This window comes from Mesorhizobium sp. NZP2298 (genome assembly GCF_013170825.1).
Classification (GTDB): domain Bacteria; phylum Pseudomonadota; class Alphaproteobacteria; order Rhizobiales; family Rhizobiaceae; genus Mesorhizobium.
The window spans coordinates 5,607,749-5,665,419 of sequence record NZ_CP033365.1 but is presented as its reverse complement, the minus strand read 5'-3'; the positions used below and the strand labels follow the sequence as shown (position 1 = coordinate 5,665,419).

Below are 57,671 nucleotides of genomic sequence, written 5' to 3'. Positions count from 1 at the left end.
ACCGAAAGCTTCGCAGCAAACCGTCTCCAGAGCACCGGCGCCTATGCGCTGGAGCTTGATGGCGTGGCGCGGCATTTCGGCGCGCTGGTGGCACTCTCGGGCATCAATATGAGGATCGCGGCCGGCGAACGGCGCGCGGTCCTCGGATCCAACGGCGCCGGCAAGACGACCCTGTTCAACGCCGTCACCGGCGATTTCCTGCCGACGGCGGGGCGCATCCGCTTCTTCGGCGAGGACATCACCGACCTGCCGCCGCATGAGCGCATCCGGCGCGGCCTGCGCCGCACCTATCAGATTTCGCAACTGTTCAAGGGCCTGTCGGTCCTCGATTCCATCTTTCTCGCCTGTCGCGGCGTCTCGCGTCGGCGGTTTTCGCTGCTGCGTCCGGCAACGACCGACGTCAACATGGTGCAAGCGGAATCGATCCTCAACGCCGTGCACCTCGAAGCCTATCGCGACGCGCTGGTGGCGACGCTGAGCCATGGCCAGCAACGCCAGTTGGAGATCGCGCTGGCGCTGGCGGGCGCGCCGCGCTTCATCCTGTTCGACGAACCGGCCGCCGGCCTGTCGCCGACCGAACGTCGCGACCTCGTCGCCATCCTCAACGCGCTGCCGAAGCATATCGGCTACATCATCATCGAGCATGATCTCGACGTAGCACTCCGTGTCTCGGAATATGTGTCGATGATGCACAATGGCCGCCTGTTCAAGGAAGGCACGCCGCAGGAGATCGAAGCCGATCCCGAGGTCCAGGAAATCTATCTCGGGGGCAAGCATGGCTGAGCGTCCCGGAAAGATCGCCAAGGCAATGCTGCGCATAGACGATCTGCAGGTTTTCTATGGCGAGAGCCATGCGCTGCAGGGTGTTTCGCTGACGCTGGAAAGCGGCGTGCTGTCGGTGGTCGGCCGCAACGGCATGGGCAAGTCGACGCTCTGCAACACCATCGTTGGGCTGAAACGGGCGAAGTCCGGTTCGATCCGCGTCGATGGCCGGGAGATCACTTCTCTTGAGCCGCACGAAATCCACCGCCTCGGCGTCGGCTATGTCCCGCAAGGGCGCCGTGTCTGGCCGAGCCTGACCGTCGACGAGCATCTGCGTCTGGCCGCCGGCAACAGGCGCGATGCCAGCTGGACGGTCGAGCGCGTCTACCAGACCTTTCCGCGGCTCGCCGAACGCCGTACCAATGGCGGCTCGCAGCTGTCGGGCGGCGAACAGCAGATGCTGGCGATTTCGCGTGCGCTGCTCAGCGATCCTAAGCTGCTGGTCATGGACGAGCCGACTGAAGGCCTGGCGCCGGTCATCGTCGACCAGGTCGAGCGTATGCTGATTGACCTCGCCGCCGAAGGCGAGATGGCGGTAATGGTCATCGAGCAGAATATCGGCGTGGCGACCGCGGTATCGAACCAGGTCGCCATCATGGTCAATGGCCGCATCAACCGGCTGATGGATGCCAAGGCGCTCGCCGCCGACCGTGAGTTGCAGCAGCGGCTGCTCGGCGTCGGCCGCCATGCCGAGGAGACACCCGTCACGCCGGCGGAAGCCGCGCAGGCCCGGGAACAACTGGCGGAAGTCTATCGCGTCGACAGGGCTGGCGGCGGCTCGACCGAACCGATGCCGCAGAGCGGCGTCTATCGACCGGTCACCGAACTGCCCAATCGCTGGAACGTGCCGGTCACCGAATTGCGACAGGCCGCGGTCGACAAGACGGCACCGCAGGACGACCTGAAGAAGGTCTTCGCCATCCCCTTCGCCGAACGCATCGGCAGGACCGTGCTGGTCGTCGGCACCTTCGACACCAAGGGCAAGGAATTGCGCTTCGTTGCCGACCGGCTGAAGTCGCTTGGTCTGCCCGTACGCACCGTCGACCTGTCGACATCGGGAAAGCCGACCAGTGCCGATGTGCCCGCCATGCAGGTGGCCGGCATGCACGCGCGTGGATCCTCCGCCGTCTTCACCAATGATCGCGGCGGCTCGGTCAGTGCCATGGCGGAAGCTTTCGCACGCTGGATCGAGCGTGAGCCACGCATCGGCGGCGTCATCTCGGCGGGCGGTTCCGGCGGCACCACGCTGGCGACGGCAGGCATGCGTGTGCTGCCGGTCGGCATTCCCAAGCTGATGGTCTCGACTGTGGCGGCCGGCGATGTCGCCAAATATGTCGGCGGCGCCGACATCATGATGTTCCATTCGGTCGCCGATGTGCAGGGGCTGAACTCGATCACCGAACAGGTGCTCTCCAACGCCGCGCACGCCATGGCCGGCATGGTCGCGCAACTGCCCAATGCCGAGGTCTGGGAAGCAAGACGCAAGCTGGCGCGGCCGGCCGTTGGCATCACCATGTTCGGCGTCACCACCCCCCTGGTGCAAGCGGTGACCAGGCGCCTCGAAGCCGACTATGACTGCCTCGTCTTCCACGCCACCGGCACTGGTGGGCGGGCGATGGAAAACCTCGGCGATTCCCGGCTGCTGTCGGCCTTCCTCGACCTCACCACCACGGAAGTGGCCGACATGATCGTCGGCGGCGTGTTCCCGGCGACGGAGGATCGTTTTGGTGCTGCGATCCGGACTGGTTTGCCCTATGTCGGTTCGACGGGTGCGCTCGACATGGTCAATTTCGGTCCGCGTGACAGCGTTCCGGAGAAATTCCGCAGCCGCAAATTCGTTATCCACAATCCCAACGTCACGCTGATGCGTACCACGCGCGACGAGAACCGCGCCTTCGGTGAATGGATCGGCACGCGGCTCAACGCCATGAACGGTCCGGTGCGCTTCCTGCTGCCGGAGGGCGGCGTCTCGATGCTCGATGCGCCCGGTCAGCCCTTTCATGACCCGGAAGCCGACAACGCTTTGTTCGAGGCGATCGAGAAGACGGTGCGCCGCACGCCTTTGCGCCATATCGAGCGGGTGCGGGCCAACATCAACGACACGCCTTTCGTCGACGCGGCGATCGCTGCATTCCACGCGGTCACGCCGAAGCTGCAGAGGCGGGCATGAAGAATTGGACTTCGCCACCATGCGGGTGGATGTTTGAAAATATCGCCGGTCGCCCCGTGCCGACCGCATTGTCTTGGGGAGGATAGATCATGGACGCGCAGACCTTTGGCGCTTTCCTGTTGTGGCTGATCATTGCCGCGGTCGTCGTGGTGATCGCTGTCTACATCTTGCGCTGGCTCTATCGCCGCTCGACCAAGGAGACGGCGTTCGTGCGCACCGGCTTCATGGGTGAGAAGGTGGTGGTGAATGGTGGCGCCTTCGTCATCCCGGTTCTGCACGAGATCACTCCGGTCAACATGAACGTGCTGCGCATCGAGGTGCGCCGCGAGGATGCGCTGGCGCTGATCACCCGCAACCGCATGCGCGTCGACCTGATCGCCGAGTTCTTCGTGCGCGTTGGCGCCAGCCGCGAACTGGTGGCCGCTGCCGCACAGACGCTTGGCCGCCGCACGCTGCAGCCCGACAGCTTGCGCGAATTGCTGGAAGGCAAGTTCGCCGGCGCGCTGCGCACCGTCGCCGCCCAGATGACGCTGGAAGAGATGCATGAGTTGCGCGGCGACTATGCCGCCAAGGTGCGCAGGCTCGCCGAGGAATCGCTCGCGGCCAACGGGCTCGAGTTGGAGAGCGTCGCCATCGTCGACCTCGACCAGACCAGCCTCGAATATTTCGATCCCTCCAACGCCTTCGACGCCGAGGGGTTGACGCAACTGACGGAATCGATCGAGACCCGCCGCCGCATGCGCAACGAGATCGAACAGCGCACGCTGGTCGACATCCGCAACCAGAACCTCGACACACAGCGCAAGGTGCTGGAAATCGACCGCGACACCGAATATGCACGCCTCGAACAGGAGCGCGAGGTCGAGATCCGTCGCGCCGCGCAGCGGTCTGAATTGGCCATTGAGCGTGCGTTGCGTGACCAGGAATCCGAGCAGGCACAGCTCTCGTCGCGCGAGGCCGTCGAAAAATCGCGGCTCAACCAGGAGCGCAATATCACCGAGGAACGCATCAAGAGCGAGGAAGACACGCAGCGCCGCGAGATCGCGCGCCGCCGTTCGCTCGACGAGACCGAGATGAAGATGCGCGAATTGACCGAGCGCGAGCAGATCGCGCTCGAACTGTCGCTGGAGAAGGCCCGCATCGAGCGTGAGGGCGCGCAAAGCAAGCTCGAGATCGAACGCAAGAAGCTGCTCGAAGTCGCTGAACTGGAACGCCAGATCGCGCTCGCCGAAAAGGCGCTGGAAGTGACCCGGGCCGAGGCGGAAAAACGCCGCGCCGAGATCGTCGAGAACCAGGCCACCGAAACGGCGCGGATCGCGCAGGAACGGGTGGTGGACGAGGTCCGCATCGAACGCGAGCGTCACCTTGAAGCGCTGCAGATCGCCAAGCGCCAGGCGTTTGAGGAGGCTGAGATTTCGGCCAGTGAGGAGGTCGAGCGCGCCCGCATCACCACCGAGCGCGGCATCGAGGAAGCGCGGCTGATCAAGGATCGCGATATCCGCCAACTGGGCGTCGATCGCGACCAGAAGATCGAGATCGCGGAAATCCAGAAGGCGATCGACATCGCCAAGAAGACGCAGGAACGGTCCTCGGCGATCGCGGCTTCCGAAGCGGTGCGTGCCAAGGCCGTCCAGGCCGAGGAACAGGCTTTCACCGCCCGCGAGCGCGAGATCGCCGAGCGCCGCAAGCTGACCGACCTGATCGGGGCGCAGCGCGAGGCAGAGCGGGAAGCGCTGCGCATCACATCGGCCGCGGATGCCGAGATGAAGGCGGCGAAAAGCCTGGCGGAAGCGCAGAAGATCGCCGCAGTCGCTTCGGCGGAAGCGGAGAAGATCCACGCCCTTGCCGCGGCCCAGCGCTACGAGGTCGACGCATCAGGCCATCGCCAGCTCAACGAGGCCGAGAACCTGCTGTCGAGCGAAGCCCGCGCCGGGCGCCTGCGCGGCAAGCTGCTCGACCACATGGAAGGCATCATCCGCGAAAGCGTCAAGCCGATGGAGAAGATCGACGGCATCAAGATCTTGCATGTCGACGGCATCAATGGCGGCACGGGCGGCAACCGCAACGTCACCGACGAGGTCATCGACTCCGCGCTGCGCTACCGGGTGCAGGCGCCGATGATCGACAATCTGATGAAGGAGATCGGCATCGAGGGCGGCTCGCTCGGACGGATGACCGACGTGCTGCGCGACGCCAAGGACATTTCCAGCCTGACCCGTGACAAGAAGGGCAAGGGAAAGGCCGCCAAGGACGACGATGACGACCGCGATCATTGACGGGATGATCGTGCAGTGGCAAATATCGGCGGCTATCTGAAATGACCAAGGTCTATGTCTCATCGGTCATTCCGGCTCCGGCCGCGGAAGTCTGGAAGCTCGTCCGCAACTTCAACGCATTGCCAAGCTGGGCGCCGTTCGTCGCCGAAAGCCGCATCGAGCAAAACGCGCAGGCCGACCAGATCGGCTGCATCAGGAGTTTCACGCTGAAGGACGGTGGCCGCATCCGCGAAAGGCTGCTGGCGCTGTCCGACTACGACCTGTCCTGCAGCTACGCGATCCTCGAAAGTCCGATGGCGGTGGAGAACTATGTCGCCACCCTGTCGCTGACGCCGATCACCGACGGCAATCTGACGCTCGCCGAGTGGCAGGCGGAGTTCGACTGCGCGGCCGATCGCGAGGCGGCCTTGATGCATCAGATCGGCAATGGCATCTTCCAGACCGCCCTGGGCGCGCTGAAACACCGGTTCGGGCGCTGACGCCGGCCGATGGTCAAGGTTTGCCAGAGCACGATCATCGAGGCACCGGTTGACGAGGTCTGGGCGATCCTGCGCGATTTCAACGGCCATGACCGCTGGCATCCTGCCATCGCCTTCAGCGAGATCGAGGGCGGCGAACCGGTCGATGCGGTTGGCGCCGTGCGCCACTTTCGGCTGAATGACGGCGGTGAATTGCGCGAGCAATTGCTGGCACTATCCGACAAGGACCGCCGGCTGAGCTACTGCCTGCTCGAAGCGCCGCTGCCTCTGATGGGCTATGTCGCCTCGATCAGGCTGAAGCCGGTGACCGACGGCAATGCCACCTTCTGGGAATGGCGCTCTGAATTCCAGCCGCCGGCGCATTGCCGCGACGAACTGGTCAGGCTGGTCACCGAAGGCATCTATCAGGCCGGCTTCGCGGCGGTGCGCAATCTTCTGAAGCGCCGGAGCGTGGGCTCGCCAGTCGAGACGAGACCGCCCCAGGCGATTGTTGCACCGCCTCCGCCCATCGACATGCCGCATGCGGCGCCAAGGACCGCGCCTGGTCGGACCGCAACGACCCGTGCGATCGTTGTCGAGCGTTACGGTGGACCGGAGGAGTTGAGGCTCAGGGATATCGAACTGCCGCCGCTGGCCTCGAACGAAGTGCGGATCCGTCACACGGTGATCGGCGTCAATTTCATCGACGTCTATTGCCGCACCGGGTTTTTCGACCTTTTGAAGCCGCCCGGCGTGCCCGGCATGGAAGCGGCCGGCATCATCGAGGCAGTCGGCCCGGCGGTGTCCGGCTTTTCGGCCGGCGACCGCGTCGCCTATGCCTGTCCGCCGGTCGGCGCCTACAGCGAGCGGCGCAACATGGCGCCCGAATTGCTGGTTCATCTTTCGGACGACATCACGGATGAGATCGCCGCCGCCGGCCTGCTCAAGGGCGTCAGCGCGAGCTTCCTGCTGCACGACGTTCATGCCGTGAAGCCGGGCGAAATCGTCCTCATCCATGCGGCAGCAGGCGGCATCGGTCAGCTGCTGGTGCAATGGGCGCGTCATCTCGGCGCGACGGTGATCGCGACCGTGTCGAGCGACGACAAGGCCCGCGTCGTCGAGCGTCTCGGCGCGGACCATGTCATCGTCTATTCCCGCGAGAATTTCGGCGATGCCGTCATGCGGTTGACAGGGGGCAGGGGAGCCGATGTCGCCTATGACGCGGTCGGCAACGACACCTTCGCTGGCTCGCTCGCCGCCCTTGCCGTGCGCGGCCACCTCGTCAGCTTCGGCCAGGCTTCTGGGCCGGTCGGCAATTGGGATATCGGCCGCTTCGCGTCGAAGTCGCTGACCATTTCGCGACCCAACTATGCCCATTTCACCGACACGCCGGAAAAACTTGCGCCGCACGTCGCCAGGTTCTTCCAAGCGCTTCGCCAGGGTGTGGTCAGGATCGAGGCGCCGACGCGCTACGATCTCGCCAATGCCGCCGATGCGCACCGCGATCTGGAATCGCGCCGCACCACGGGAGCGCTGGTCCTGATGCCCAAGCCGTAGCCGTGGTCAGCCGGTTGCGCTGGCGTAGGTGTCGAGAACCTCGGTCACACTGGCGATCAGCAATTCTGCGGCCTTTGGCGCCACGGACCGGTTCGCCACCGCGCCATCGAGATGGGCGAGATATTGGCTGATGAGGGGTAGGGGGATGTCGCGGTCGCCGAGCGCCTGCATAAGCGCATCCACAGCCTGCTGGGCTGCCGGTGCCGGCCAGTAATAGCGAATGCGGTCGCTGTAGGAGAAATGGCGTTCGATCCGTTGTTCAGCCTCGGAGCCGTGATAGTAATTCTTCCAATTGTTCGGCGCCGCCAGCATGACGCGCTCCATCGCCGTCGGCAGGTTTTCGCGCGCCTGGTCGGGAACCAGAACCTCGGCGATATGGCTCAAGCCGTAGAGCGCCTCGCGCAGCGCGAAGGTCAGCCACGGCCCGACCTTGAGGATGGCAAATCCGTCGTCGACCAGCGCGGTCAATGCCGAGACCGGCTGGTAGTCGGTCGAATGCGCCTCGAAGACGAATTGCGGTAGATCCCGCAACGTGCCGGCCAATACACGGGCGCGTTCCGGTTCATAGGTGATCACCTCGGCATTGCCGAATTCGACGCCTGGCTGCACGACGACACCGAGCGCCCGCGAAAAGGCCTGGTCGAGACCTCGCCGGCTGAAGGCATCGCGGTGGATGCGCACGGTTTGACGCGCGGCCTCCGGTGTCGTCACCGCCAGATGGTTCATTGCTTCCAGGGCGCCGCCCGGCACCGGCACTTCGGTGCCGATGACATAGACCGGCTTGGTGCCGTCGGTTCGTTCGGTCGCGGCCTCGGCCACTTCCGCCAGTTCGGCGGCGCGCGCTGCGATCGTCGCGTCGGAAGGTGCGGCACCTTCGCCGGCACAGCCCATGCTGGCGTCGAGGTGGATCTTGGTGAAGCCGGCCACGGCATAGGCGTCGACCATGCGCGCGGCCCTCGCCATGGCCTCGGACGCCGGCAGGTGTTTCCACGGATTGGGGCCGAGATGATCGCCGCCGAGCACCAGCCTGTCGAGGGAAAAGCCGACCTTGCCGGCGATCGTCTCGACGAAGCGGCGAAAATCCGCTGGTGTCATGCCGGTATAGCCGCCCTCGTGGTTCACCTGGTTGCAGGTGGCCTCGATCAGCACATCGGCGTCGCGCGCCTTGCCGTGGCGCAGCGCCGCTTCGATCACCAGCGGATGAGCCGAGCAGATCGAGGTGATGCCGCAGCGTTCGCCGGTCGCCCGGCGCGCCGCTACGGCCGCCAGCCTGTCCGTAGCCCGGCTCATACAGGCGCTCCGGCCTTGGCGGTCGCAAGGAAGGCTTCGACGGCGGCAAGCGAGGCGATGCCCTCCATCGGCCCCTTCCTGGTCACCGCCAGCGCGCCGCAGCCATTGGCGATGCGCAGCGCCTTCTCGGGCGCTTCTGCGCGCAGCCAGAAGGAGACGAAGGCCGCGGCAAAACAGTCGCCGGCGCCGGTCGGGTCGATTTCGTTGACGACGAAGCCCGGCGCCGCGGTTCGTCCGGTCTTGTCGTAATGAACGGCGCCTTGCGCGCCTTTCTTGACGACCACGGTGGAGATACCGCGATCCAGCATTTCTCGCGCCGCGCTCTCCTCGTCGGTCGCCTTGGCGAAGATGAACAGTTCCGGTCCGCTTGGCAGAAAGACATCGGTCTTCGACAGCACGAAATGCAGCGCGTCGCGCAGGCCCGGCAGATCGAGCATCTCCTTGCGGATGTTGGGGTCGAAGGAAACAGTGCCGCCACGCGCCTTGACCGTTTCGATCCCGTTGCGCGCCACTTCGATCACCTCGGGCGAGAACAGCGAGGTGCCCATGACGTGAAAATGGTCGGCGCTGGCCAGCAGCGCGCGCGCCTCGGCACCGATCTCGATCAGGCCGGCGGCACTGTGCTTGATGTTGTAGACGAAGTGCCGGCTGCCGTCGGTTTCATAGGTGACGAAGGCGGTGCCCGTGGCGGCACCCCGGTGGACCTTGATGGCGGAGATGTCGGCCCCGTCGGCGCGCAGGCGCTCGATGTTCAAATGGCCGAAATCGTCATCGCCGACGGCCGCGATCAGGCCCGCTGGCTGGCCGAGTCGCGCCGCCTGGTCGATGAAGATCGCCGGCGCGCCGGAGGGAAACGGGCCGACCAGAGGGCCGGGGGCAAGGAAACTCTGACCGATCCGCTCGGCCATGATCTCGACCAGGATCTCGCCGGCGCAAACCAGTTTCTTCATGTCCTCACCATTCCCAGATTGCCCTGCGGCCGGTTGCCGAGCGCCTTCTCCACGTCCGTACAGGTCCCAAAGCCTAGGTTGTCGTTTTCAGAGCGTCAATAAATAATTTGACGTGCGCAATGCTTTTGCATTGTAGTGGAAACGCGAAAATTTGACTGAACAAATTCGGTCAAGCAATGCTGCCTAACGGCAACGGTCGCAGGACTGATTCTGGCCTGACCGGAAAGTTGTCGGCGGGCGCGGGACAAAGGGGCTGGAAATATCGATGGCGGAGAAGACCCACCGCACGATGGATGATTTCGCCAGGGCGTCCGGCGTATCACGGCCGACCCTGTCGAAATATTTCGACGATCCAGCGAGCGTGAAGCCGGCGACCCGGGCGCGCATCGAGGCAGCACTGCGTTCATCGGATTATCAGCCGAATGTTTTCGCGCGCAATCTCAACCGCAAGCGCACCCGCAATGTCGGCATCGTCGTGCCGGCGCTCACCGATCCGTTCTATGCCGAAATGGTCAGCCGTATCGAACTGCGCTGCCGCGACGAGGGTTTTTGGCCGATCGTCATCTCCTCGCACGGTTCGCCGAAACTGGAGGCGGAATCGGTCAAAACACTGATGTCGCTGAAAGTCGCCGGCGCCATCGTCGCTCCACTGGGGTTGGTCTCCGAACCCGGCGTCTTCGAGCGGATGAGCGAGGATATTCCGATCGTCTATTTCGACACCTACATCGAGGGTGACACGCCTTTCGTCGGCAACGACAACCACCAGAGCACGTCGACCATCGTCGACTATCTCTGCCGGTCCGGCGAGCCGCCGGTTTATGTCGACATTCCGCACGTCAACCACAATTCGGGCGAACGCCTGCGGAGCTATATTGAAACGATGCAGGCCGCCGGCCTGGAACCCGTCGTCCTCAAGGCGGCGGGCGACTACAGCTGGGATTTCGAGCGCATCGGTCATGAATGGATGGAGAGGACGCTCGAGAAGGGCGGCCTGCCGGCCCGCACACTGTTGTGCGCGAACGACCGTCTCGCCTTCGGTGTCATGTCTGCCGCCTTTTCGCGCGGGCTGAAGATCGGCCGCCGGGCCGATTGCGATTTCCGTGTCGCCGCCCATGACGATCATCCACTCAGCCGCTACACCTGTCCGGCTCTGACCACCATGGCGCAGGATTTTGCCGCCATGGCCGGCCGCAGCGTCGAGATCCTGCTGGCCTTGCTGGACGAGGCGGATTCCCCTGGACAGGAGATGGCGCGCAACGTCAAGCTCGGCGCGACGCTGGTGATGCGTCAGTCGGCGTGAGTGCGCGTCTGCGGCTGCAGCCAGGCCGCCGCCTCGCTCACCGCTTGCCGCGCCGCCAGAATGTGGCGCCCCATCGAGACGAAGCCGTGGATCTGACCCGGCCAGTGCCGCAGCACCAGCGGCACCCCTTCGACGCGCAGGCGTTCGGCATAAGCAGTCCCTTCGTCGGCAAGGATGTCGTGGCCGGCGATCGCGACAAACGCGGGTGCAGCGCCAGCCAAGCTTGATGCAAGCAGCGGCGAGACGCGCCAGTCCGTGATGTCGTCTGGCGTTCGCACATAATGGTCGCGAAACCAGGCCATGGTGGCGGCCGTGAGCCCGAACCCATCGCCGAAACGCCGGTAGCTGTCCGCCGTCTGGCGCGCATCGGTGTTGGGATAGATCAGGATCTGAGCGGCAAGCGGCGGCGCCAGCCGGTCCCGGGCGAGCAACGCCAGAACGGCGGCAAGGTTGCCGCCGGCGCTGTCACCAGCGACCGTGATGCGCGCCGAGTCGATGCCGAGCTCTCCGGCGTTTTCCGTCATGAAGCGAAGCGCTGCCGTGCAATCCTCGAGCCCGGCGGGAAACTTGTGCTCCGGCGCCAGCCGATAATCGGGGCAGACGATGACGGCGTTAGCCAGATTGGCCAGCCAGCGGCAGATCTTGTCATGCGAGCAGAGATTGCCGATGACCCAGCCACCACCATGCAGATAGAGTACGGCACGTGCCCGGGTTCGCGGTGCGCCGATGCCGCGATGGACGCGGATCGTGACCGGGCCATTCGGCCCGTCGATCTGCCGCTGCGAGGTTGCCGCGACCGGCTCGTGCTCGCCCTGCTGCGTCGGGAAGGACGCGCTGTAGGCGGCGCGCGCCGCCGCCACGCTGCCGTTCTCGAACGGCTCGCCGCCGGCCGCACGGCCGATTTCGAGGGCGCGCAAGGCATCAGGATCGAGCGTCATCGCCATCTCCATCATGGCCGTGCCTAGAGCATGATGCCGAAAAGTGTGAAGCGGTTTTCGGACGACATCATGCTCTATCTCTCTGATTCACAGTCGGATGATTTCGGGTCGATTCGACCTGAAATCATCCGACTCTATGCGAGCAGCCTGCTTGCCTCGTCCTCGGTCAGCAGCGCCGGCTGGACGACGTCACCGGCAACGGCGACCGAGCTTTTGGTTTCGCCTGAGCGCAGGATCGCCTCCATGATCTCAAGCACATGCAGCGCCAGATTGCCGGAGGCGCGGGGCGTCGCGCCTGTCTTTAGCGAGCGCACGAGATCGGCGACGCCGAGCATGCGGTAATTGGCGCGGTCAGGTGCCGCATAGGGCCAGTTGCGGGCGCCGTAGAGTTCGCTTTCGCTGGCGAACTCCTTCCACTCCGCGCCGCGTTCGGACAGCGAGACGGTGCCGCCAAACGTGTCGGGATCGGGCAGGCGCAGCGAGCCTTCCGTGCCATGCAGTTCGATCGGATGGTTGGAATGCTTGAAGACGTCCCATGAAGCACCGAAGGTAACAGTGGCGCCGGAGCGGAATTCAAGCAGCGACAGCACGTTGGTCGGCGTGCCGACCTTGAAGGTGGTGTTCTTGAACGGTCCTTCCGCGGTGATCAGGCGCTCCTCCTGGCCGCGCGTCGCCATCGCCATGACGCGCGCGACCGGGCCAAGCAGATTGACCAGCATGGTCAGATAATAGGGCCCCATGTCGAACACCGGGCCGCCGCCCGGCTGGTAGTAGAATTGCGGGTTGGGATGCCAGTGCTCCATGCCGCGCCCCATCATGAAGGCGGTGCCGGTGACCGGGCGGCCGATGGCGCCCTCGTCCATCAGGCGCCGCGCCCGACGGCCGGCGGCGCCAAGGAATGTATCGGGCGCCGACCCGAGCAGGACGCCCCGCTTGGCCGCTTCCGCCACCAGCCGCCGCCCGTCGCTGGCCGATGTCGCCAGCGGCTTTTCGGTGAAGACGTGTTTTCCGGCCGAAAGTGCGGAAAGCGAAATGTCGAAATGTGCGGCGGGAATGGTCAGGTTAAGCACAAGATCGATCTCGGGATCGGCCAGCAGCGCATCGACGCCAAGCGCCTCGATGCCATATTCCTTCGCCCGCAACGCCGCCATATCGGCGGAGATATCGGCGCATGCACGCAACTCGATTCCGCCGAAAAGGGCGGCATTGCGCAGGTAGGTCATCGAGATGTTACCGCATCCGATAACGCCGATTGCGAGCTTTGCCTTTGATTTTGCCTGCATTTTCGATCGGTCCTCCCAACATGGTCATGCTTTGCCGAATCCACTGCCCTGGCAATGGATCGCCTTCGAAAAACGCTATACAACATTTTAAATATTGACGCGCGTAAAATTTTTATAGAACATGCGGAAATGCTGGCGCGACATCGGGAGGCTGCCAGCCCTAGGAGGAGAAGAGAAAATGACAGACATGAAAAAACGGCCGACCGCCGCACCTAAGCCTGTGGGTCATGTGACGATCGCCGATCGTCGCCAGTTTCTCATCGGTTCCGCCGGCCTGCTCGGCGCGGCGGCATTCGGGGCGGGGACGTCCCTCGGCATTGGCCGCGCCCGTGCGCAGTCGCGCGCCGAAATCAGCTTCGCCAGCGCGGCCTTCTTCGGCAAGGAGACCTTCGGCGACCTGATCAAGGCCTTCAACGAATCGCAGGATCGCATCCTGGTCAAGAACATCGAGCTGCCGCCGCCGAGTTCTTCGACTGAAGTCTACCAGGGGCTGGTGCAGCAACTCGCCCGCCGCAACGGTACGCCCGATGTCTTTAGCCAGGACGTGATCTGGATCGCCGGCTTTGCCGCCGCCGGATGGGCGCTGCCATTGGACGAGTATTTCCCGGCCGACAAGCGCAGCGCCTACTTCACCGGAACCCTCAACGCCTGTACCTATGGCGGCAAGCTCACGGCCCTTCCCTGGTTCATGGATTCGGGCATGTTCTATTACCGCAAGGATGTGCTGGAAAAGCACGGCGGCAAGGTGCCGGAAAACTGGGCCGACATGGCCACCATCGCCGCTGCGGCGCAAAAGGCCGGCGATGTCGACTTCGGCTATCTCTGGCAGGGCAAGCAGGCCGAGGTCCTGGTCTGCGACGCCGTCGAGATCATCACCTCCAACAATGGCGCGATCCTGGCGCCCGACGGCAAGTCGTCGCTGATCAACCAGAAGGGTGCGGTCGAGGCGATCCAGTTCCTGCACGACACCATCGCAACCACCAAGATCAGCCCGCAGGACGTGCTGTCCTGGGACGAGGAGCCATCGCGCCAGCCCTTCACCTCGGGCAAGGCGATGTTCATGCGCAACTGGTCCTATGTCTACCCGATCGCGCAGGACGCCAAGGCTTCGCAGGTCGTCGACAAGGTTGGCGTGGCACCGCTGCCATCGTTCCCCGGCGGCAAGAGCTCGGCCTGCCTTGGCGGTTACCAGCTTGGCGTCAATGCCAACTCCAAGCAGCGCGAGGCCGCGATCGAGCTGCTCACCTGGCTGTCGTCGACCGAGACCCAGCATCGCATCGCGCTGAACTTCGGCCTGGCGCCGACACGTCCGGCACTGTTCCAGGACGAGCAGATCAAGAAGGAACAGCCCTTCATGGCGAGCTTGGAGAAAGTGTTCACCGGTGCCACGGCGCGGCCGATCACGCCGCAATACGCCAAGGTGACGCTCGCCTTGCAGTCCGGCATCTCCAAGGCGCTGGTTTCCGGCAAGGTGCAGGCCGAGATGGACGCGCTCGCCGATCAGATCAACAAGATCGTCGCCTGACCATGACCGCGGCCGCCACGATTTCAGGCGCTGGCCGGCCGCGGCGGCTTGGCAGGGCGCTCCCCGGCGCCTTCTGGGCCCTAATCCTGCTGACGCCGGCCTTCGTGTCGCTGGCGTCAGTCTCTTTCTACCCGATCGTCAACGGGCTCTATCTTTCGCTCACCAACACCTCGCTGATCACGCAGGATCAGGATTTCATCGGCTTTTCCAACTATGTGCAGCTGTGGGGCGACCCGCAGTTCTGGAACGCCTGGTGGCACACGATGTGGTTCACTGCCGCCTCGACGGTGCTGGAGACGGTGATCGGGCTAGGCATGGCTCTGATCCTGTGCGAAGCCTTCAAGGGGCGAGGGCTTGTCCGCGCGGCCATGCTGGTGCCCTGGGCGATGCCTACCGTCGTCACCTCAAAGATGTTCGGCTGGCTGTTCGACGGCCAAAACGGCATCGTCAACTACATCCTCCTGCATGCCGGGCTGATCGACCAGAACATCAACTGGTACGGCTCGCCCGACACGGCGATGATCACCATCATCATCGCCGATGTCTGGAAGACGACGCCGTTCATGGCGCTGCTGCTTCTGACCGGTCTGCAGACGGTGCCCAATTCGCTGATCGAGGCGGCGCGCATGGACGGCGCCAAGGGCTGGATCACCTTCTGGCATATCCGCTTGCCGCTCCTGATGCCGACCTTGCTGATCGCCGGCCTGTTCCGCGCGCTCGATGCCTTCCGCGTCTTCGACCTTGTCTATGTCTTGACCGGCGGTGGCCCCGCCGATTCCACCGAAACGCTATCGACGCTATCCTACAAGGTACTCTTCTCGACGCTGCAGTTCGGCTACGGCTCGGCCGTGTCGACGGCGATGTTCATCACCGAGGGCATCATCGCGCTGGTCTTCGTCGTCTTCCTTGTCCGCCAGATCAGGAGGGCGCAATGAACGAGACGCGCTCACCGCTGCAGAGCTTCGCCATCTATGCCGGCGCCTTGCTGATCCTCATCTGGTCGGGCGGCCCTTTCCTCTGGCAGTTCTCGACCTCCTTCCAGCTCGACAAGATGCTGACCTCGGGATCGCCGTCGCTGATCCCGCATCCCTTCACATTGGAGCATTATTACAACGCCTTTTTCGAGAAGCAGCTTCACCGCTATGTCTGGAACTCGCTGGTGGTCTCGCTGGCAACGACCTTCCTGTGCCTGTTTGTCGGCTCGCTGGCCGCCTTCGCGCTGTCGCGGCTCAACATCAAGGGCCGCTTCGGTGTCCTCATGGTCATCCTGTCGGTGTCGATGTTCCCGCAGATCGCGCTGGTCGGCCCGCTCTACCTCGTCGCCACCAATCTCGGCCTCCTCGATACCTACACGGCGCTGATCATCACCTACCTGGCGCTCGGCCTGCCGCTCGTCACCTGGGTGCTGTTCGGCTATTTCGAGACGCTGCCGCGCGAGATCGACGAGGCGGCGCGCATGGACGGCGTCAGCGTCCCTGGCCTGCTCTGGCGCATCATCCTGCCGATGTCGCTGCCGAGCCTGGTGACGACAGGCCTGCTTGCCTTCATCACCGCGTGGAACGAATTCCTCTTCGCGCTCGCCTTCACCTCCAACATCGACCGGCAGACGATCCCGGTCGGCATCGCCAACTTCACCAACCTCTATTATGTCCCCTGGGGCGACATCGCCGCGGCCTCCGCCGTGGTGACCGTGCCATTGATCCTTCTGGTGCTGTTCTTCCAGCGCCACATCATCGAGGGATTGACCCAGGGCGGCGTCAAGGAATGAACGACATGACACAGACGAAGCTCAAGGTCGGCTGCCAGACCTTCACCTGGGAAATGCTCGGAAAAGCCTGGACCGGCGGCCCCGACGATCTGTTGAAGGCGATCGCCGATGGCGGCTATGCCGGTATCGAGATCACCGACACCATGATCGGCCGCTACGCTGGCCGGCCGTCGGAGTTCGCCGCCGCGCTGAAATCGTCCGGCCTGACGCTCGTCTCCTTTGCCTTCGGTTCGAAGAGCGGTTTCACTCTCAAGGAGGAGATCGGCGCCGACCTCGAGGCGGCGCAGCGCTGGATCGATTTCGCTTCCGCCTTTCCCGGCGCGCTGGTGTCGATGGGGTCGGCAACCGTGGTGTCCGAAGGGCCGCGCGACGACAAGTTCGCCATCGCCGCCGAGGTTTACAACAAGGCCGGCGAGCTTGGCCGCAAGGCCAGTGTCCAAGTCGCGGTGCATCCGAGTTCGCACCACAACACGCTGCTGTTCGATCGCACCGATTACGACAAGATCTTTGCCTTGCTCGACCCCGAGCTGGTCGGCTGGGTGCCGGACACCGGCCACATGTTGCGCGGCCACAAGGACATGGCCGACACGCTGAGCACCTATCGCGACCGCATCCGCTATATCCATTTGAAGGACGTCGACGCCAACGGTACCTGGGCGATGCTGGGCGAAGGCGTCTGCGACACCCAGGCGGTCATCGAGATCGCGAACACCGCGGCGCGTTTCAACGGCTGGCTGGTGCTGGAAGAGGAATCCGAAACGGCCGCCGCCGATCCCGCCGGCGCGGTCAAGACCAACCGCCAGACAATGCGCGGCTACGGCGCCTGAAGAACGAGACGATGATCAAGAAACAAGACAGACGCCTCAGGGTCGGTGTGCTCGGCTGCGGCCCCATCGCGCAGTTCGCGCATCTGCAGTCCTGCGCGAAGGCCGGAAATGCCGACCTCTACGCCATCTGCGACGCGGCGCCCGACCTGCTCGCCCGCATGGGCGCCACCTACGAGCCGCGGAAGATGTATGCCGACTATGACGCGATGCTCGGAGATCCCGAGCTGGAGGCGGTGATCGTGGCGACGTCTGACGCCTATCACGTGCCGATGTCCATCAAGGCGCTCGATGCCGGCAAGCATGTTCTCTGCGAAAAGCCGATCGGCACCTCCGTCGAGGAAGGCGAGGCTCTCGCGGCAGCGGTGAAACGCTCCGGCAAGGTGCTGCAGGTCGGTCACATGAAGCGCTTCGACCCGGCGCTGGAGGCGGCCCGCGACTTCGTCCGCGACGAGATGGGCGAGGTGCTGGCGTTGAAGGCCTGGTATTGCGATTCCACCCATCGCTACACCAACACCGATGCCATTCAGCCGCTGCCCGTCACCAGCAAGCTGGCGAAGAAACCTTCGGGCAATCCAAAGGCCGATTTGCGGCAGTACTTCATGCTGGCGCACGGCTCGCATCTCGTCGATACCGCGCGCTTCCTGTGCGGAGAGATCACCGCCGTGCGCGCCCGCCTCAACGAACGATTCGGCGCCTATTGCTGGTTCGTCGAGACGGAATTCGCCAGCGGCGCGCTCGGCCATCTCGATCTTACGGTGGCCGTACGCATGGACTGGCACGAAGGGTTTCAGCTTTATGGCGAGAACGGCTCGGTCATCGCTAAGACATTCAACCCCTGGTACTTCCGCGCCAGCGAGGTCGACATCTTCCATGAGAAGGACGCGACCTCGCGCAAACCGCTCGGCGCCGACGGCCATTTCTTCCGCCGCCAGTTGGAAGGTCTTGCCGATACCGTACTGAACGGCGCGCCGATGCGCGGCGCCAATGTCGAGGACGGCATCGCCTCGATCCGCGCCATGGTGGCGATTGCCCGCTCGGTTGTATCCGGCGAGCGGGTCGAGCTCGCGTCGGTTTCGGGTTCGGTCTGATGCGTCTCGGCATCTTCGCCAAGACTTTTGCGGGCAGCGACCCGGCCGCTGTGCTGGCTGCGGTGAAGCAGGCCGGATACGAGACGACGCAGTTCAACCTCGCCTGCGCCGGCCTGCCGTCGATGCCGGATGCGGTACCAGCGAATGCCATCGCTTCCATCCGCGCTGCCGCGCAATTATCGGGCGTTTCGCTCGTCGCGCTGTCGGGCACCTACAATATGGCGCATCCCGACAAGGCGGTGCGCGACGACGGCCTGCGGCGCCTTGCCGTCGTCATCGAGACGGCGGCTGCCCTGGATATCCCACTGGTCACGCTCTGCACCGGCTCGCGCAATGGCGCCGATCAATGGGCTTATCATCCCGACAATGCCACACCGTCCGCCTGGTCCGACATGGCTGCCGAGATGGCGAAAGCGCTGGCGTTGGCGGAAGAAGCCGGCGTCGATCTCGGCATCGAGCCCGAGCAGGCCAATATTGTCACCTCCGCTACGGATGCGACGCGCCTGATCGCCGACATGGGCTCCAGGCATCTCAAGATCGTGCTCGATCCGGCGAACCTGTTCGAGCACGCGACGCCGGACGAAGCGCGTGCGATCGTTGCGGACGCGATCGAGGAGGCCGCCGGCAACATCGCCATGGCGCATGCCAAGGATCGGCATGGTGACGGCTGCTTCGCCACGGCGGGGCAAGGCATCGTCGACTTTCCTGATTTCGTCGCGCGGTTGAAAGCGGTGGGCTTCGATCGGGCGCTCATCACCCACGGCCTGTCCGCTGATGAGGCGCCTGATGTCGCCGCCTTCCTGCGGGGGCTGCTCTGATGAGCGCCGCGCCGACGGTCATGCGTCGCGACGATGCCGCCCTTCATGTCTTCGACACGGGGCAGGGCAGGCTTCCCGTCGTCTTCCAGCATGGTCTTGGTGGCGATGAAGTGCAGGTGGCGCAGAATTTTCCCGATAGCGTGTTGCGCCGCCGGCTCACCGTCGAATGCCGCGCGCAGGGCGCTTCTGGCGCCGGCAGCAAGCGTCCATTCTCGATCGCGATGTTCGCCGATGACGTGTTGGCCGCCGCCGATGCGGCCGGGCTCGACCGCTTCATCGCCGGTGGCATCTCGATGGGGGCGGCGATCGCGTTGCGGCTTGCCGCCTACCACCAGGACCGCGTGCTTGGGCTGGTGCTGGTGCGTCCCGCCTGGGCCTTCGCCGCGGCGCCGCAAAACATGCGCCCTTACACGGAAGTGGCGGAACTCATCCGCCGGCTTCCACTGGCTGAGGCCCGAGACGCCTTCGCGTCCTCCGCGACATCAGCCCATTTTCGCACGGAGGCGCCGGACAATCTCGCCTCGCTGCTCGGCTTCTTCCAGCGCGAAAACGCTGATGTCTTTGCCGAGGTCATGCAGGCGATCGCCAATGACGGGCCCGGCGTGACGCGGGCGCAAGCCGCCAGCCTCGCAATACCCACGCTCATCATCGGCAGCGGCATCGACCTCGTCCATCCCTTGGCCACCGCCCGTGAGCTCGCCCAGACCATCCCCAATGCGGTCTTCGCCGAGGTCACGCCAAAGGCCTCCGACAAAGATCGCCATTTCGCCGAAATCCGCGCCGCCATCGGCGGCTTTCTCGACAGACATTTCAACAACCAGGACCAATCATGACTTCAAAGCCCCTGTCAGGCCCGGCCGCCATCGCCGCATTGCCGCGCGATCGCTTGATCGCCGAATTCTCGCTCTGGTCGGCCAACCTCGCCAATTTCGAGAGCGACTTGAAGCGCATCGAGCCCTATGTCGATCTGCATCACATCGATGTGGCGGACGGCCACTTCGCCCCGTCCTTCCTGTTCTTCCCCGATCTCGTCGCCCGCATCGCCGGCCTGACGGCCAAACCCATCCACGTCCATCTGATGGTCGATGCGGCAATCGTCGAAGCCCAGACGCGCCAGTTCATCGAGGCCGGCGCCGACATGATCAGCGTCCATGCCGAAAACGGCGAAGCGGGATTGCGGGCCGTTCGACTGGCCCGTGAGCTCGGCGCCGAAGCCGGCGTCGTGCTGAGGCTGGAGACGGCGGTCGAGGCGGTAAAGCCTTTCGTCTCGGAGGTCGCCTTCGTCACGCTGCTGGGCACCGCGATCGGTGTCAAGGGCCAGGGCCTGTCGGAGACAGCCTGCGACAGGCTGGGTGCTGCCCGCGCCATCCTGCGAGAGGCTGGTCGCGAGGCTGCCGTCGTTCTCGCCGCCGATGGCGGCATCCGCCACGAGACCGTGCCGCAGCTGCGTGCCGCCGGCGCCGAGACCGTGGTGCTCGGTTCGCTCGCCTTTGGCGACAAGGATCTGGCCGGCCGCATCGGCTGGCTGCATGGGCTGAAGGTCGCGGCATGAGCACTGAAGCCGCCCTTGCGATCGATCTTGGCGGCACCGAGCTTCGGGCCGCCCTGGTCGACCGTGACGGCAAGATCCTGGCCTTTGCCGCCGTGCCGACGCAGGCGCAGGCCGGACCCGATGTGGTGATCGGCCAGATCGAGGCACTGGCAGCGACGGTTCACGCCGAAGCGCCGGGGCTCGCCATTGTCGGCGTCGGCGTCGGCGCGCCTGGACCGCTCGATCCGCTGGCCGGCATTGCCGTTGGGCCGCCAACGCTTGCCGGCTGGCAGGATGTGCCGCTGGCCGATATCCTTGAACGCCGGCTCGGCCTGCCGGTGCGGCTGGAGAACGACGCCAACGCGGCGGCCCTTGGCGAATGGCGCTTCGGTGCCGGCCATGGCGCCCGCTCGCTCGTCTTCGTCACGGTCTCGACCGGCATTGGCGGCGGCGTCGTTGCCGACGGACGAATCCTCCATGGCCGCCGAGGGCTGGCCGCCGAGATCGGCCATATGACCATCACCAATGAGGGCGAGCGCTGCGTCTGCGGCGTCGTCGGCTGCTTCGAGGCCATCGCCTCGGGCACGGCACTTGGCCGCCGCGCCAACGCCGCGACATCAGCCTTTGACGGCTCGACGCTGCGCCGCCTCTCGGCCAACGGCGAGGTCACGGGCCGCCACGTGGTCGAGGCCGCGCGGCTGCAGGACGATCTCGCCTTGGCCCTGCTCGAGGAGGAGGCGCGCTGGCTGGGCGTCGGCTTCACCAATCTCTTGCATCTCTACTCGCCCGACGTGCTGGTCGTCGGCGGCGGCATCGCCAATGGCCTCGACCTGATGCATCCGGTCATCGAGGCGACCATCCGGCAGCGCGCCATGCGCGCCTATCGCGACGTGCCGGTCGTCCAGGCGCAGCTTGGCCGCCATGCCGGGCTGGTCGGCGCCGCCAGCCTTGTGCTGTTTGATGATTTGGGTGCGTTGGCGGCCCGCATGCCTGTCGGTCCAAGCACCTACCCGGACAAGAGGAGGGACTTCAATGGCTGAGCTCAAGCTGCGGGGCGTGCGCAAGTCCTACGGCAATGCCGAGGTCATCAAGGGCGTCGACCTCGACGTCGGCGACCGCGAATTCGTCGTCTTCGTCGGCCCGTCCGGCTGCGGGAAGTCGACGCTGCTGCGCATGATCGCGGGCCTGGAGAAGATCACCGCGGGCGAGCTTATGCTCGATGGCGCGCGCATCAACGAGGTCGATCCGTCCGAGCGCGGCCTTGCCATGGTGTTCCAGTCCTACGCGCTCTATCCGCATATGACGGTGGCGGAGAACATGGGCTTCGCGCTGAAGATCGCCGGCCTGCCGGTGGCCGAGCGAGACGCCAAGGTCAAGGCCGCGGCCGACGTGCTGCAGCTGTCGCATCTGCTCGACCGGCGGCCCAAGGAATTGTCCGGCGGCCAGCGCCAGCGCGTCGCCATCGGTCGCGCCATCGTGCGCCAGCCGAAAGTCTTCCTGTTCGACGAGCCGCTGTCGAACCTTGATGCGGCACTGCGCGTCAACATGCGGCTGGAACTGATGCAACTGCACGAGCGGCTCGCAGCCACCATCGTCTATGTCACCCACGACCAGACAGAGGCGATGACCATGGCCGACAAGATCGTCGTCCTCAACGGCGGCACGATCGAGCAAGTCGGCTCTCCGCTCGATCTCTATAATCGCCCGGCCAATGTCTTCGTCGCCGGCTTCATCGGCTCACCGAAGATGAACATGCTGCCGGTGCGGGTCATGTCGGCGGATGGGAATGGCGTTGCGGTTGCCCTGCCGGGCGGGCCCCGCCTGGTCGTTCCGGTCGAGGCCGGAAAGCTTGGTCCGGACAGCGAAGTGTTGCTTGGCATCCGGCCGGAGCATATCCGCATCGTCGATGCCGGCCAGTTCAAGGGCGAGACGGTGCTGGCCGAACGGCTCGGCGGCCTGACCATCCTGCATGCCGATATCGGCGAGACGGCCAGGCTTGTCGTGCAGACCGAAGGCACCGACACCACCCCGCTGCACCGCGCAATCGCGATGCAGGTCGATCCGTCCCATTGTCATCTGTTCGCCGCCGACGGCAAGGCGCTGGCGCCACTGGCAGAACGCACGCCGCCTGACGTCTTCGAGGCATGAAAATGGCCGGAGGCATTGATGCCTCCGGCCATTCGCTATCGAGCGTTCCTGTGGATCACTCGGCGGGAACGATGTCCGCCGGCAGGCTGTCGTCGGCTGTTCCAGCCAGGGCTCTCGCCAGCTTGGCCTCGTCGAGTTCGCCTTCCCAGCGTGCCACCACCAGCGTGGCGACCGCGTTGCCGATGAAGTTGGTCAGCGCCCGGCACTCCGACATGAAGCGGTCGACGCCGAGGATCAGCGCCATGCCGGCGACCGGCACGGAGGGGACGACCGAAAGCGTCGCGGCGAGCGTGATGAAGCCCGCGCCGGTGATGCCTGCGGCACCCTTCGAGGACAGCATGGCAACCAGCAACAGCAGGATCTGGTCGCCCATCGACAGGTGGATGTTGGTCGCCTGCGCGATGAACAGTGCCGCCAGCGTCATGTAGATGTTGGTGCCGTCGAGGTTGAAGGAATAGCCGGTCGGGATGACCAGGCCGACCACCGAGCGCTTGGCGCCGGCCTTCTCCATTTTCTCCATCAGCGAGGGGAGGGCGGCTTCCGACGAGGAAGTGCCCAGCACCAAAAGCAGCTCTTCCTTGATGTAGCGGAGCAGCGACAGTATGGAGAACCCGTTGTAACGGCAGACCGCACCCAGCACGACGAACACGAACAGCAGCGACGTCGCGTAGAATGTGCCGACCAGCATGGCGAGATTGATGACAGAGCCGATGCCGTATTTGCCGATGGTGAAGGCCATGGCGCCGAAAGCGCCGATGGGGGCGGCCCTCATCAAAACGCTGACCAGCTTGAACATCGGCGCCATCAGCGCCTGCAGGAAGTTGAGCACCGGCGCGCCCCTGTCGCCGACCAGCGCCAGCGCGATGCCGAACAGCACCGAGAAGAACAGCACCTGCAATATGTCGCCATCGGCGAAGGCGCCGACGATCGTGCCGGGAATGATGTTCATCAGGAAGCCGGTGACCGACTGGTCATGCGCCTTGGCGGCATAGGTGTTGACGGTCGAGGCGTCGAGCGTCGCGGGGTCGATGTTGAAGCCGGCGCCGGGCTGCACGACATTGGCCACGATGAGGCCGATGATCAACGCCAGCGTCGAGAAGGTGAGGAAGTAGAGCATCGCCTTGCCGGCGACGCGGCCGACCTTCTGCAGGTCGCTCATGCCGGCGATGCCGGTCGCCACCGTCAGGAAGATGACCGGGGCGATGATCATCTTGACCAGCTTGATGAAGGCGTCGCCGAGCGGCTTCATGCTCTCGCCGATCGACGGATAGTAATGGCCGAGCAGGATGCCGATGGTGATCGCCACCAGCACCTGCACGTAGAGTTGGGCATAGAGGGGCTTGCGCTGCGCGGCGGCCGCGCCCGATTGGTCTGCGATGTGCATCGAACTCTCCCTGGCCGGATGGACGGAACCCGCCCTGCGTGACTTCTCCCATCGCGGCGTTCCGGTCGCCCGCCGCTGGAGGGAGTTTTGCAAGCGCCGTGCCAGATCGGGGAAAGCCCGGAATCCCGGGATTCGGGGCGTTCTTCAGCTGCCTTCGTCGGAGGTGTGTGCGGATTTCCGCACAGAAGGCGTTTGCCTGGGCGGAATTTCGCATTAGAGTGGCGGGCTCTAGGAAAGGAGAGGGCAGACGCCGCAGACAGGCACCGATAGCGGCTCCGCAGCCGGTTGTGAAATGCTGCGCGAGGCGGTTGGCCGGCTGCGCGATGGCCGCTGGCTTGTCGTCCTTATCGCCCTTGCGATCCTGGCCGGCGCGATCGCCATCGCGGGGCGCATCGCCACCGGCCAGGCGACCAGTGACCTGCGCGACACGGCACTTGCCGCCCTGCCGCTGGCGGCGGGAACGCTGACAGGCGAAATCGAGAAGCAGCGCCTGGTTCCCTTGGTGCTGGCTCGCGACGATGCCGTGCGCGGGGCGCTGCGCCGGGCCGGGACCATGCAGGAAGCGGCCCTCAACGACAAGCTCAAGGCGATCGCCGGCGATGCCTCGGCCTCCGCCATCTACGTCATCGACACGGCGGGCATCGCTATATCAGCCAGCAATGCCGGCGAGCCGGCCAGCTTTGTCGGCATCGATTATAATTTTCGTCACTATTTCAACGAGGCCATGGCGAAGGGCTCCGCCAGCCAGTATGGCCTGGGTACGATCAGCGGCCGGCCGGGTCTCTATCTTTCGAGTCGCGTCGACGACAACGGCAAGCCGCTGGGCGTCGTGGTGTTGAAGGTCGAACTCGACGGTGTCGAGGCCAATTGGCACTCCAGCGGGTTCCTCGTTTTCGTCACCGATGAACGCGGCGTCGTTCTGGCCACCAGCCAGCCCGAATGGCGGTTTCATGCGCTGGCGCCGCTCTCCGCCCAAGATGCCGCCGCTGCCCATGAGCAGCTGCAGTTGGCCGATGCCGCCTTCGAACCGCTGCCGATGCGGCGCGGCGCCGGCGACGGCCTGGCGACGATCGAGAGTTCGGGAAAGCCGCGCCAATTCGTCGAGGTGGTGCAGGATCTGCCCGGTGCGGTCCCCGGCTGGCGCCTCTGGCTGCTGACGCCGGCGGACGCCGCCCTCTCGTCTGCCGCCAACACGGCGCGCCTGACGACGCTGCTTGGGCTCCTGCTGACCGGCTTGCTTGCTTATGTGCTCACAAGGCGCCGCCGCACACGCCGGCTGCGGCAGGAGGCGCTGGCGCGCATGAATGCCGAGCTCGAAAGCCGGGTATCCTCGCGAACCGCCGAACTGACACGCTCCAACACCGCACTCGCCGGCGAAATCGCCGAGCGCGAGAGCGCCGAAGCCAAGGTCCGCCGATTGCGCGACGATCTCGCCCAGGCCAACCGGCTTTCCATCCTCGGCCAGATTGCTGCGGGCGTGGCGCATGAGATCAACCAGCCGGTCGCCGCGATTCGCACCTATGCCGAGAATGCCGGCCGCTTTCTCGAAGGCGGCAGGACAGAACCGGCAAGCGGCAATCTGACCTCGATCGTCTCGATGACCGAACGCATTGGCGCCATCACCAGCACCTTGCGCACTTTCGCCCGCCGCCCCGGTGTCGCCGCTTCGCCGCTGCCGGTGCGCGAGGCGATCGACGGCGCCCTGTCGCTGCTGTCCGGGCGCATCCGCGATTCCGGCGTCACCATCGTCAAGCCACGCGGCAATGCATCGCCGATGGTGATGGCAAGCCGCATCCGGCTGGAGCAGATCCTGGTCAACCTGTTGCAGAACGCACTCGACGCCATGAAGGACCAGCCCGATCCCCGCATTGAGATCGACCTTGCCGAGCGCGACGACAGGGTGCTGATCTCTGTGCGCGACAACGGTCCCGGCCTCGGGCCGGAAACTGCCAGCAGTCTGTTCATGCCGTTCCAGACCACCAAGGAGAAGGGCCTCGGCCTCGGGCTGGTGATCTCGCAGGAGATCGCCCAGGAATTGGGCGGCACGCTGCGGCTCGATCCCGACAGCGCCGCCGGAGCATCCTTCACCATTGATTTAAGGCGAATTGAATGAACGAGGGATCAGGGCTCGTGGCGCTCGTCGACGACGATGCCGACCTGCTGCACGCCACCATGCAATTGCTCGAACTCGCCGGCTTCACGGTGGTCGCGCGCGACGCCGCCGAGGCAGCGCTTGCTGTCGTCCACAGGGACTTCGATGGCGTCGTCGTCAGCGATATCCGCATGCCGGGCATGAACGGCCTGCAGCTGTTCGATCGTATCAAGGCGATCGATGCGGACATACCCGTGATCCTGGTCACCGGGCATGGCGATGTCGATCTTGCCGTGGCCGCACTGAAAGACGGCGTCTATGATTTCATCCCAAAGCCCTATGCCGGCGATCGTCTCGTCGAGGCGCTGAAACGGGCGAGCGAGAAGCGGCGGCTTGTGATGGAGAACCGGCGCCTGCGTGAAGCCGCGGCCCAAGCTGCCGACGGCCTGCCGCTGATCGGCGAAGCGCCCTCAATCCGCCGCCTGCGCGAGACCTTGCGCCAGATCGCCGACATGGATGTCGATGTGCTGGTGGAAGGCGAGACCGGAACCGGCAAGGAAGTGGTGGCCGATCTCTTGCACCGGTGGGGCCGGCGTCGGGCAAAACCCTTCGTGGCGTTGAACTGCGGTGCTCTGCCCGAGACCGTCATCGAAAGCGAGCTGTTCGGCCACGAGGCCGGCGCGTTCACCGGCGCGCAGCGGCGGCGGATCGGCCGCGTTGAACATTCCAGCGGTGGTACGCTGTTCCTCGACGAGATCGAATCCATGCCGCCGGCCCTGCAGGTCAAGCTGCTGCGGGTCCTGGAGACGCGCAGCCTCACGCCGCTTGGCTCGAACGAGACCAGGCGCCTCGATCTCAGGGTCGTGGCGGCGACCAAGGTCGATCTCGGCCGGCCCGACCAGCGCGGCGATTTCCGCGAGGACCTCTATTTCCGCCTCAACGTGGTGACGCTGCGCATTCCGCCGCTGCGTGAGCGGCGCGGCGATATCCCGATGCTGTTCGGGCATTTCCTCGGCAAGGCGGCGGAGCGCTTCGGCCGGCCGGTCGCAAAGGTGAACGTCGCGGTGAGCGATCATCTCCAGTCGCATGATTGGCCGGGTAATGTGCGCGAGCTTGCCCATTTTGCCGACCGGGTGGCGCTCGGTCTCGGCCCGGACGACGAAGCCGAGGCGACCGTGCGGCTGCCGGAACCCTCGGCGGCGTTGCCGGAGCGGGTCGGGCAATATGAGGCACAGCTCATCCGCGACGCGCTGCGCGACCATGGCGGCGATGTGCGCGGGGCCATCGACGCGCTCGGCGTGCCGCGCAAGACATTCTACGACAAGCTCAAGCGCTACGGCATCGCCGCATCCGAATTCCGCAATGGTGGAGATCCGCAACCTGTTCGAGAGCCGACATAGACATTGCGCCAGGGTCTTGCGCCTCGTAACGCTCCACTCCCATCCAGCCGAGCTTTCCGGAAAGAACCATGAAGACGAACCTAGAAACAACGGCAAACCCCTTGCCGGAAGAACTGGCCTTTCTCGGCGAGCGCCTGACGGCGTTCAACGACGGCGATGTCGGCGCATCCGAAAGGAAAGCGCTGGCTGTGTTCGTACGCGATGAAGATGGCGCGGTTGTCGCCGGCATTTCGGGCTACACAGCCTGGGGCTGGCTTTACGTGCAATGGCTGTGGGTCGACGAAAGGCTGCGCGGCCAGCACATGGCCGGCAAGATGCTGGATGCTGCCGAGCAGGAAGCCGCGGCGCGCGGCTGCCATGGCGCGTTGATCGACACCTTCAATCCGAACGCCGACAAGGTCTATCAGCGCCAGGGCTATCAACCCTTCGGCGCGCTGGCCGATTTTCCGGTCGGCCGCAGCCGCATCTTCCTGCAGAAGAAACTGGTTTAACCGGCAAGCTTTCCGCCGCGCATCGGCCGCGGCGCACCCGTGGTGCTCGGGAAACTGATCGGCAGGCCGCGCAGCACGCGCACGGCGAGGAAGGCAAAACACTCGGCCTCCACCGCATCGCCGCTCCAGCCGAGGCTTTCGGCCTGCACCACCTCGACACCGGCTCGGCTGGCGAGCATTGCCATCATCGTCGGGTTGTGGCGGCCGCCACCGCTGACCACCAGCTTTTTCGGCCGGTGTGGCAAGAGGTCGAGCGCCTTGCCGACGGCGCCGGCGGTGAAGGCGGTGAGCAGGGCGGCACCATCCTCTGCATTCAAGCCGTCCGCCATCGCGGCGCCAAAGTCGAAACGGTCCAGCGATTTGGGGTAGGGCTTGCTGAGATAGGGATGCTGCAACAGCTTGGCCAGCCTTGCTTCGTCGACCGTGCCCGCCCGGCCAAGTGCGCCGTCGCGGTCCATTTCCCCGAGCCCCTTCGACTTGATGAAATCGTTGAGCGGCGCATTGGCGGGTCCGGTGTCGAAGGCGACGACATTGTCTGCGCCATCCCACCAGGTGATGTTGGCGACGCCGCCGAGGTTTAGCACGGCCACCTCGCCGCTCGCCCCGGCGCTGCGCATCAGCGCGGTGTGATAAGCCGCGGCCAGGGGTGCGCCTTGCCCGCCGGCGCGCATGTCGGCCGAACGGAAATCATAGGCGACCTTGGCGCCCAAAATGGCGTGCATCAGCTCGCCGTCGCCGAGTTGCCGGGTTTGGCCGAGCCGTCCGACCTGCGGCGCGCGATGCAGCACGGTCTGGCCGTGGAAGCCGACGACACCGATATCGGCCATCGTCATGCCGTAGCCCTCGACCAATTCCTTCACCGCTGCCGACTGGGCACGCGTCAGCGCTTCCTCGGCCTTGCGGAAGATCGCCGGTTCCGGTCCGACGAAATTCCAGGCCCGTGCAGCCGTCAGCGTCTCTTCCAGCAGCGAGCGGATCGATTGGGGATAGGGCATCAGCCGATAGGTGCCGAAATCGTCGATCCGCTCGCCATCGGTCTTGATCAGCGCGACGTCGATATTGCCGTCAAGCACGGTGCCGGTCATCAGGCCGACGGCCCAGATTGGTTCCATCATTGCGCTCCATTCATGAGATCACCGAAGCGGGGTGATTCCACTGCTGGAATGAGATGTCGGACGGATTCGATCGATGGGCAAGGTCTGCGTCCGGTTGCTGCAGAATTCGATCCACGTCTTGCGCCGGCTGTCGGGGACCCAGGCTTGCCTCGGAGGCACGCTGCAACAGGTCTATCAACTCTGGCGCGGCACGCCCTTGGCCAGCAGGTAGACGAGATACGGCCCGCCGAGCAGCGAGGCGAACAGCCCAGCCGGCAGTTCGTGGGGAAAGCCCGCCATGCGCGACAGCCAGTCCGAGACGATCATCAGCAAGGCCCCCAGAAGCATCGCGCCCGCGAGATGAACGCTTGCGCGGGAAAAAGCCGGCGAGCCGGGCAAGATGCGGCACTATCAGGCCGACGAGGCTCAGGGGTCCGACGACCATGGCGGAGAGCGCGGTCAGCCGATGGCGCGGCCTTAAACGCTTTCGAGATAGGTCTCGATCTCGAAGTCGCTGACATTGAGGGCAAAGGTGTTCAACTCCTGGCGTTTGCACGCGACGAAGGAGTCGCGCAGGATCGACGGGAAGATCTCCGCCACATGCGTTCCACATTCGAAAGTGGCGATCGCGGAGGCCCAGTCCGGCGGCAGCTTGGCTGGTGCCGCGCCTTGTCCGTCGTTCCCGGTCGGTTCGCCCGGCGACATCTGTCTCTCGATGCCGATCAGGGCTGCGCCCAATATGGCGGCAAGCACCAGATAGGGATTGGCGTCCGCTCCCGACACGCGATGCTCGATGCGGCGCGCCCCGGTCGGGCCGCCGGGAATGCGGATCGCGACCATGCGGTTCTCGTAACCCCAGGCGACCGCGGTCGGTGCATAGGAGCGCGGGCGAAGCCTGCGATAGGAATTGAAGTGCGGCGCGAACACCAAAGTGCTCTCGGCCATCGCCGCCAGCAGGCCGCCGACCGCGTGGCGCATGGTTTCCGAGCCCTGATCCGTGCCGTCGTCGAACACGTTGCGGCCTTCGGCGTCGACCAGGCTGAAATGGACGTGAAAGCCGTTGCCGGCCCGGTCGCCATAGGGTTTCGCCATGAAGCAGGCGGCAAAGCCGTGCTTGCGGGCAATGCCCTTCACCGTGCGCTTGAACAGCACGGCATCGTCGGCCGCCCGCAAGGCGTCGGCGACATGGTTGAGGTTGATCTCGAACTGGCCGACGCCGTTTTCGGCAATCGCCGTGTCGACGGGAATGCCTTGCGCCCGGCAGGCTTCGTAGACGTCATGGATGAAGGATTCGAAATCGTCGATCTCGTCGATCGACAGCGCCGCGTCGGAATCGAGACGCCGCCCGGTGACCGGCGAGACAGGTCCGACCGGCCGCTGCGACTGCGGATCGACCAGGTAGAATTCGAGTTCCGTCGCCGCGACCGGGGTCAGGCCGAGCGCCTTGTAGCGGTCGAGGATGCGGGCCAGCGCCCGCCGGGGATCGCCGAGATAGGGTGCGCCGCTCTCGTCGGCGAGCCAGAGCGGGACAAGCGCGGTCGGATGCGCGGTCCAGTCCACCGGCAGGATACCGCGTCCCGTCCATTGGCAAAGGCCATCGGCATCGCCGGTCGAGAAAACCAGCGTGTTGCCTTCGATGTCCTCGCCCCAGATGTCGAGCCCGATCAGCGAGTAGGGCATGCGCAGCTTGCCCTCCAGAGCCTTGCGGGCCTGCTCGACGGGTATGCGTTTTCCCCGCATGACGCCGTTGAGGTCGCACACCGCCGCCCTCAGGCTCTGGATGTCGTTTCTGCTTTCAAGCCAGCTCAGAACGTCCGCAATTGCATCGCTCAATTTCCAACCTCTGGTTTTCGAAGGTGCCCAAGCCGTGCCGGCTGCGCTATCCCTGGTAAAAATGCTTGTGAGTTTTCGGAAAGAATATCCGGCCGCTGCCAGGTATTTTTCCTTATTTTTTCAATTCACTAGCTGGGATGTCGGGAGGCATTTCAAAACCAATTGCGCGATCTGCGATCGCAACATAGAGGCAAGAGGGTGGAAAGCCAAGGGGCATTCGGCGTGCCGGGTTTGCCGCCGAGCCGGCATGATCGGCCTTTGCGTCGAGCGGCTATTGCCGGCAATCCTAGGTTCTGGCGTCCGGAAATCTGGCCTGCCGCAGGATATGCGCGGCGCCTTCGTCGATGTCGCGCATGATGGCCGCGCGGGCGCGTATCGCGTCCTGGGCCTCGATCGCCGCGACCACTTCCTCGTGATAGTCGATATCGAGGATCAAGGAGAGATCGTCCTCGAACCCCATGGCGAGATTCCTGAGAAAGGGGCCGACCTGCATCCACACGGTCTCGACCAGGAAGATCAGCTGCTCGTTGCCGCAATGACGATAGATCGAGAATTTGAAGGCGTAGTTCTTCCTGAGATAGTCGTCGATATCGCCCTTGCGCGCCGCCAGGGTCAATTCCGTGCAATGGCGGCGGATCGTCCTCAGATTGTTGCCGTTGATGAGCTTTGTCGCGAGCTCCGTCGCCGAGCCTTCGAGGATTGTGCGCACGGCGGTCAACTGCGAGAACCGGTCGGCGGAGATCACCGGCACCTCGACGCTGCCGTTCGGCATCGGGCTCAGCGCCCGCAGCGCCTGCAGCCGCATGAAGGCGCTGCGCACCGGCATGTCGCTGGTCCCGAGTTCCTTGGCGAGCTTGCGCGAGGTCAGCTTTTGCCCGGGCGTGAACTGACCGGACATCAGGGCCCGCACAAGCTCCAGATAGACCTTCTCATGCAGGGGTACGGTGTCGACCGCGCTCAACCCGAATTGTGTTCTGTCGGCCATTGGCGGGGCACTACTTCATTCGTTCTGAAATCTACCCCTGACGACTATAACCGCAGACAATCCCGTCTGGGCGGAGCACGATGGGACGCCGAGGCGAGTGATTTATCACCGTATGATAGACGCTTCGATCGCGGCGCCGCAAGCCGTGTCGGCATGACAGCCGGGCGGGTAGCGCTTCCGCTCCCCCGTGCGAATGCCGTCCTTTTAGCGCGCGGCTGCGGCCTTTCTCGCTTTCTCGAGAACCGCCTCGTCCATCGCCAGTTCATAACGTGCGAAGGTGCGGTTGTCGGCCGGTAGCGGCGCGATTTCCATGATGCCGCTCGCCGGCTCGAAGATGATCATCGCCACCGTCGCCGAAAGGTTGCCGCCGCCCTCGCGGATCGCCGGGCGGCAGACGCTGAACGGCGCGCCGAAATCGTCGAAGAGCGCCTCCTTGAGATCATCGGCGGTGATATCGCCATGGCGCGCGGTGAGATGCCGGCGCACGCGATAGTCACGGTAGAGACTGTCGGGCACGTCGCTGAGCCCTGTCTCGCGCAGCTTCGACAGCGCGATCGGGCTTTGCCAGTGATTGGCATGCACGATCAGGTCGTTCTCGGGATAGATCGGGAAAGCTTCGTCCGGCGCACATTCGATGTCGACGGCAAAACCCTCGGCGGTGCTCAGCATCATGTTGTTGGAACAGGACTTCGGTGTCGTCGCCACCACCCTGATGGCATGGGCGAAATGCCTGGCCTCCAGCGCGCGGCGCCGGATGAAGGGCAGGGGAATGCCGATGTCGCGGTAGTCGCGATCGGATTCCAGATAGTTCGCGGTGATGCCGATGCCGGCCGCGTTGAAACCGGCGCGGGCGAGCCCGCCGGCCTCGGTGAAGGTGAGGAGATCCGGGCCGTCGTCGCGCCGCACGCGAAGCACGATCGAGGTCTCGGCGCATTCGGCACGCCAGTCCCAGTTCTGGCCGTGGATCAAGCGGCCAGCCTTCGCCGCTTCCGGCAGGATCACGGAGCCCGTGCAGCCGTCCGGCTCGTCGTCGGAGATACCCTTTTCGCGCTTGGCCAGCTGCAGGATTTCGGTGCGGGCGTTGACCAGCACGATCGAGGACAGGCCGAGATTGGCACCAGCGGCGATCCCTTCCATCTCTTCGACGAGGTCAGGCGCCCATTGCCGAAGGCGAGGCAGGAACATGTCGCCGAAGCGCTCGACATCGTCTTGGCCGAAGCCGAACCGCTGGAGCTGTCCGGCATAGAGCGCGACCGATGCATGGATGCGGCCACGCGCCTGCTCGCCATGGGCCTTGCCGCGATCGGTTGGTGTTCCGCTCACATCGACGAGCGGAAAGGGCGCGACTGCCGTCATGGAAAGAGACCTCGAATTTTGCCAGTGGGCTCGACCCTAGTCCATTGCGTCAGGCGCCGGAATTCGCGGCGCCGCTCTGGGTGAAGCGATAGGCCGCTCTGGCCTGACGCTCAATCGAACTCGGCGCGGCGGGTCTCTTCGCGAATGGATTTCAGCACTTGCGCCTGAAGTTCGAGGACGTCGCGGTCATGCTGAATGCCGGTCGGCCGTGGCCTGACGGAAGGCACAGTGATGCACTCCTTGATGCGACCAGGGTTGAGGCCCATGACGAAGATGCGATCGGACAGATAGACGGCCTCCTCGACATCGTGGGTGACGAAGATCACGGTCAGGCGATGTTCCTGCCAGATCTGCATCAGCAGTTCCTGCATCTGGCCACGGGTGAGCGCGTCGAGCGCGCCGAAAGGCTCGTCCATCAGAAGCATCTTCGGCCGGTAGGAGAGGGCGCGCGCAATGGCGACCCTTTGCTTCATGCCGCCGGAAAGCTGGCTCGGAAAGCTGTCGGCAAAGCGCGAAAGCTTCACCAGGTCGAGATGCTGGCGCGCCACCTCGGGGATGTCCTTGGCATCATGCCCGGTCTCGCGCAGCGCAAACTCGACATTCTGCAGTGCCGTCAGCCATGGCAGCAAGGTGTAGGACTGGAAGACGACGCCACGGTCGCGGCCCGGCCCGTTGATCGGGCTGCCGTCGACCAGCATCTCGCCTTGTTCATAGTCCTGCAGGCCGGCGATGATCGACAGCAGCGTGCTCTTGCCGCAGCCCGACGCGCCGACCAGCGAAACGAACTCGTTGTCGCCGACTTCGAGGTTGATGTCGTCAAGCACCTTGATCGTCGAACGTCCGTTCGTGAACGACTTTTGCAGATGCGAGATCTTCAGCTTGGGATGCGCCTGCATGTCAGGACTTCCTCTCATATGTGAAGAAATGCCGACCGAGGAAGCGCATGATCTGGTCCGTCGCAAGGCCCAGTATGCCGAGCACCAGAATGTATCCGATCGCCATGTCGGTTTGCAGGTAGCGCTGGGCAACCGTGATCCGGTAGCCGAGCCCCGAATTGGCGGCGACCAGTTCGGCCAGCGTCACCCAGGTCCATGCCCAGCCCAGCGAAATGCGCAGCGTGTCCCAGATCTGCGGCATCGCCGATGGCACGACAATGCGCATCAGCACACGCAGATCGCTCATTCCCAGTGTCCGCCCGAAGCCGATGAAGTCTGTGGGAACGCGCTTGATGTTATCCTTGAACATCAGCGCCTGCTGGAAATAGGTGCCGATCCAGATGATCAGGAACTTCTGGATATCGCCGGTGCCGCTCCACAGGATGGTCAGCGGCACGAACGCCACGACCGGCATGTAGCGGACAAAGTCGAGGAACGGTTCGATCGCCGCCTCCCAGAAGCGATAGGCGCCTATCAGGATGGCCGTCGCCAGCGCCATCACCGAGGCAATGAGGAAGCCGATCATGATGCGGTAGACGCTGTTGCCGACATCGCTGGCCAGTGTTCCATCGGCGGCCAGCTTTCCAAGCTTGGCAACGACGGCGGTGGGCGAGGGCAGGAAGATCGGTTTCGCCACGCCAAGCCCGGTCGCCAGGAACCACGCCGCGATGAAGAGCAGGAAGGCGCAGACGGCGATGAAGAGATAGGTCGAGCCGGAAATCTCCGCCGCCATGCTCAGCAACGGTTTGCGCTGGGGGCGTTGCATGGTCTGCTTCGGGACGGCTGTGTCGGACTGTAGGGTCATCGTCATCTCACGGGCCGGTGAAAGGGCTGCTGTTCGACAGGATGCGGTCGCGGATTTCCGAAACCGAATTCGCATGCGCCATGAAGCCTTCATATTGGGCAAAGGTGCGCGCAGCCGGCGCCAGCCTTTGATAGGCCGCCTGGGACAAATAGGCGATCGAGGAGCGCTTCATGAAATCGAAGACGGACAGCGGCGAGGCGGTGTTCGCGCGCCCGCCCGTCGGCAGGACGTGGCTCGGTCCAAGCACGAAGTTTGCGATCGGAATTGCCGAATGCGGACCGAGCAGGATCTCGCCCGCGTTCCGGATTCTTGGCAGCAACTCGAAGGCCGAGGTCGACAGCACGGCCAGATGCTCGGCCGCGTAGTCGTTGATGAAGTCGAAAGCCGCTTCGATCGAAGGTGCCAGCACGATGCCGCCATTCCTGCCGTTCAGCACGGTGCGGGAAAAATCGGCGCGGTACTCTCCCATTGCCTCCCAGAACTGCGGCACCGCGGCGGCGATGGCCTCCGCCAGGGAGCGATCGGTCGTCACGACAAAGGCGGATGAGTCGGGGCCATGCTCCGATTCAACCGTCAGCTCCAATGCGGCAAGTGCCGCCGGAACCGAACTGTCGGCATAGACCAGCAACTCGCTCGGACCGGCCGGGCTGCCCGGATCGATCCGGTTCGACAGAAGCTGGCGTGCCGCGCTGACCCATGGACTGCCGGGGCCGACGATCTTTGCGCATTTCGGCACGGTCTCGGTGCCGTAGGCAACCGCCGCCACCGCCTGCGCGCCGCCGCAGAGATAGATGTCCTCGATGCCGATCAAGAACGCGATGAAGCGCGTGGCGGCGTCGGCCGAACCGTCCGGCCCCGGCGGGGTCACGATGACCACCCTTGGCACGCCCGCCACCTTGGCCGGCACGGCGGTCATGATCGCGCTCGACGGGAAGAAACCCTTGCCTCGCGGCACGTAGCAGGCGACGGAATCGATCGACGTCCAGCGGTCGCCGATCAGCGCGCCTTCGGTTTCCTCGCTCAGCCAGAGATTGTCGGGCATTTGCGCCTCATGGAAGCGCCTCACCTGCGCCACCGAGAGCCGGATCGCCGCGACGATCTCGGGATCGAGTTCCTTCTCGGCGCCGGCGATCTGGCTCGCGGACACCTTCAACGCCGCGCGGTCCAGCGTCACGCCGTCAAACTGGGCGGCAAGCTCGATCAGGGCATCGTCACCCCTGGTCCGCACGGCGGCGATGATCGGCTCGACCTTGCGGATCGTGTCGGTGAGATCGGCTTCGGTCCGCTCGAGCAGGCGTGTGCGCGCCTCGCAGGACATGTTGGCCAGGTCGTGGATTGCTACAGGTGACATTCTATTTCCTTCGTGCTGTCGAAACACCCCTCACGGGGCGACGCGCGCGGCCAGCCAGCCGCCGTCGATGTTCAGGATATGACCGGTGATGAACTGGGCGTCCGGGCCGCACAGGAACAGGATGCCACCGGCGACATCCTCGGCCGTGCCGACGCGCCGGATCGGCGTGGTTTCTATCATGGCGCGCCGGTACCAGGCGTCCGAAGCGATCCGCTCGGCGACGATCGGCGTGTTGATGACGCCGGGCGCCACGGCGTTGACGCGGATCCCGTCGGCCGACAGGTCGGCGGACAGCTGGCGCGTCAGTTGCGACAGTGCGCCCTTGGACGCGGCATAGGGCGCGGTGTTTGGAAATCCGATCTCGCCGAACACTGAACAGACATTGACGATGCAGCCGCCGGGTTTCGTCAGATGGGGAAGCATGTCGCGTGTCAGCCGCATCGCGGCGCGCACGTTGATGCCCATGACATGGTCGATCAATGCGTCGCTGCTGTCGGCAAGCGCCTTCGGCCCGGCGACGCCGGCATTGTTGATCAGCATGTCGACGGTACCGAACCGCGCCTTGGCGGTTGCGACGATCCGCGCCGGGGCATCGTCCCCGGCGAGATCGATCGTCAGTTTCGGTTCCACGCAGTCGGCCAGATAGTCCGCGTTCCAGTCGACCGAAAGCACCTCGGCGCCTTCGGCCTGCAGGCGCCTGGCCGTGGCGAGGCCGATGCCGTTGCCGGCGCCGGTCACCACGGCGGTCTTTCCCTGAAATCGCCTTTCCATTGCCAGTCCTTTCCGGCCTGATCTACGTCTTGGTCCCCGTCTTTCGGGATCATGCTCTAGATCGTCTGCCCGCCGTCGATCGTGAATTCGGAGCCGGTGATGTACTCGCTGCCGGGCGACGCCAGGAACGCGACGAGATGCGATTTCCTCTGGCCTCGCCAACCGGTTGAGCGGCACCGAGGCGGCCATCTTGGTCAGGTTTTCGGCGGTGTTCTCGCCAAGCATCGGCGTATCGACAAGGCCCGGATGCACCGCGTTGACGCGGATGTTGCGGCCGGCCAGTTCGCGCGCCGCGACCTTGGTCATGCCGCGGATCGCCCATTTCGAGGTCGAATAGGAGAAGGCACCGCTGAACCCCCTCAACCCGCCCGTCGAGCAGACATTGACGATGGAACCGCCCTGCGTCGGCATCAGCGCCGCGGCGGCGCGCATGCCGAGGAACGTGCCAAGCTGATTGACATCGGTAACGGCCTGGAAACCGGCAACGCTTTCTTCCAGGAACGGCACCGGATTGAAGATGGCGGCATTGTTGATCAGCGCATCGAGATGACCGAACCGCTCGGAAACCATGTCGGAAATGGCAGTCCAATCGGCTTCATCAGCGACATCGAAGGAGGCCGACAGGATCTGGCCGGCACCGGTGGCCTGTTCGCTTACACCGGTGAACGACCGGTCTAGCGCGATCACGGTCGCGCCTGATGAGGCGAACAGCGTCGCGATCGCCGCGCCGATCCCGCCGGCGGCCCCTGTCACGATTGCCGTTTTCATCTGACCAACCTGTTGTCGCCGGCATCCACGGGCAAGGAAGGCGAACGCCCCTTGCGCCAATGGCGAACGTAGTCCTGGCAAGTCGTGAAGCCGGCGCGCTCATGCGAGGCGACATGGCGGATGAATTCTTCCAACATCAGCAGCCTGTGGCCACGTCCCATGATCTGCGGGTGCATGGTTACCACCATCACGCCGCTGCCGATCCGCTGGTAGAGGAAGTCGAACTCGGCCTTCCAGATCTCAAGCGCCGTCGACGGCGCGCGGCCGCCAGGCAGATAGCCCTTGTCGGTCGCCAGGAATTCGAATTGCGGAAAATCGTCGAGATGCCAGGCGACAGGCATCTCGACGAGCTCGACCGGCAGGCCGAAGCGGAATTCCTCCGTGGTCGACCACGCGTCACCGATCCGGCACCAGTACGGTTCGTGGTCGTTGCCCATCATCGAACTCTCGTATTCGAAACCGAATTCGAGCAGCAGTTCGACGGTGGACGGGCTGTTGTCCCAGGCCGGCGACCGGTAGCCGGAGGGCCTGACGCCGGCGACCTTGTCCAGTGCTTCCAGGCCTCTCAGCAGGACGGTGCGCTCTTCCTCGCGCGTCAGCAGCACGGGGTTCTCATGGACCCAGCCATGATGGCCGATCTCGTGGCCGCCATCGCGGAAGGCGCGCACCACCGGCGGGAAGGCAAGCGCCGAATGGCCAGGCACGAAGAAGGTTGCCGGGATGCCGGCCCGGTCCAGCACGTTGAGGATGCGGCGCGCGCCGATCGGATCGAACTCGCCGCGCGAGAGCATGCTCGGCGACGTCGCCCGATGGCTGCCGATCCATGTCGAATAGGCATCGAAATCGAACGTCAAGGCCACTTGAACGGCGGTGCTGGTCATGTCTGGATTTCTTCCCGCCATTGCGATGGGGGAGGCAGAGCCGCGATGGCCTGCCTCCCGGTTCGTAGGCGACTACTTGGAATGTGCCACGGTCGGGTCGATGGCGGCGCCGTAGGCGATATCCTTGTCGATCAGCTTGGCGGCGATCGCCGCCTTGACGATGCCGGGATAGGTGTCGGACTTGAACACGCCGTTCAGCGCCTTCTGGCTTTCGCTGACCGAATAATAGGACACGCCGTCGAAGGCCGTCGCGAGGTCCGCCGGCTCGGCGCCGACGCCCTTGGCGATGATCGCGCGGCCTTCCTCGGTGTGGGCGCGGTAATATTCGAGTGCCTGGTCCCAGCTCTTCAGCATGGCCTGCACCTGGCCCGGCTTCTTCTTCAGCGTCTCCTCCGGCACGGAGAGCACGTCGCTGATCAAGCCCGGCGCCTCGCCGGCCTCGGCCAGCACCTTGATGTTCTTGTCGGCGCCGATAGCGGCCGAAATATACGGTTCATAGGTCACCGCCGCCGGCACGGTGCCGGAAATGATAGCTGTACCGGCGCTGGCGGCCGGCATAGGCAGGACGTTGACGTCGTCGATGGTCATGCCGTTCTTCTGCAGCACGTAGTTCAGCAGCAGATCGCTGGTCGAGCCGCGCTCGAAGGCAACCTGCTTGCCCTTGAGATCGGCCACGGTCTTGATCTCGCTGTTGACCAGGATGGCATCGGCCTTTGTGCTGGCATCGAGCAGCAGCACGCCCTTGATCGGAATGCCGGCCTGCACCTTGGCCAGCAACTGCTGGATGGACTCATTGTCGCCGTCGACCTGTCCGGCGGCAACCGCCGCGCCCATATCCTTGTCTTCGACGAAATTGGTCAGCTCGACGCCTTCCAGCCCGTTGGCTTTGAAGAAGCCCTTTTCCTGGGCGATGTACCACATGCCGTAGCCGAGCCAGGGCGATATTGCGAGCTTGAACACGCCCGGTTCGACCGGCAGGCCCTGTGCCTTTGCCGTTTGTGTCGCGAACGGCATTGCGGTGGCGAGTGCCAACAGGGCGGCCGCCCCGATGAAGTGTTTTCTCAATCCCATGATCCTGGTCCTTGTTCCCAAAGTGTGATGTTGAACTGTCGCTATGCCGTCGAACCCGATCGGGCGGCGGGTTGGCCCCCGCTCTGTTGCTGTCGGACCGGGTTCGTCCGGCTCTTTGCCGCCGCCAGATGCGTCAGCAAATTCTTCGTGATCCTGCCGACGTCGTTCATGGCATCGCCGGTCGGCAACGCGCCGCACCAGGCGACCGAACTCGCGCAAAAGATCAGACCGCCCGAAGGCAGATGGCGCAGCGTCATCTCCGCGCAGCGTCGCGATGCGCGCTCCTCCGCGCCGCCCTCGTACCAGCGCGTCGCGTCATGGACGAAGCTGTCCGGGAAGCCGGTTGCGCGCGCGATGACCGTCGTATCGGGGGAGGTGCCAAGATGCGGATCGGTGGCATCGACCTCGTAGCCGGCCGCACCGCCAAGCACGATGCCCTCGTCGCCGAAGGCCTCGTTGGCGACCCCTTTGAACAGCCATGCGGCTGAAGCGTCATGGCTCTGCGGCGTGCGCGTGAACGGCCGCGCACCATCGAAACCCATCAGCGAGATGGCGACACCGGTCAGCGAGAATTCGCCACGCCCGCTGGCGCGAAGATGGCCGCCGGGCTGGTTGGTGATCGACAGCGACTGTTCGGCGATCGGGCCATCCCAGGTGCGGCCGGCCTCGAGCGGCGAACGGCGCAGTTCCATCAGATCGTTCTGGAATGCCACCTTGCCGGCAAAACCATTGCCGCCGAGATAGGCGATGCCGCCGCCTGTCGCGGCGAACTGGCGCAGCGCATGTTCCATCTCGACCGACATGTATTCGGGGTGGCTGCCGGTGATGACCGCTTGATAATCAAGCAAGCCGGCAAGGCCCCGCTCATGCAGGTCGCGATCGGTGATGAGATCGAAGGCGATGCCGTTATTGTGGCAGAAGCGCAGAAAATGCAGGTCGACCGGCAGATTGTGCGGGCAGCCGCATAGCGGGTAATTGTAGTCGTCGCGCAGGGTCGCCTTCGGCTTTTTGTAGGAAGCGATCGACACGCCGCTGAGGTCGCTGTGATAGTCGTAGAGCGACTTCAGATTGTTGTCGATCGCGAAGCGATGGCCACGATCCTCGCACATCCATTCGTAAAGATGCGCCGGCAGGAATTCATCCGCATAGGCGAGATAGGTGGCCGTCGGCACCAGGAACAGCAGCGGCGCACGGCGCACGGACGAGGTGATGAAGAAGACGATGCGCTCCGCTCCTTCGTCATGGCCGATCTCGAAGGCATAGACGCCCGCAGGCGCCTCGTCCGGAACATGCAGATGGTATGAGGCCGGCCACTGCAACGCGCCCATGTCGTCGTCATGGCAATGCACCGCGTCGTAATGCGACGGCAACAGCCGGGGGTCGAAACTTGATCCATCCCAGCGCCGCGAGGTCATGCAGAACGCCGGCTGGTTGATGGTTTCCAGCAAGAGGACGCTGTCTCCGCCGGCGGAGACGATCGGGCCGCTCGGCAGCAAGGTGGGGAACGTCCAGGCGATGTGTCCGGTCGCGGTCTGCAGCGCGATCGCCGAGAACTTGGCATTCAGCGTTTTGACATCGTTCGCCGCACTGGCGCCGAAGACCATGTCGCCGGTGGGAGACCAAGTCCGATCGAATTGACGATGCAGGCGATATGGCGACAAGAGGTCGTCCGAGCCGATCTTCAGGATCGTCCCGTTGCCATCGGACGAAATCTCGACCGTCAGCCACGTATTTGCCGGCAAGGTCTCGCCGATTTCCTGCGGCTTGCCGTCATGGCTTGATGTCAGACGTCCGTCCTGCAACCCAAGGCGCAGATTTCCGCATTCGAAGAGCACGCGGGGGCCGCCATTTCGAGTCAAATACACTTCGAAGGCGACGCCGCTGATCTCAGTGGCCTTGGCCATTTCCGTTGCCGCGATCTTCAGGAACGACCCATGGTCGAAGTCGCGATGCGACGCGGCATTCCCTGTCGGTTCGACACGCCAGTCCATGAACTCGGCCGTGGGCGTATCGAGCCGCACGATCCGCACGTCGCGCACTGGCCGAGACGAGGAGAGATGAAGCGCGACCGGCGCTCCGGCCGCTATGTGCCAGGGAACCGTGTAGCCCGAAACGGCCATGGCGCCATGATCGACGGGGCGTCTCATCGCGGCAAAAATCCGCGCCGCGATCCTGGCCTGTGTGCTCTCTTGAATGGCAAACTGGACAATTCTCTCGTACCCCTGTTTTTTTTGATTTACACTACGGGCATCGTTTCTTGGGGGTATATACCCCCATCGGGGTATGATTGGTGACAAAGTCCATCTTTGAAGGCCTCGCGCTGGCCATCGATGCGATCGGCAAACGCGAGTTTTATCCGGCTGTTACCGAGTATCTGCGGCGCTGCCTCAGCTACGACAATGTCATCGTCATCGTTTTCTCGGGCACCGCCGTGCCCAACGTGCTCTACAAGAAGATCTATGGCCCAGATGTGTTTCGCTATCTCGCCGAACAATATCTGCCGGCCGCCTATCTGCTTGATCCGATCTATCATTTTCACCTGAGGCGTGGCGCGCCGGGGCTCTATCGTCTTCTCGACGTTGCGCCTGACCAGTTTCGCCGCAGCCGCTATTTCAAGTGGTATTACGGGCGGATCGGCATCACCGACGAAATATCGGTCGTGCTGCCGATCGGGGAGAATGCCACCATCACCATCTCGATGGGCAAGGACGGTTCTTCCGGCCAGGCCTTCGCGGCCAAGGCCGAGGACTGCCTGCGCGCGCATGAGCCGGCGATCATGTCGCTGCTGCGCGCGCATTGGGTTGCCTCCGAAGCCCCGCCCGCGGTCGCTCCGCGCCCGATGTCGATCACCGACAGCCTGATCGCGGCGATGCGGACGCATCACAATGTGCTGTTGAGCAAGCGCCAGGCAGAAGTGGCGCTCCTCATTTTGCAGGGACACTCCTCGCCATCGATCGGTTTGAACCTCGGTGTCAGCCCGCAGACGGTGAAGGTTTTCCGCAAGCAGCTCTACAACAAATGCAGCCTGTCATCGCAGGCGGAGCTGTTCGCGCTGATGATGCCGATCCTGGAGCGAGCGACCAGCCAGGTTCCAGAGCGCAAGGCGTCCTGAAGAAGGCCGGATCACGGTCAATCGCCCGGGATCGGACCGCCGGTCGCACGAGGTCGGCCCCTTCATCACAAATCTTGAGCTTCCGCGCACTTGCACGTCCGGCCGCTCTCTGGCTTTTTGGGGCACCCATCCGAACGGACTGATTCGCGTCATGCCGCTCGATTGCAATGTCTTGCAGGCAATCCGCGGGTGGGTCGTGAAGCGCGCAATTGGCGAGGGAGAAGCAGGCATGGCCGAGTTCAAGAAGCCGGAAATCTCCGAGATGAGACCCAAGATCACCGTTATCGGCGTCGGTGGCGGCGGTGGCAACGCCATCAACAACATGATCGCGGAACAGCTTCAGGGAACCGAATTCATAGCCGCCAACACCGATGCCCAGGCGCTGACCATGTCGAAGGCGACGCGGCTGATCCAGCTTGGCGCGCACGTCACGGAAGGGCTGGGCGCGGGATCGCTGCCCGAGATCGGCCGTGCCGCGGCCGAGGAATCGCTCGACGAGATCATGGACCATCTGGCCGGCACGCATATGTGTTTCGTCACCGCCGGCATGGGCGGCGGCACCGGCACCGGCGCCGCGCCGATCATTGCGCAAGCGGCGCGCAAGGCCGGCATATTGACCGTGGGCGTCGTCACCAAGCCCTTTACCTTCGAGGGCAGGCGCCGCATGCAGATGGCCGAAGAGGGCATCGAGCGGCTGCGCGAAGCCGCCGACACGGTGATCGTCATCCCGAACCAGAATCTGTTCCGCATCGCCGATGCCAAGACCACCTTCGCCGATGCTTTCGTCTTCGCCGACCGGGTGCTTTATTCCGGCGTCAGCTGCATCACCGACCTGATCGTCAAGGAAGGCCTGATCAATCTCGACTTCGCCGACGTCAAATCGGTGATGCGCGGCATGGGCCGCGCCATGATGGGAACCGGCGAGGCATCAGGCGAAAGCCGGGCGATGAAGGCGGCGGAAGCCGCGATCGCCAACCCACTGCTCGACGAAGTATCGATGAAGGGCGCCAAGGGCGTTCTGGTGTCGATATCGGGCGGCCGGGACATGACCCTGTTCGAGGTCGACGAGGCCGCCACCCGTATCCGCGAGGAGGTCTATGAGGACGCCGACATCATCGTCGGCGCCATCTTCGACAAGAGCATGGAAGGCCGCTTCAGGGTTTCGGTGGTGGCGACCGGCCTCGACAGGGCGCTCGCCGATGCCGATGCCGGTGTCGCGCACGACCATTCCATGCCGTCCGCCGCAAGGATCTTGCAGTAGACCTTTTTCCTTCGAATTGACCGGCCACCGGGCAGGCGGCCTGCGAAATAACGCAGGCGCTGCGTACTCGCGCGCTCTCCGTATCCCTGGACGGCCAGGAGCCGTTTTGAACCTCCGTGCACGACGGCGGAAGGCTGGCGCTTGACTCTGATCGAGTCGTGTGAAAAATTTTGCAGCAACTGATAAAAATATCAAAGGGTGGAAATGGTAGGGTTCGGCAACGGTCTCCTGCGCGACGACGAAACCAGCATGGCGACACGCGCCGCGTGGCTTCACTATGCCGGTGGCCTGACCCAGTCGGAGGTCGCCAAGCGGCTGGGGCTGACCAGCCTCAAGGCCCATCGCCTCATCACCAAGGCCAACCAGGAAGGGCTGGTGAAGGTCTATATCGACGGCGAAGTCTCCGAATGCGTCGAGCTCGAGGACGAACTGTCCCGCCGCTACGGCCTCGATTATTGCGAGGTGGTTCCGGACTTCGATTCCGAGGATCTGCCGCTCAAGGCGCTCGGCATTGCTGGCGCGCAGTTCCTCAAGCGCGAGATCGAGCGCGGCGAAGAAGCACTGATCGGTGTCGGCCACGGCCGCACGCTGGCCGCCTGCGTGGAGTATCTGCCGCGCACCTCGACCGACAAGATCCGCTTCGTCTCGTTGCTTGGCGGCCTGACGCGCAAATTCTCGGCCAATCCGCATGATGTCATTCATCGGCTCGCCGAACGCACCGGCGCTGAAGCCTATGTGATGCCGGTGCCGATGTTCGCCAATACCGCCGAGGACCGGACCGTTCTGCTCGGGCAGAAGGGCATCAGCGAGGTCTTCGATCTCGCGCGGTCCGCCGACCTCTTGTTCGCCGGCATCGGCACCGCCGAGCGCGAGGCATCGCTGGTTGCCACCGGCATGATCGAAAAGGGCGAGATGGAGGAGATCCGCCGCAACGGCGGCGTCGGCGAATTACTCGGTCATTTCTTCGATGAAGCCGGCAAGGCGGTGGCGACCACCGTTTCCAACCGGGCGCTGGCGCTGACGCGGGAGGACATCGCCAGCCGCCGGATCGTCGCCGTCGCCGGCGGAAAAATCAAGGTTCGCGCCATCAAGTCCGTGCTGGAAGGCCGCTATCTCAAGGGCCTGATATCGGACGAGCGGACGGCGCGATCTCTCGTGGAGGAGACGCCGGTCGGGTAGCCGGCATCAGTTTGGTTGAAACTACCCTGTGGAGGAGAAGACGAAATGCATGAGAAAGAGAAAGACCTCATTGACGCCTTCCTGCGTGGACAGGTCGACCGTCGCGGACTGATCAAGGGCCTGGGTGCGATGGGCCTCGCCGCCGGCACGGCCGGCACGCTGCTCAATCTGGGGCAGACCCGCGCACTCGCCGCCGATTTCGACTGGCAGGCGCATAAGGGCAAGACCATCAAGCTCCTGCTCAACAAGCATCCCTATGCCGATGCGATGATTGCCGACCTCGAGAACTTCAAGAAGCTGACCGGCATGAACGTCGTCTATGACGTGTTCCCGGAAGACGTCTATTTCGACAAGGTCACGGCAGCACTTTCGGCCAGTTCGCCCGAATACGATGCCTTCATGACCGGCGCCTACATGACCTGGACCTATGGCCCTGCCGGCTGGATCACCGACCTCAACGAATGGATCAAGGATCCGGCCAAGACCAACCCGAACTATGCCTGGGACGACATCCTGCCGGGCGTGAAGTCATCCTGCGCCTGGAACGGCAAGCCGGGTGGGGCGCTGGGTTCGGAAGACGCCAAGCAGTGGTGCATTCCGTGGGCGTTCGAGCAGAACAACATCACCTACAACAAGGGCATGTTCGACAAGGCCGGCGTCGGTATTCCCGGTAATATCGACGAGATGATCACCACCGCGGCCAAGCTGCAGAAGGACATTGGCGGCGGCGTCTACGGCATCGGTGTGCGCGGTTCGCGCTCATGGGCGACGATCCATCCGGGCTTCCTGTCGGCCTATGCCAACTTCAACGAGAAGGACCTGACTGTTTCCGCCGACGGCAAGCTCGCGGCGGCGATGAACACGGCCGGCTCGAAGGCCTTCCACGCCAAATGGGTGCAGATGATCCAGGAGAGCGGCCCGAAGGACTGGTCGACCTACACCTGGTATCAGGTCGGCACCGACCTTGGCGCCGGTGCCTCGGCGATGATCTTCGACGCCGACTGCCTCGGCTACTTCATGAATGGCGGCGACAACAAGATGGCCGGCAAGCTTGCCTACGCCGCCTTCACCGCCAACCCTGAGGCCAAGGCCTCGACGCCCAACATCTGGATCTGGTCGCTGGCGATGTCCAACTTCTCGAAGGACAAGGACGCGACCTGGTACTTCCTGCAATGGGCCTCGGGTCCCGAGCACGGGCTGTTCGGCGCCACCAAGATGGATTTCGTCGATCCGGTCCGCCAGTCGGTCTGGAAGGACGAAATGTTCCGCGAGAAGCTGAACAAGAGCTATCCGGGTTACGTCGAGATGTTCGACGCCTCGGCGGCCGGTGCCTCGATCAAGTTCACGGCGCAGCCGCTGTTCTTCGACCTCACCACCGAATGGGCGGCGACGCTGCAGAAGATGGTGGCCAAGGAAGTGCCGGTCGACGAGGGCCTCGACAAGCTCGCCGAAAGCATCAACGGCCAGCTCAAGGAAGCCGGTCTCGGCTAGCCGGACCCGGAGACTGGCCTGCTCCGGCAGGCCAGTCCTGCCCACCATTTCAGGACTGCGATGCGGCACCGCGAGGTTGCCGCCAACTCGCCCACCGGCCGTCCGGCTCCCTCGGGCGGCCGGCAGGGCGAAGCAACAGGGATCACGGAGCAGCGGATGACCGCCGTAACAACCCAAAGGGCCGGGCCATCCGGCTTCAGGATCAGCAAGCGGGTGCTGCCCTATGTGCTCAGCCTGCCGGCTTTGCTTGTCTGTATCGGCATCCTGATCCCGTTCCTGACCTCGGTCGTCTATTCGTTCCAGCGCTATCGGCTGAGCCAGCCCTGGGCGCGGCAGTTCAACTGGGGCGACAACTACATCTCCTTCTTCACCGATCCGAAGTTCTGGAACACGCTCAAGGTCTCGCTACTCTATGCCGGCACCACCGTCGTGCTGGAGCTTCTTCTCGGCCTTGCCATCGCCTTGCTGCTGCAGAAGCGGTCGACGCTGAACAACTTCATCTCGATCATGCTCCTGATGCCGCTGATGACGGCGCCCGCACTTGCCGCGCTGATGTGGAAGCTGATGACCAATCCCGGCTTCGGCGTCTTGAGCTATCTCGCCAGTCTGATCGGGCTGCAGGATTTCCGCTGGGCATCGTCGCCGTCGACGGCGCTGTTCACGGTCGTCCTCGTCGACATCTGGGTCTACACGCCCTTCATCATGATCCTGCTGCTCGCCGGCTTGCGCAGTCTGCCGACGCAGCCCTTCGAGGCGGCGGCGCTGGATGGCGTGCCGAGGAGCTTCGTATTCTTCCGCATCACGCTGCCGATGCTGACCCCCTACATCCTGACGGCGACTTTGTTTCGCCTGCTCGATTCCATCCAGCAGTTCGACATCATCTATGCAATGACCCAAGGCGGCCCGGGCGACACGCTGACCGTCTTCCAGGTCGAGGCCTATCTCAACTTCTTCCAGTCGACCAATGTCGGCCGCTCGGCGGCGCTGATGATCATCCTGTGGGCGATCACCTACTTGCTCTCCAACATCTTCATCAAGAATTGGCTGCGGCTGCGCGAGCGCGCCCGCGGCCAGGCATAGGAGGCCGGGATGGAACATACCTCGCTTCTCGAACGCATCCTGCGTGGCATAGCGCTGACGCTGGTCGTGATCTTCTTCATGTTTCCGATCGTCTGGATATTCATGATGTCGTTCCAGACCAACGAGACCATCTTGCGCATTCCGCCGCAGCTGATCTTCGAGCCGACGCTCGCCAATTACACGGCGCTGATCACCGGCAAGCTGATCACCGCCGCAGGCACGCTCGACATTGCCTTCATGCGCAACCTCTGGAATTCGGTGTTCCTGTCGGTGACCTCGGTGGCGGTCTCGCTGCTGCTCGGCGTGCCGGCGGCCTACGCCTTCGCGCGCCACAAGTTCCGCGGCTCGGAGGACATCGCCTTTACGCTGCTGTCGTTCAAATTCGCGCCGGCGCTCTTGGTGCTGTTGCCGCTTACCCTCTATTTCCAGAAGCTCGGGCTCGCCAACACCTATATCGGGCTGATCTGGGTCTACCAGTTGATCTGCCTGCCGCTGATCCTGTGGATCGTGCGCGGCTATTTCGAGGATATTCCCGCCGACATCGAGTATGCCTACCGCATCGGCGGCCATTCCTGGTTCGCCACCTTCCGCAAGATCGCGCTGCCGCTCGCTGGTCCCGGCATCGCCGCCGCCGGCCTGCTCGCCTTCATCTTTGCCTGGAACAATTTCGTCTTCGCGCTGGTGCTGGCCTCGGCCGACAAGCAGCCGGTGACGGTCGGCGCGCTTGCCTTCATCACCTCCTCTGGCATCCAGTACGGCCAGATCTCGGCGGCCATCGTGCTCTCGATCACGCCGACGCTGGCGCTCGCCCTCTATGCACAGCGCTACCTGGTCGAAGGCCTCTCGCTCGGCGCGGTGAAAGGATAGACATGGCAAGCCTCGAACTCAGAAATGTCGTCAAGCGCTACAAGAGCCAGACCGTCCTCGACAATCTGTCGTTGACCGTCGCCGACGGCGAGACCCTCGTGCTGTTCGGTCCATCCGGAGCCGGCAAGACGGTGCTGCTGCGGCTGGTTGCCGGCGTCATCGATCCCGATGAAGGCAAGATCTTCATCGGCGGCGGCGACATGACCGATGTCGACGCGGAATTTCGTGGCGTCGGCATGGCGTTCCAGAATTTCGCGCTGTTTCCGCATATGAGCGCATTCGACAACATCGCGACGCCCCTGGAGGCCAAGCGGTCGTCGCCAAGCGCGATCAAGGCCGGCGTCGAGAGCGTCGCCAAGCTGTTGAAGATCGCCCATGTGCTCTCCCACAAGCCGCGCGCGCTCTCCAACGGCCAGAAGCAGCGCACGGCCCTTGCCCGTGCTTTGGTCGGCTCGCCGCCGCTTCTTCTGCTTGACGATCCCTTGCGCAATGTCGACGCCAAGCTGCGCTTCGAGATGCGGCTGGAACTGCCACGCCTGCTCGCCGACCGCGGCGCCACCGTCGTCTACGTGACCCAGGACTACAAGGAAGCCATGGCGCTCGGCGACCGGATCGCGGTGATGTCGCAAGGCGTCATCAGGCAGCTCGGCACCCCCGAGCAGATCTATCGCGAGCCGGCCAATATCGAGATCGCGCGGCTGTTCGGCGACCCGACCATCAACCTGCTCGACGTCAAGCCCGCGCGGGATACCAGGGGGATTTATGTCGGCCTGTCCAATGTCCAGGTCCATCTGGCAGGCGCCTACGACACGGCGGTCGGCCGCGATTGTGTGATCGGCCTGCGGCCGGAAGCGTTGAGCTTCGTCGAGGAGGGCATCCCCGGCGCCATTCCCGTGACGGTCGAGGCCGAGACGCCGCTCAACGAAAAGATCGTCACGCTGGTGCGCACCGTGCGCGGCCGCGAGATCCTGGTTTCGCGCCCGGCCGGAACGCCGGGGCGCAGCGAGGGCAAGGCCCATATCGCCGTCGACGGCAAGAGCGCCTTGCTGTTCGATCACGCCAGCGGCGAGCGCATCGGTTCGAAGAACGTCGTCGCTTTGCGCAATGGAGAAGCGGCATGAGCCAGAGCGCGCTCACCATAACCAGCGTCGACAAATTCTATGGCCCGATCGACCGGGGCGTCCACGCCGTCAAGAACCTGACCATGGAAATCGCCAAGGGCGAGATCGTGGCGCTGCTTGGTTCGTCCGGCTGCGGCAAGACGTCGACGCTGCGCATGATCGCCGGTTTCGAGGAGGTATCGCGCGGCGCGATCTCGGTTGGCGGCCGTCAGGTTCACACTCTGGCGCCGGTCAAGCGCAATGTGGCGATGGCGTTTGAGGGCTACTCGCTCTATCCACCGCTAACCGTGCGCGAGAACATGGCTTTCGCGCTCAAGGCGGCGCGGCTGCCGAAGAGCGAGGTCGACGCCAAGGTCGCCAGCATCGCCAAGCTGCTCGAGATCGAGGACATACTGGAGCGCTATCCGAGCTCGATCTCCGGCGGTCAGCAGCAGCGCGCCAGCCTCGGCCGCGCATTGATCCGCGAGGCCGATCTGCATCTCCTGGACGAGCCGATGGGGCAGCTCGAACCGCAGTTGCGCGCCGTGCTGCGCGGTCGCATCAAGCATTTCATCAAGGAGCGCGGCCTGACCGCGATCCTGGTCACCCACGACCAGACCGAGGCCAATGCGCTTGCCGACCGCATCGCGGTGATGGAAGGCGGCGTGCTGCAGCAGTTCGACACGCCGGACCGGATCAAGGAGCGCCCGGCGAACCTGTTCACCGGCACATTCGTCGGCGAGCCGCCGATGAACGTCTTCGAGGCCTATGTCGCGACAGCCGCCGGTCGCATCAATCTCAGGCTGCCCGACGGCCTGTCGCTCGACTACGACAAGGACGCCTTCAGCGCGCCGGTGCGCGATCAATTGCTCAGCCGCGAGCGGGTCGTCATCGGCATCAGGCCCTATGCGGTCCGGCGCTCGAAGGAAGGTGTTCCCGCCAGGGTTTCGGCCAACCAATGGCTCGGCGACCAGACGCACATAGCGGCCGACTTCGCCGGCGGCTCGCTAGTGCTGGTCGAGCATGACCGCACCCGCCTGGATCTTGGTGCGCCGATCAATGTCAGCATCGATCCGAAAAACCTGCATGTCTTCGATCAGGCCAGCGGCAAGGCGATTTCGCACGGCATGGAGCTTGCGTGATGCGCGACATACTGATCGGCATCGATGCCGGTACCTCCGTCATCAAATCCATCGCTTTCGACACGGCGGGCCGGCAGATTGCCGCCGCAGCACTGCCCAACCACTATGAGACACTGCCGGGCGGCGGCGCCGAACAGGATCTGGCGCGCACATGGAGCGATGCCGCCACGACATTGCGCCAACTCGCCGACAAGGTGCCCAATCTCGCCAGCCGGACGGTGGCGATCGCGGTGACCGGGCAAGGCGATGGCACCTGGCTGATCGACGCCAAGGGCGAGCCGGTGGCCAAGGGCTGGCTCTGGCTCGACGCGCGCGCCGCGGCCATTGTCGAGGAGATCCGCGCGCGGCCCGAGGATCGGCTTCGCTTCGAAAAGACCGGCAGCGGGCTTGCCGCCTGCCAGCAAGGCTCGCAGTTCGTCTTCATGAAGCGCACCATGCCCGAAATGCTCGGCAAGGCGGCGACCGCGTTCCACTGCAAGGACTGGCTCTATTTCAAGCTGACAGGCGAACGCGCCACCGATCCTTCCGAGGGAACCTTCACCTTCGGCGATTTCCACACCCGCGACTACTGCGACGATGTGCTCGCCGTGCTCGGCGTCGCCGATCTCAGGCATCTGCTGCCGCCGATCGTCGACGGCACCAGGCACGGCACCGGGCTGTCGCGGGCGGCGGCCGACGCCACCGGCATGCTGGCCGGTACGCCGGTGGTGCTCGGCTATGTCGATGTCGTCTGCACCGCGCTCGGCGCAGGCTTGCTCGACCGCGAGCGCAAGCCCGGCTGCTCGATCGTCGGCTCCACCGGCATGCATATGCGGCTGGCCGAGACCCCCGACGATGTGCAGCTCAACGAAGCAGCGACCGGTTACACCATGGCGATGCCGGCGCCCGGCGTGTTCGCGCAGATGCAGTCGAACATGGCGGCGACGCTCAACATCGACTGGGTGCTTGGCCTTGCCTCCGGCATCCTCGCCTCCCAAGGCATTTCGCGCAGCAATGGCGAGATGATCGCGCTGGTCGATGCCTGGATAGCGGCCTCGCAGCCCGCCTCGCTGCTCTATCAGCCCTATGTGTCGGAGGCGGGTGAGCGAGGGCCGTTCGTCGATGCCAATGCGCGGGCGGGCTTCGTCGGCATTTCCTCGCGGCACGGCTATGCCGACCTCGTCCGCGCCGTCTTCGAAGGGTTGGCCTTTGCGGCGCGCGATTGCTACGCGGCCATGGGGCCGCTGCCGCGCGAAGTCCGCCTGACAGGCGGTGCGGCCAGGAGCCCGGCACTGCGCAAGATCCTGGGTGCGGCGGTGGGTGCCGATATCCGCACCAGCGCGCGTGAAGAGGCGGGAGCGGCTGGCGCGGCGATGATCGCCGCTGTCTGTGTCGGTCTCTACCCGTCCATGGACGAGTGCGTCGGCGAATGGGTGACACCGCTGCTTGGCGAAGCCGAGCCGAGCGACCGGGACCTCGCTGCGATCTACGACAAGATGATCCCATCCTACATGTTGGCGCACCAGGCATTGCGGCCGGTCTGGCGCGCTATGGCTTCAGTGCAGGCAAGTTGAGAAATCGAGTATGCGTAAGAGAATAGCGATCATTGGCGACAACTTCATGCTTCCGGAGGTGTTTCGCGCCAAAATCGAGAAGGTCGCGAGCGGCGACCTCGATATCAGGACATTGCAGACGGCCTGGCCCGACGAGCCGATGGAGTTCGGCAATCCGGCGCTCGGCCTCGACAAGATCAAGGAGTATTTCGGCCACCCCGACGAGGTCGTCGATTTCATCGGCGATGCCGAAATCCTTGTCACCCAGTTGGCGCCCCTGTCGGAGGGCATGATGCGTCGCATGCCGGGTCTCAAGCTGGTCGCGGTTTCGCGCGGCGGCCCGATCAACATCGACATGACGGCGGCCAAGGCGCACGGCATCACCGTCGTCAATGTGCCTGGCCGCAACGCGACCGCAGTGGCCGAGTTCACCATTGGTGCCATCCTGGCCGAGACGCGGCTGATCCGGGTCGGCCACGAGGCCTTGCGCAAGGGCGACTGGCGCGGCGATCTCTACCGCGCTGACCGCACCGGTCGCGAACTCAACGAAATGACCGTCGGCGTCGTCGGCTACGGCAATATCGGCACCAAGGTGGTGCGCCTGCTGCGAGCCTTCGGCTGTCACGTCCTGGTCAGCGACCCCTATGTGCAGTTGAGCGCCGAGGACCGCAATGCCGGCGTCGAACTCGTCGCGCTTGACGATCTCCTCTCCCGCTCAGATGTGGTCACGCTGCATTCGCGGGTGACCGAGGAGACGCGCGGCCTGATCGGCAAGGACACCATCGCGCGGATGAAGCCTGGTGTGATCTTCGTCAACACCGCGCGCGGGCCCCTGGTCGACTATGACGCGCTCTACGAGGCGCTGGTTTCGGGCCAGATCGCCAGCGCCATGCTGGAGACGTTCGCGGTCGAACCGGTTCCATCGGACTGGCCTTTGCTGCAGCTTCCCACTGTGACGCTGACGCCGCATATCGCCGGCGCCTCGGTGCGCACCGTCACCTATGCCGCCGAACAGGCCGCCGAAGAGGTGCGCCGCTACCTCGCCGGCCTGCCTCCGGTCAATCCATGCTGAGGCAACGGCCATGACGCATCAAATCGGCATCGAGGCCATGGCGGCATGATCGGTGGCACTGAAATCGTCGACCTCTTCGTCATCGGCGGCGGTATCAACGGCGCCGGCATTGCGCGTGATGCCGCCGGCCGAGGCCTTTCCGTCATCCTGTGCGAAAAGGACGATCTCGCCGAAGGCACCAGCTCGCGCTCGGGCAAGCTCGTCCATGGCGGCTTGCGCTATCTCGAATATTACGAATTCCGCCTGGTGCGCGAAGCGCTGATCGAGCGCGAGGTGCTCCTGGAATCGGCGCCGCACATCATCTGGCCGATGCGCTTCGTGCTGCCGCACAGCCCGGACGACCGGCCAGCCTGGCTGGTGCGGCTCGGCCTGTTCCTCTACGACCATCTCGGCGGCCGCAAGCGGCTGCCGGCGACCCGCACGCTCAACCTGCGCACCGCGCCCGAAGGCGCGCCGATCAAGGACGCCTTCCGGCGCGGCTTCGAGTATTCCGATTGCTGGGTCGACGACGCCCGCCTCGTCATCATCAACGCGCTCGACGCCGCCGAGCGCGGCGCCAGGGTTTTCACCCGAACCGCCTGCACCGCCGCCCGCCGCGAGAACGGGCTGTGGGTTGTCGAGATGCAGGACGGCAGGACGGGCATCAGGACGATGGTTCGAGCCCGCGCGCTGATCAATGCCGCCGGCCCCTGGGTCAATGACATAGTCAACCGCGTTGCTGGCCAGAACTCCAGGCGCAATGTCCGCCTGGTCAAGGGCAGCCACATCGTCGTGCCGAAATTCTGGGAGGGGCGTCAGGCCTATCTCATCCAGAACAGCGACAAGCGTGTGATCTTCATCAACCCCTATCAGAACGATCTCGCCCTGATCGGCACCACCGACATTCCCTATGATGGCCGGCCTGAGGATGTGGCGGCGGATGGGAGTGAGATTGACTACCTGATCAGGGTGGTCAACCGCTATTTCAAGCGCGGACTCGCGCGCGGCGATGTCGTCTATTCGTTCTCCGGCGTCAGGCCGCTCTACGACGACAATGCCGACAATCCCAGCGCCGTCACCCGCGATTACATTTTCGAGCTCGACGCACCGGACGGGCAGGCGCCGCTGCTCTCCGTCTTCGGCGGCAAGATCACCACCTTCCGCAAACTGGCCGAGCATGCGCTGGACAGGATCGCTCCGTTCTTTCCCAAAATGGGCAAGCCGTGGACCGCGAAGGCGCATCTGCCCGGCGGTGACATCGCCAATGCCGATTTCGAACAGTTTCTCGGCGATCTCGGAGATGAGTATCCATGGATGCCGGCATCGCTGCTCAAGCATTATGGTCGGCTCTACGGCACCAGGACACGGGCTTTGGTTGGCGCGGCCCGTTCGATCGATGAACTCGGGCGCTGCTTCGGCAGGGACTTCTTTGAGCGCGAGGCCAATTATCTCTTCGACCGGGAGTGGGCTTTGACGTCGGCCGATATCCTGCAGCGGCGCACCAAGCATGGCCTGCATTTGTCCGCCGAGGAGAGGGCGGCTTTCGAGCACTGGTGCGTGAACCGGCTGGCGAAGGCAGGCTGATGGTCCATCCCGTCGATACCGGCACCACCGAATTCCGCATGCTGCGCTCCTTGTCGGCCAGTATCGGCGCCGATCCGCTGCTGGTCCAGGGCGCTGGCGGCAACACCTCCATCAAGCAGGCCGGCGTGCTGTGGATCAAAGCCTCAGGCACATGGCTGAAGAACGCGCGCGACGATGAGATCATGGTGCCGGTCGCGCTGGCGCCACTGCTCGATGCAGTGGCGCATCGCAGCCCGGCGGCGGAGGTGGCTGGGCAGTTCACGCTGGCGGACCTCAATCCTCGCCAACTGCGGCCCTCCATCGAGACGACGGTGCATGCTTTGCTGCCGCAGAAGATCGTCGTCCACGTCCATTGCGTCGAGACGATCTCGATCGCCGTACAGGCCAATGCCGAAGCCCTGCTGGAGGAGCGCCTGCGTGGCCTCGATTGGGCTTTCGTCCCCTACCGCCGGCCTGGCTTGCCGCTGGCGCAAGGGATCGCCGAGCGGCTGAAGCCTGCGACCAACGTGCTCGTGCTTGGCAATCATGGGCTGGTGGTCGCTGCCGACACGGTAGCCGAAGCGGCGTTGCTTCTACAACGGGTGACCGGGCTGCTCGCGCGGCCGCGACGGCCGGCTCCAGCCCCCGATCTCGATGCACTGCTGAGGCTTGCTGCCGGCAGCGACTACCGGTTGCCGGCCTCGGCCGCCGCGCATGCCGTCGCGACCGATCTCGCCAGTTGCCGCATCGCCGCTTCCGGCAGCCTCTATCCGGATCATGTCATCTTTCTCGGCGTCGGCTCGGTGATCGCCGGTCCCGGCGAGAACGCGGCGGCGACCGTCGCCCGCACTGCGGCCGCGCCGACGTCCATCCTCTTTCCCGGCAAGGGCGTGCTGATGCGCCGGGATGCCAATGCCGGTGCCGAAGCGATGGCGCGTTGCCTGGCCGACGTCGTCGCCCGCGTCGATAGCGCGGCGCGCGTCAACTATCTCAGTCCGAAGGAGAATGCCGAACTGTTGAACTGGGACGCTGAAAAATACCGCCAGCAACTCAACTGCGAGGGGGCGACGCTGCAATGACGGCATTCCGCTCCACAATCGCGCCGTTGCGCCGGGAGGGATAGCGGCCTTGGCCTTCACGCTCTCCCTCAACACCAATCCGCTGGTCAACCGCTTTGCCGATCCGGCTGATCTGATCGACACCATCGCCTACGGCATTGGCATCAGGGACGTGCAACTCACGCATGAATTCGTCAATCCGGGCTGGCCGGCGGCGACGATCGTCAAATTCGTCCGCCTGTTTCGCGGTGCACTCTCCCGCACCGGCGTGCGTATCACCTCCGGTATGACCGGTCCTTACGGCCGGCTCAATCATTTCGGCCATCCCGACGCGGATGTGCGCCGCTACTATGTCGACTGGTTCAAGACGTTCGCAGACATCTCGGCCGAACTTGGCGCCAGCGGCATGGGCACGCAGTTCGCCATCTTCACCCATCGCGACTTTGACGACCCCGAGCGTCGCGCGCGGTTGTTCGACATCGCGCTGGACTGCTGGCGCGAGGTGGCCGAGCACGCCCGTGCGGCCGGACTGAGCTACCTGTTCTGGGAGCCGATGTCGGTCGGCCGCGAGTTCGGCCACACCATCGAGAACTGCCGGATGCTGCAGAGCGCGATCGACGCCGCCGGCATGGCCATTCCGCTGGAGATGATGGTCGACATTGACCACGGCGACGTCACCTCAAGCAATCCGGCCGACATCGATCCCTATGCCTGGGCCGGGGCCTTTCCCAGGAAGTCGCCGATCATCCACATCAAGCAGTCGTCGATGAACAAGGGCGGCCATTGGCCGTTCACATCAGCCTACAACAGGGACGGCCGTATCACGCCGGAAAAGCTGCTGGAGACGGTGCGCCGCGGCGGTGGCACCGACAACGAGATTTGCCTCGAACTGTCGTTCCGTGAGCGTGAGCCGGTCGACCATCAGGTGGTCGCCATGATCCGCGAGTCCGTCGACTATTGGGCGCCGTTCATCGAGACAGGCAGGCCCAGCCTTTTGCCAAGGGCCGAATAGAGATCGGGCAGCAGCCTGTGCGGCTCCTGCCCGAAGATGCAGCCAGATTTTCGGTCGGCGGGACTCAGCCGAATTTCGGGTCGAGGCTGCCCGATTTGTAGCGCTTGGCCATTTCCGAGACCGGCAGCGGCTTGATCTTCGGCGCGTTGCCTGCGGTGCCGAACTGCTCGAACCGCTCCTTGCAGAGCTTGCGCATCGCCGCCATTGCCGGCGTCAGATATTTGCGTGGGTCGAACTCGCTCGGGTTTTCCGTCAGC

50 protein-coding genes (2 of these 50 running past the window's edge) are annotated in these 57,671 nt (G+C 64.4%); 32 read left to right on the top strand and 18 right to left on the bottom strand.

Going from position 1 to position 57,671, the window contains the following annotated elements; translation table 11 throughout:
* The 5 genes from EB231_RS27405 to EB231_RS27380 form a co-directional block, all read left to right on the top strand.
* Positions 1-783, top strand: partial view of an ABC transporter ATP-binding protein gene (locus EB231_RS27405; RefSeq protein WP_172351557.1) — the 3' portion only. It extends 3 nt beyond the left edge of the window; the window shows 783 of its 786 coding nt (coding positions 4-786); its start codon lies beyond the left edge, outside the window; the stop codon is at positions 781-783.
* Positions 776-2,992, top strand: a complete 2,217-nt coding sequence (locus tag EB231_RS27400; RefSeq protein WP_172351556.1) for an ABC transporter permease — start codon at positions 776-778, stop codon at positions 2,990-2,992. The genes EB231_RS27405 and EB231_RS27400 overlap by 8 nt, the downstream gene beginning before the upstream one ends.
* 89 nt (positions 2,993-3,081) lie before the next feature.
* Entirely contained in the window at positions 3,082-5,268 is a 2,187-nt protein-coding gene (locus EB231_RS27395; protein WP_172351555.1) for a flotillin family protein, read from the top strand.
* A gap of 41 nt (positions 5,269-5,309) precedes the next feature.
* Positions 5,310-5,747, top strand: coding sequence for an SRPBCC family protein (locus tag EB231_RS27390; protein ID WP_172351554.1), 438 nt, complete (start codon positions 5,310-5,312; stop codon positions 5,745-5,747).
* Positions 5,748-5,756: 9 nt separating this feature from the next.
* Positions 5,757-7,283: a zinc-binding dehydrogenase gene (locus EB231_RS27380; RefSeq protein ID WP_206681861.1), complete on the top strand. Its 1,527-nt coding sequence runs from the start codon at positions 5,757-5,759 to the stop codon at positions 7,281-7,283.
* A gap of 6 nt (positions 7,284-7,289) precedes the next feature.
* Here the strand turns inward: EB231_RS27380 and EB231_RS27375 are convergent, their stop codons facing one another.
* Positions 7,290-8,573 (bottom strand): D-tagatose-bisphosphate aldolase, class II, non-catalytic subunit, encoded by a 1,284-nt coding sequence (locus tag EB231_RS27375; RefSeq protein ID WP_172351553.1) that lies wholly within the window; start codon positions 8,571-8,573, stop codon positions 7,290-7,292.
* Entirely contained in the window at positions 8,570-9,523 is a 954-nt protein-coding gene (locus EB231_RS27370) for a sugar kinase (RefSeq protein ID WP_172351552.1), read from the bottom strand. Before EB231_RS27370 ends, EB231_RS27375 begins: the two co-directional genes overlap by 4 nt.
* A gap of 265 nt (positions 9,524-9,788) precedes the next feature.
* On the opposite strand from EB231_RS27370, the gene EB231_RS27365 reads away from it, so the two are divergent.
* A complete protein-coding gene (locus tag EB231_RS27365) occupies positions 9,789-10,823 on the top strand; it encodes a LacI family DNA-binding transcriptional regulator (protein WP_172351551.1) in 1,035 nt (344 codons plus the stop codon).
* Here EB231_RS27365 and EB231_RS27360 read toward each other — a convergent pair.
* Together EB231_RS27360 and EB231_RS27355 are read right to left on the bottom strand one after the other, a co-directional pair.
* Complete coding sequence (locus EB231_RS27360; RefSeq protein WP_172351550.1) at positions 10,811-11,761, bottom strand: alpha/beta hydrolase; 951 nt, start codon at positions 11,759-11,761, stop codon at positions 10,811-10,813. The genes EB231_RS27365 and EB231_RS27360 overlap by 13 nt on opposite strands.
* A gap of 134 nt (positions 11,762-11,895) precedes the next feature.
* Complete coding sequence (locus tag EB231_RS27355) at positions 11,896-13,044, bottom strand: Gfo/Idh/MocA family protein (RefSeq protein ID WP_172351549.1); 1,149 nt, start codon at positions 13,042-13,044, stop codon at positions 11,896-11,898.
* Between the two features lie 178 nt (positions 13,045-13,222).
* Here EB231_RS27355 and EB231_RS27350 point away from each other — a divergent pair, with 178 nt between their 5' ends.
* The 10 genes from EB231_RS27350 to EB231_RS27305 are packed head-to-tail and all read left to right on the top strand — an operon-like array spanning position 13,223 to position 22,749.
* Positions 13,223-14,569 carry an ABC transporter substrate-binding protein gene (locus EB231_RS27350; protein WP_140769269.1) on the top strand — a complete coding sequence of 449 codons (1,347 nt, stop codon included), beginning with the start codon at positions 13,223-13,225 and terminating at the stop codon, positions 14,567-14,569.
* A 2-nt stretch (positions 14,570-14,571) separates the two neighbouring features.
* Entirely contained in the window at positions 14,572-15,504 is a 933-nt protein-coding gene (locus EB231_RS27345) for a carbohydrate ABC transporter permease (protein ID WP_172351548.1), read from the top strand.
* On the top strand, positions 15,501-16,337 hold the full coding sequence (locus EB231_RS27340) for a carbohydrate ABC transporter permease (RefSeq protein WP_056564514.1): 837 nt from the start codon (positions 15,501-15,503) through the stop codon (positions 16,335-16,337). Before EB231_RS27345 ends, EB231_RS27340 begins: the two co-directional genes overlap by 4 nt.
* Before the next feature lie 5 nt (positions 16,338-16,342).
* Positions 16,343-17,164, top strand: a complete 822-nt coding sequence (locus EB231_RS27335) for a sugar phosphate isomerase/epimerase family protein (protein WP_172351547.1) — start codon at positions 16,343-16,345, stop codon at positions 17,162-17,164.
* Positions 17,165-17,175: 11 nt separating this feature from the next.
* Positions 17,176-18,252, top strand: a complete 1,077-nt coding sequence (locus EB231_RS27330; RefSeq protein ID WP_172351546.1) for a Gfo/Idh/MocA family protein — start codon at positions 17,176-17,178, stop codon at positions 18,250-18,252.
* Entirely contained in the window at positions 18,252-19,070 is an 819-nt protein-coding gene (locus EB231_RS27325) for a sugar phosphate isomerase/epimerase family protein (RefSeq protein WP_172351545.1), read from the top strand. The genes EB231_RS27330 and EB231_RS27325 overlap by 1 nt, the downstream gene beginning before the upstream one ends.
* Entirely contained in the window at positions 19,070-19,903 is an 834-nt protein-coding gene (locus EB231_RS27320) for an alpha/beta fold hydrolase (protein ID WP_172351544.1), read from the top strand. The genes EB231_RS27325 and EB231_RS27320 overlap by 1 nt, the downstream gene beginning before the upstream one ends.
* The gene (locus EB231_RS27315; protein WP_172351543.1) at positions 19,900-20,622 is read left to right on the top strand and encodes a ribulose-phosphate 3-epimerase; all 723 of its coding nucleotides are present in this window, start codon (positions 19,900-19,902) and stop codon (positions 20,620-20,622) included. Before EB231_RS27320 ends, EB231_RS27315 begins: the two co-directional genes overlap by 4 nt.
* Positions 20,619-21,641 (top strand): ROK family protein, encoded by a 1,023-nt coding sequence (locus EB231_RS27310; RefSeq protein ID WP_172351542.1) that lies wholly within the window; start codon positions 20,619-20,621, stop codon positions 21,639-21,641. Before EB231_RS27315 ends, EB231_RS27310 begins: the two co-directional genes overlap by 4 nt.
* Positions 21,634-22,749 carry an ABC transporter ATP-binding protein gene (locus EB231_RS27305; protein WP_172351541.1) on the top strand — a complete coding sequence of 372 codons (1,116 nt, stop codon included), beginning with the start codon at positions 21,634-21,636 and terminating at the stop codon, positions 22,747-22,749. Before EB231_RS27310 ends, EB231_RS27305 begins: the two co-directional genes overlap by 8 nt.
* A gap of 55 nt (positions 22,750-22,804) precedes the next feature.
* Here the strand turns inward: EB231_RS27305 and EB231_RS27300 are convergent, their stop codons facing one another.
* Positions 22,805-24,133 carry a dicarboxylate/amino acid:cation symporter gene (locus EB231_RS27300; protein ID WP_172351540.1) on the bottom strand — a complete coding sequence of 443 codons (1,329 nt, stop codon included), beginning with the start codon at positions 24,131-24,133 and terminating at the stop codon, positions 22,805-22,807.
* A 292-nt stretch (positions 24,134-24,425) separates the two neighbouring features.
* Between EB231_RS27300 and EB231_RS27295 the strand changes: the two genes are divergently transcribed.
* The 3 genes from EB231_RS27295 to EB231_RS27285 all read left to right on the top strand — a co-directional run bounded on the left by EB231_RS27295 (position 24,426) and on the right by EB231_RS27285 (position 28,116).
* Entirely contained in the window at positions 24,426-26,246 is a 1,821-nt protein-coding gene (locus EB231_RS27295) for a sensor histidine kinase (RefSeq protein ID WP_172351539.1), read from the top strand.
* Positions 26,243-27,625, top strand: a complete 1,383-nt coding sequence (locus tag EB231_RS27290; RefSeq protein ID WP_172351538.1) for a sigma-54-dependent transcriptional regulator — start codon at positions 26,243-26,245, stop codon at positions 27,623-27,625. Before EB231_RS27295 ends, EB231_RS27290 begins: the two co-directional genes overlap by 4 nt.
* Positions 27,626-27,693: 68 nt before the next feature.
* Positions 27,694-28,116, top strand: coding sequence for a GNAT family N-acetyltransferase (locus tag EB231_RS27285; RefSeq protein WP_172351537.1), 423 nt, complete (start codon positions 27,694-27,696; stop codon positions 28,114-28,116).
* Here the strand turns inward: EB231_RS27285 and EB231_RS27280 are convergent.
* From EB231_RS27280 to EB231_RS27225, 12 genes are all read right to left on the bottom strand, one after another.
* The gene (locus EB231_RS27280) at positions 28,113-29,228 is read right to left on the bottom strand and encodes an anhydro-N-acetylmuramic acid kinase (RefSeq protein ID WP_172351536.1); all 1,116 of its coding nucleotides are present in this window, start codon (positions 29,226-29,228) and stop codon (positions 28,113-28,115) included. The two genes, EB231_RS27285 and EB231_RS27280, sit on opposite strands and share 4 nt — an antisense overlap.
* A 177-nt stretch (positions 29,229-29,405) precedes the next feature.
* Entirely contained in the window at positions 29,406-29,558 is a 153-nt protein-coding gene (locus tag EB231_RS35245) for an iron chelate uptake ABC transporter family permease subunit (RefSeq protein ID WP_246740727.1), read from the bottom strand.
* Between the two features lie 129 nt (positions 29,559-29,687).
* Entirely contained in the window at positions 29,688-31,043 is a 1,356-nt protein-coding gene (locus EB231_RS27270) for a glutamine synthetase family protein (protein ID WP_172351535.1), read from the bottom strand.
* A 286-nt stretch (positions 31,044-31,329) separates the two neighbouring features.
* Positions 31,330-32,028 (bottom strand): GntR family transcriptional regulator, encoded by a 699-nt coding sequence (locus tag EB231_RS27265; RefSeq protein WP_172351534.1) that lies wholly within the window; start codon positions 32,026-32,028, stop codon positions 31,330-31,332.
* Between the two features lie 204 nt (positions 32,029-32,232).
* The gene (locus EB231_RS27260) at positions 32,233-33,384 is read right to left on the bottom strand and encodes a C45 family autoproteolytic acyltransferase/hydolase (RefSeq protein WP_172351533.1); all 1,152 of its coding nucleotides are present in this window, start codon (positions 33,382-33,384) and stop codon (positions 32,233-32,235) included.
* Positions 33,385-33,494: 110 nt separating this feature from the next.
* Positions 33,495-34,280 (bottom strand): ABC transporter ATP-binding protein, encoded by a 786-nt coding sequence (locus tag EB231_RS27255; protein ID WP_244735192.1) that lies wholly within the window; start codon positions 34,278-34,280, stop codon positions 33,495-33,497.
* 1 nt (position 34,281) lies between these two features.
* On the bottom strand, positions 34,282-35,085 hold the full coding sequence (locus EB231_RS27250) for an ABC transporter permease (protein WP_172353034.1): 804 nt from the start codon (positions 35,083-35,085) through the stop codon (positions 34,282-34,284).
* Between the two features lie 46 nt (positions 35,086-35,131).
* The gene (gene hisD / locus EB231_RS27245) at positions 35,132-36,475 is read right to left on the bottom strand and encodes a histidinol dehydrogenase (RefSeq protein ID WP_172351532.1); all 1,344 of its coding nucleotides are present in this window, start codon (positions 36,473-36,475) and stop codon (positions 35,132-35,134) included.
* Positions 36,476-36,505: 30 nt separating this feature from the next.
* Entirely contained in the window at positions 36,506-38,014 is a 1,509-nt protein-coding gene (locus EB231_RS27240) for an SDR family oxidoreductase (protein ID WP_172351531.1), read from the bottom strand.
* The gene (locus tag EB231_RS27235; RefSeq protein WP_172351530.1) at positions 38,011-38,895 is read right to left on the bottom strand and encodes a polysaccharide deacetylase family protein; all 885 of its coding nucleotides are present in this window, start codon (positions 38,893-38,895) and stop codon (positions 38,011-38,013) included. Before EB231_RS27235 ends, EB231_RS27240 begins: the two co-directional genes overlap by 4 nt.
* A 72-nt stretch (positions 38,896-38,967) precedes the next feature.
* Entirely contained in the window at positions 38,968-39,966 is a 999-nt protein-coding gene (locus tag EB231_RS27230) for an ABC transporter substrate-binding protein (protein WP_172351529.1), read from the bottom strand.
* Positions 39,967-40,007: 41 nt separating this feature from the next.
* The gene (locus tag EB231_RS27225; protein WP_172351528.1) at positions 40,008-42,113 is read right to left on the bottom strand and encodes a N,N-dimethylformamidase beta subunit family domain-containing protein; all 2,106 of its coding nucleotides are present in this window, start codon (positions 42,111-42,113) and stop codon (positions 40,008-40,010) included.
* Positions 42,114-42,256: 143 nt separating this feature from the next.
* Between EB231_RS27225 and EB231_RS27220 the strand changes: the two genes are divergently transcribed.
* The 13 genes from EB231_RS27220 (at position 42,257) to EB231_RS27160 (ending at position 57,414) form a co-directional block, all read left to right on the top strand.
* On the top strand, positions 42,257-43,078 hold the full coding sequence (locus EB231_RS27220) for a LuxR C-terminal-related transcriptional regulator (RefSeq protein WP_244735191.1): 822 nt from the start codon (positions 42,257-42,259) through the stop codon (positions 43,076-43,078).
* Positions 43,079-43,307: 229 nt separating this feature from the next.
* The gene (ftsZ, locus tag EB231_RS27215; RefSeq protein ID WP_172351527.1) at positions 43,308-44,339 is read left to right on the top strand and encodes a cell division protein FtsZ; all 1,032 of its coding nucleotides are present in this window, start codon (positions 43,308-43,310) and stop codon (positions 44,337-44,339) included.
* Between the two features lie 204 nt (positions 44,340-44,543).
* Entirely contained in the window at positions 44,544-45,518 is a 975-nt protein-coding gene (locus EB231_RS27210; protein WP_172351526.1) for a sugar-binding transcriptional regulator, read from the top strand.
* A 45-nt stretch (positions 45,519-45,563) separates the two neighbouring features.
* Positions 45,564-47,009, top strand: coding sequence for an ABC transporter substrate-binding protein (locus tag EB231_RS27205; protein WP_172351525.1), 1,446 nt, complete (start codon positions 45,564-45,566; stop codon positions 47,007-47,009).
* Positions 47,010-47,165: 156 nt separating this feature from the next.
* Positions 47,166-48,089, top strand: a complete 924-nt coding sequence (locus tag EB231_RS27200; protein WP_140769198.1) for a carbohydrate ABC transporter permease — start codon at positions 47,166-47,168, stop codon at positions 48,087-48,089.
* 9 nt (positions 48,090-48,098) lie between these two features.
* Complete coding sequence (locus tag EB231_RS27195; protein WP_172351524.1) at positions 48,099-48,956, top strand: carbohydrate ABC transporter permease; 858 nt, start codon at positions 48,099-48,101, stop codon at positions 48,954-48,956.
* A 2-nt stretch (positions 48,957-48,958) separates the two neighbouring features.
* A complete protein-coding gene (locus tag EB231_RS27190) occupies positions 48,959-50,077 on the top strand; it encodes an ABC transporter ATP-binding protein (protein ID WP_172351523.1) in 1,119 nt (372 codons plus the stop codon).
* Positions 50,074-51,198, top strand: a complete 1,125-nt coding sequence (locus EB231_RS27185; RefSeq protein WP_172351522.1) for an ABC transporter ATP-binding protein — start codon at positions 50,074-50,076, stop codon at positions 51,196-51,198. The genes EB231_RS27190 and EB231_RS27185 overlap by 4 nt, the downstream gene beginning before the upstream one ends.
* The gene (locus tag EB231_RS27180; RefSeq protein ID WP_172351521.1) at positions 51,198-52,751 is read left to right on the top strand and encodes an FGGY-family carbohydrate kinase; all 1,554 of its coding nucleotides are present in this window, start codon (positions 51,198-51,200) and stop codon (positions 52,749-52,751) included. The genes EB231_RS27185 and EB231_RS27180 overlap by 1 nt, the downstream gene beginning before the upstream one ends.
* Positions 52,752-52,761: 10 nt before the next feature.
* Positions 52,762-53,802 carry a 2-hydroxyacid dehydrogenase gene (locus EB231_RS27175; RefSeq protein WP_172351520.1) on the top strand — a complete coding sequence of 347 codons (1,041 nt, stop codon included), beginning with the start codon at positions 52,762-52,764 and terminating at the stop codon, positions 53,800-53,802.
* 45 nt (positions 53,803-53,847) lie between these two features.
* Positions 53,848-55,365: a glycerol-3-phosphate dehydrogenase gene (locus EB231_RS27170; RefSeq protein ID WP_172351519.1), complete on the top strand. Its 1,518-nt coding sequence runs from the start codon at positions 53,848-53,850 to the stop codon at positions 55,363-55,365.
* Complete coding sequence (locus tag EB231_RS27165; RefSeq protein ID WP_246740726.1) at positions 55,335-56,423, top strand: class II aldolase/adducin family protein; 1,089 nt, start codon at positions 55,335-55,337, stop codon at positions 56,421-56,423. The genes EB231_RS27170 and EB231_RS27165 overlap by 31 nt, the downstream gene beginning before the upstream one ends.
* Before the next feature lie 49 nt (positions 56,424-56,472).
* Positions 56,473-57,414 (top strand): sugar phosphate isomerase/epimerase family protein, encoded by a 942-nt coding sequence (locus EB231_RS27160; protein ID WP_172351518.1) that lies wholly within the window; start codon positions 56,473-56,475, stop codon positions 57,412-57,414.
* Positions 57,415-57,478: 64 nt separating this feature from the next.
* On the opposite strand, the gene fba is transcribed toward EB231_RS27160, so the two are convergent.
* On the bottom strand, positions 57,479-57,671 hold the end of the coding sequence (fba, locus tag EB231_RS27155; RefSeq protein WP_172351517.1) for a class II fructose-bisphosphate aldolase. The gene runs 872 nt beyond the window's last position; 193 of the gene's 1,065 nt are visible here — the last part of the coding sequence; its start codon lies beyond the right edge, outside the window — the gene reads right to left on this strand; it ends in the stop codon at positions 57,479-57,481.

Excerpts from the sequence above, each read along its gene's own strand:
- EB231_RS27400 (WP_172351556.1), top strand. The coding sequence starts at position 776 with ATGGCTGAGCGTCCCGGAAAGATCGCCAAGGCAATGCTGCGCATAGAC.
- EB231_RS27395 (WP_172351555.1), top strand. The coding sequence starts at position 3,082 with ATGGACGCGCAGACCTTTGGCGCTTTCCTGTTGTGGCTGATCATTGCC.
- EB231_RS27390 (WP_172351554.1), top strand. The coding sequence starts at position 5,310 with ATGACCAAGGTCTATGTCTCATCGGTCATTCCGGCTCCGGCCGCGGAA.
- EB231_RS27380 (WP_206681861.1), top strand. The coding sequence starts at position 5,757 with ATGGTCAAGGTTTGCCAGAGCACGATCATCGAGGCACCGGTTGACGAG.
- EB231_RS27375 (WP_172351553.1), bottom strand. The coding sequence starts at position 8,573 with ATGAGCCGGGCTACGGACAGGCTGGCGGCCGTAGCGGCGCGCCGGGCG.
- EB231_RS27370 (WP_172351552.1), bottom strand. The coding sequence starts at position 9,523 with ATGAAGAAACTGGTTTGCGCCGGCGAGATCCTGGTCGAGATCATGGCC.
- EB231_RS27365 (WP_172351551.1), top strand. The coding sequence starts at position 9,789 with ATGGCGGAGAAGACCCACCGCACGATGGATGATTTCGCCAGGGCGTCC.
- EB231_RS27360 (WP_172351550.1), bottom strand. The coding sequence starts at position 11,761 with ATGACGCTCGATCCTGATGCCTTGCGCGCCCTCGAAATCGGCCGTGCG.
- EB231_RS27355 (WP_172351549.1), bottom strand. The coding sequence starts at position 13,044 with ATGCAGGCAAAATCAAAGGCAAAGCTCGCAATCGGCGTTATCGGATGC.
- EB231_RS27350 (WP_140769269.1), top strand. The coding sequence starts at position 13,223 with ATGACAGACATGAAAAAACGGCCGACCGCCGCACCTAAGCCTGTGGGT.
- EB231_RS27345 (WP_172351548.1), top strand. The coding sequence starts at position 14,572 with ATGACCGCGGCCGCCACGATTTCAGGCGCTGGCCGGCCGCGGCGGCTT.
- EB231_RS27340 (WP_056564514.1), top strand. The coding sequence starts at position 15,501 with ATGAACGAGACGCGCTCACCGCTGCAGAGCTTCGCCATCTATGCCGGC.
- EB231_RS27335 (WP_172351547.1), top strand. The coding sequence starts at position 16,343 with ATGACACAGACGAAGCTCAAGGTCGGCTGCCAGACCTTCACCTGGGAA.
- EB231_RS27330 (WP_172351546.1), top strand. The coding sequence starts at position 17,176 with ATGATCAAGAAACAAGACAGACGCCTCAGGGTCGGTGTGCTCGGCTGC.
- EB231_RS27325 (WP_172351545.1), top strand. The coding sequence starts at position 18,252 with ATGCGTCTCGGCATCTTCGCCAAGACTTTTGCGGGCAGCGACCCGGCC.
- EB231_RS27320 (WP_172351544.1), top strand. The coding sequence starts at position 19,070 with ATGAGCGCCGCGCCGACGGTCATGCGTCGCGACGATGCCGCCCTTCAT.
- EB231_RS27315 (WP_172351543.1), top strand. The coding sequence starts at position 19,900 with ATGACTTCAAAGCCCCTGTCAGGCCCGGCCGCCATCGCCGCATTGCCG.
- EB231_RS27310 (WP_172351542.1), top strand. The coding sequence starts at position 20,619 with ATGAGCACTGAAGCCGCCCTTGCGATCGATCTTGGCGGCACCGAGCTT.
- EB231_RS27305 (WP_172351541.1), top strand. The coding sequence starts at position 21,634 with ATGGCTGAGCTCAAGCTGCGGGGCGTGCGCAAGTCCTACGGCAATGCC.
- EB231_RS27300 (WP_172351540.1), bottom strand. The coding sequence starts at position 24,133 with ATGCACATCGCAGACCAATCGGGCGCGGCCGCCGCGCAGCGCAAGCCC.
- EB231_RS27295 (WP_172351539.1), top strand. The coding sequence starts at position 24,426 with ATGCTGCGCGAGGCGGTTGGCCGGCTGCGCGATGGCCGCTGGCTTGTC.
- EB231_RS27290 (WP_172351538.1), top strand. The coding sequence starts at position 26,243 with ATGAACGAGGGATCAGGGCTCGTGGCGCTCGTCGACGACGATGCCGAC.
- EB231_RS27285 (WP_172351537.1), top strand. The coding sequence starts at position 27,694 with ATGAAGACGAACCTAGAAACAACGGCAAACCCCTTGCCGGAAGAACTG.
- EB231_RS27280 (WP_172351536.1), bottom strand. The coding sequence starts at position 29,228 with ATGGAACCAATCTGGGCCGTCGGCCTGATGACCGGCACCGTGCTTGAC.
- EB231_RS35245 (WP_246740727.1), bottom strand. The coding sequence starts at position 29,558 with ATGCTTCTGGGGGCCTTGCTGATGATCGTCTCGGACTGGCTGTCGCGC.
- EB231_RS27265 (WP_172351534.1), bottom strand. The coding sequence starts at position 32,028 with ATGGCCGACAGAACACAATTCGGGTTGAGCGCGGTCGACACCGTACCC.
- EB231_RS27260 (WP_172351533.1), bottom strand. The coding sequence starts at position 33,384 with ATGACGGCAGTCGCGCCCTTTCCGCTCGTCGATGTGAGCGGAACACCA.
- EB231_RS27255 (WP_244735192.1), bottom strand. The coding sequence starts at position 34,280 with ATGCAGGCGCATCCCAAGCTGAAGATCTCGCATCTGCAAAAGTCGTTC.
- EB231_RS27250 (WP_172353034.1), bottom strand. The coding sequence starts at position 35,085 with ATGCAACGCCCCCAGCGCAAACCGTTGCTGAGCATGGCGGCGGAGATT.
- hisD (WP_172351532.1), bottom strand. The coding sequence starts at position 36,475 with ATGTCACCTGTAGCAATCCACGACCTGGCCAACATGTCCTGCGAGGCG.
- EB231_RS27240 (WP_172351531.1), bottom strand. The coding sequence starts at position 38,014 with ATGAAAACGGCAATCGTGACAGGGGCCGCCGGCGGGATCGGCGCGGCG.
- EB231_RS27235 (WP_172351530.1), bottom strand. The coding sequence starts at position 38,895 with ATGACCAGCACCGCCGTTCAAGTGGCCTTGACGTTCGATTTCGATGCC.
- EB231_RS27230 (WP_172351529.1), bottom strand. The coding sequence starts at position 39,966 with ATGGGATTGAGAAAACACTTCATCGGGGCGGCCGCCCTGTTGGCACTC.
- EB231_RS27225 (WP_172351528.1), bottom strand. The coding sequence starts at position 42,113 with ATGAGACGCCCCGTCGATCATGGCGCCATGGCCGTTTCGGGCTACACG.
- ftsZ (WP_172351527.1), top strand. The coding sequence starts at position 43,308 with ATGGCCGAGTTCAAGAAGCCGGAAATCTCCGAGATGAGACCCAAGATC.
- EB231_RS27210 (WP_172351526.1), top strand. The coding sequence starts at position 44,544 with ATGGTAGGGTTCGGCAACGGTCTCCTGCGCGACGACGAAACCAGCATG.
- EB231_RS27205 (WP_172351525.1), top strand. The coding sequence starts at position 45,564 with ATGCATGAGAAAGAGAAAGACCTCATTGACGCCTTCCTGCGTGGACAG.
- EB231_RS27200 (WP_140769198.1), top strand. The coding sequence starts at position 47,166 with ATGACCGCCGTAACAACCCAAAGGGCCGGGCCATCCGGCTTCAGGATC.
- EB231_RS27195 (WP_172351524.1), top strand. The coding sequence starts at position 48,099 with ATGGAACATACCTCGCTTCTCGAACGCATCCTGCGTGGCATAGCGCTG.
- EB231_RS27190 (WP_172351523.1), top strand. The coding sequence starts at position 48,959 with ATGGCAAGCCTCGAACTCAGAAATGTCGTCAAGCGCTACAAGAGCCAG.
- EB231_RS27185 (WP_172351522.1), top strand. The coding sequence starts at position 50,074 with ATGAGCCAGAGCGCGCTCACCATAACCAGCGTCGACAAATTCTATGGC.
- EB231_RS27180 (WP_172351521.1), top strand. The coding sequence starts at position 51,198 with ATGCGCGACATACTGATCGGCATCGATGCCGGTACCTCCGTCATCAAA.
- EB231_RS27175 (WP_172351520.1), top strand. The coding sequence starts at position 52,762 with ATGCGTAAGAGAATAGCGATCATTGGCGACAACTTCATGCTTCCGGAG.
- EB231_RS27170 (WP_172351519.1), top strand. The coding sequence starts at position 53,848 with ATGATCGGTGGCACTGAAATCGTCGACCTCTTCGTCATCGGCGGCGGT.